38 protein-coding genes and 1 pseudogene are annotated in these 45,660 nt (G+C 39.5%); 30 read left to right on the top strand and 9 right to left on the bottom strand.

The genetic code is table 11. From position 1 onward, the window contains the following. Positions 1 to 1,164 precede the first annotated feature (1,164 nt). Positions 1,165 to 2,175, bottom strand: coding sequence for a nucleoid-associated protein YejK (gene yejK, locus PSH48_RS19060; RefSeq protein ID WP_273612125.1), 1,011 nt, complete (start codon positions 2,173 to 2,175; stop codon positions 1,165 to 1,167). Positions 2,176 to 2,237: 62 nt separating this feature from the next. Between yejK and PSH48_RS19055 the strand changes: the two genes are divergently transcribed. The 6 genes from PSH48_RS19055 (at position 2,238) to PSH48_RS19030 (ending at position 8,006) form a co-directional block, all read left to right on the top strand. Further along, positions 2,238 to 2,450, top strand: a complete 213-nt coding sequence (locus PSH48_RS19055; RefSeq protein WP_004588923.1) for a DUF1414 domain-containing protein — start codon at positions 2,238 to 2,240, stop codon at positions 2,448 to 2,450. A gap of 5 nt (positions 2,451 to 2,455) precedes the next feature. Next, a complete protein-coding gene (locus tag PSH48_RS19050; RefSeq protein ID WP_273612124.1) occupies positions 2,456 to 3,952 on the top strand; it encodes a DUF3413 domain-containing protein in 1,497 nt (498 codons plus the stop codon). An 82-nt stretch (positions 3,953 to 4,034) separates the two neighbouring features. Beyond that, on the top strand, positions 4,035 to 4,514 hold the full coding sequence (locus tag PSH48_RS19045; RefSeq protein ID WP_029772054.1) for a hypothetical protein: 480 nt from the start codon (positions 4,035 to 4,037) through the stop codon (positions 4,512 to 4,514). A 200-nt stretch (positions 4,515 to 4,714) separates the two neighbouring features. Further along, entirely contained in the window at positions 4,715 to 6,433 is a 1,719-nt protein-coding gene (aceK, locus tag PSH48_RS19040; protein ID WP_273612123.1) for a bifunctional isocitrate dehydrogenase kinase/phosphatase, read from the top strand. 17 nt (positions 6,434 to 6,450) lie between these two features. After that, positions 6,451 to 7,389, top strand: a complete 939-nt coding sequence (locus tag PSH48_RS19035; RefSeq protein ID WP_024032602.1) for a LysR family transcriptional regulator — start codon at positions 6,451 to 6,453, stop codon at positions 7,387 to 7,389. A 173-nt stretch (positions 7,390 to 7,562) separates the two neighbouring features. Continuing rightward, complete coding sequence (locus tag PSH48_RS19030) at positions 7,563 to 8,006, top strand: ferritin-like domain-containing protein (RefSeq protein ID WP_004588918.1); 444 nt, start codon at positions 7,563 to 7,565, stop codon at positions 8,004 to 8,006. A gap of 304 nt (positions 8,007 to 8,310) precedes the next feature. Here the strand turns inward: PSH48_RS19030 and PSH48_RS19025 are convergent, their stop codons facing one another. From PSH48_RS19025 to PSH48_RS19015, 3 genes are read right to left on the bottom strand one after another with little or no spacing between them, the layout of a single operon-like run. After that, positions 8,311 to 11,346 carry a TonB-dependent receptor plug domain-containing protein gene (locus tag PSH48_RS19025; RefSeq protein WP_273612122.1) on the bottom strand — a complete coding sequence of 1,012 codons (3,036 nt, stop codon included), beginning with the start codon at positions 11,344 to 11,346 and terminating at the stop codon, positions 8,311 to 8,313. Positions 11,347 to 11,354: 8 nt separating this feature from the next. Then, positions 11,355 to 12,434 (bottom strand): FecR family protein, encoded by a 1,080-nt coding sequence (locus PSH48_RS19020; RefSeq protein ID WP_004588916.1) that lies wholly within the window; start codon positions 12,432 to 12,434, stop codon positions 11,355 to 11,357. Then, positions 12,431 to 13,006, bottom strand: a complete 576-nt coding sequence (locus PSH48_RS19015; RefSeq protein ID WP_004588915.1) for an RNA polymerase sigma factor — start codon at positions 13,004 to 13,006, stop codon at positions 12,431 to 12,433. Before PSH48_RS19015 ends, PSH48_RS19020 begins: the two co-directional genes overlap by 4 nt. A gap of 119 nt (positions 13,007 to 13,125) precedes the next feature. On the opposite strand from PSH48_RS19015, the gene PSH48_RS19010 reads away from it, so the two are divergent. Beyond that, the gene (locus tag PSH48_RS19010; protein WP_062373676.1) at positions 13,126 to 13,641 is read left to right on the top strand and encodes a DUF2937 family protein; all 516 of its coding nucleotides are present in this window, start codon (positions 13,126 to 13,128) and stop codon (positions 13,639 to 13,641) included. On the opposite strand, the gene PSH48_RS19005 is transcribed toward PSH48_RS19010, so the two are convergent. Continuing rightward, positions 13,621 to 14,508, bottom strand: a complete 888-nt coding sequence (locus tag PSH48_RS19005) for a LysR family transcriptional regulator (protein WP_024032599.1) — start codon at positions 14,506 to 14,508, stop codon at positions 13,621 to 13,623. The two genes, PSH48_RS19010 and PSH48_RS19005, sit on opposite strands and share 21 nt — an antisense overlap. A gap of 120 nt (positions 14,509 to 14,628) precedes the next feature. On the opposite strand from PSH48_RS19005, the gene PSH48_RS19000 reads away from it, so the two are divergent. The 8 genes from PSH48_RS19000 (at position 14,629) to PSH48_RS18965 (ending at position 23,669) form a co-directional block, all read left to right on the top strand. Beyond that, on the top strand, positions 14,629 to 15,279 hold the full coding sequence (locus PSH48_RS19000) for a peroxiredoxin-like family protein (protein ID WP_273612121.1): 651 nt from the start codon (positions 14,629 to 14,631) through the stop codon (positions 15,277 to 15,279). Beyond that, a complete protein-coding gene (locus PSH48_RS18995; protein ID WP_062373678.1) occupies positions 15,279 to 16,046 on the top strand; it encodes a haloacid dehalogenase type II in 768 nt (255 codons plus the stop codon). Before PSH48_RS19000 ends, PSH48_RS18995 begins: the two co-directional genes overlap by 1 nt. Positions 16,047 to 16,427: 381 nt before the next feature. Further along, positions 16,428 to 17,036: a PilZ domain-containing protein gene (locus PSH48_RS18990; RefSeq protein WP_273612120.1), complete on the top strand. Its 609-nt coding sequence runs from the start codon at positions 16,428 to 16,430 to the stop codon at positions 17,034 to 17,036. A 57-nt stretch (positions 17,037 to 17,093) separates the two neighbouring features. Next, on the top strand, positions 17,094 to 18,149 hold the full coding sequence (locus PSH48_RS18985) for an agmatine deiminase family protein (RefSeq protein ID WP_062373681.1): 1,056 nt from the start codon (positions 17,094 to 17,096) through the stop codon (positions 18,147 to 18,149). Further along, the gene (locus PSH48_RS18980) at positions 18,146 to 19,039 is read left to right on the top strand and encodes a carbon-nitrogen hydrolase (protein ID WP_273612119.1); all 894 of its coding nucleotides are present in this window, start codon (positions 18,146 to 18,148) and stop codon (positions 19,037 to 19,039) included. The genes PSH48_RS18985 and PSH48_RS18980 overlap by 4 nt, the downstream gene beginning before the upstream one ends. Positions 19,040 to 19,090: 51 nt before the next feature. Then, the gene (mfd, locus tag PSH48_RS18975; RefSeq protein WP_138686074.1) at positions 19,091 to 22,564 is read left to right on the top strand and encodes a transcription-repair coupling factor; all 3,474 of its coding nucleotides are present in this window, start codon (positions 19,091 to 19,093) and stop codon (positions 22,562 to 22,564) included. Then, positions 22,564 to 23,400, top strand: a complete 837-nt coding sequence (locus PSH48_RS18970) for a peptidoglycan binding protein CsiV (RefSeq protein WP_064386480.1) — start codon at positions 22,564 to 22,566, stop codon at positions 23,398 to 23,400. Before mfd ends, PSH48_RS18970 begins: the two co-directional genes overlap by 1 nt. 17 nt (positions 23,401 to 23,417) lie before the next feature. After that, the gene (locus PSH48_RS18965; protein WP_004588905.1) at positions 23,418 to 23,669 is read left to right on the top strand and encodes a hypothetical protein; all 252 of its coding nucleotides are present in this window, start codon (positions 23,418 to 23,420) and stop codon (positions 23,667 to 23,669) included. A 66-nt stretch (positions 23,670 to 23,735) separates the two neighbouring features. On the opposite strand, the gene PSH48_RS18960 is transcribed toward PSH48_RS18965, so the two are convergent. From PSH48_RS18960 to PSH48_RS18950, 3 genes are all read right to left on the bottom strand, one after another. Continuing rightward, the gene (locus tag PSH48_RS18960; protein WP_024032591.1) at positions 23,736 to 25,088 is read right to left on the bottom strand and encodes a hypothetical protein; all 1,353 of its coding nucleotides are present in this window, start codon (positions 25,086 to 25,088) and stop codon (positions 23,736 to 23,738) included. A gap of 103 nt (positions 25,089 to 25,191) precedes the next feature. Next, entirely contained in the window at positions 25,192 to 27,774 is a 2,583-nt protein-coding gene (locus PSH48_RS18955) for a TonB-dependent receptor (RefSeq protein WP_029774528.1), read from the bottom strand. Positions 27,775 to 28,667: 893 nt separating this feature from the next. Next, positions 28,668 to 29,093, bottom strand: a complete 426-nt coding sequence (locus tag PSH48_RS18950) for a hypothetical protein (RefSeq protein WP_273612118.1) — start codon at positions 29,091 to 29,093, stop codon at positions 28,668 to 28,670. 339 nt (positions 29,094 to 29,432) lie between these two features. On the opposite strand from PSH48_RS18950, the gene ccoN reads away from it, so the two are divergent. From ccoN to PSH48_RS18875, 15 genes and pseudogenes are all read left to right on the top strand, one after another. Then, positions 29,433 to 30,866, top strand: a complete 1,434-nt coding sequence (gene ccoN, locus PSH48_RS18945; RefSeq protein WP_004588826.1) for a cytochrome-c oxidase, cbb3-type subunit I — start codon at positions 29,433 to 29,435, stop codon at positions 30,864 to 30,866. Between the two features lie 12 nt (positions 30,867 to 30,878). Continuing rightward, positions 30,879 to 31,553, top strand: a complete 675-nt coding sequence (ccoO, locus tag PSH48_RS18940) for a cytochrome-c oxidase, cbb3-type subunit II (protein WP_256850593.1) — start codon at positions 30,879 to 30,881, stop codon at positions 31,551 to 31,553. A 5-nt stretch (positions 31,554 to 31,558) separates the two neighbouring features. Next, a complete protein-coding gene (locus tag PSH48_RS18935; RefSeq protein WP_004588824.1) occupies positions 31,559 to 31,744 on the top strand; it encodes a CcoQ/FixQ family Cbb3-type cytochrome c oxidase assembly chaperone in 186 nt (61 codons plus the stop codon). Continuing rightward, positions 31,741 to 32,775 (top strand): cytochrome-c oxidase, cbb3-type subunit III, encoded by a 1,035-nt coding sequence (gene ccoP / locus PSH48_RS18930; RefSeq protein WP_054982343.1) that lies wholly within the window; start codon positions 31,741 to 31,743, stop codon positions 32,773 to 32,775. The genes PSH48_RS18935 and ccoP overlap by 4 nt, the downstream gene beginning before the upstream one ends. A gap of 141 nt (positions 32,776 to 32,916) precedes the next feature. Continuing rightward, positions 32,917 to 33,408 carry a FixH family protein gene (locus PSH48_RS18925; RefSeq protein WP_004588822.1) on the top strand — a complete coding sequence of 164 codons (492 nt, stop codon included), beginning with the start codon at positions 32,917 to 32,919 and terminating at the stop codon, positions 33,406 to 33,408. An 8-nt stretch (positions 33,409 to 33,416) separates the two neighbouring features. Next, positions 33,417 to 35,792 (top strand): heavy metal translocating P-type ATPase, encoded by a 2,376-nt coding sequence (locus tag PSH48_RS18920; protein ID WP_273612117.1) that lies wholly within the window; start codon positions 33,417 to 33,419, stop codon positions 35,790 to 35,792. Next, positions 35,789 to 35,956: a cbb3-type cytochrome oxidase assembly protein CcoS gene (ccoS, locus tag PSH48_RS18915; RefSeq protein WP_002963071.1), complete on the top strand. Its 168-nt coding sequence runs from the start codon at positions 35,789 to 35,791 to the stop codon at positions 35,954 to 35,956. Before PSH48_RS18920 ends, ccoS begins: the two co-directional genes overlap by 4 nt. After that, a complete protein-coding gene (locus tag PSH48_RS18910; RefSeq protein ID WP_273612116.1) occupies positions 35,949 to 36,620 on the top strand; it encodes a sulfite exporter TauE/SafE family protein in 672 nt (223 codons plus the stop codon). Before ccoS ends, PSH48_RS18910 begins: the two co-directional genes overlap by 8 nt. Positions 36,621 to 36,688: 68 nt before the next feature. Further along, on the top strand, positions 36,689 to 37,426 hold the full coding sequence (locus PSH48_RS18905) for an FNR family transcription factor (protein WP_024032585.1): 738 nt from the start codon (positions 36,689 to 36,691) through the stop codon (positions 37,424 to 37,426). Positions 37,427 to 37,532: 106 nt separating this feature from the next. Then, positions 37,533 to 38,459 carry a universal stress protein UspE gene (gene uspE, locus PSH48_RS18900; RefSeq protein WP_024032584.1) on the top strand — a complete coding sequence of 309 codons (927 nt, stop codon included), beginning with the start codon at positions 37,533 to 37,535 and terminating at the stop codon, positions 38,457 to 38,459. A 103-nt stretch (positions 38,460 to 38,562) separates the two neighbouring features. Further along, positions 38,563 to 38,706: pseudogene (locus PSH48_RS18895) on the top strand (tRNA 2-thiocytidine(32) synthetase TtcA); the annotation flags it as partial. Positions 38,707 to 38,882: 176 nt separating this feature from the next. Next, entirely contained in the window at positions 38,883 to 40,139 is a 1,257-nt protein-coding gene (locus tag PSH48_RS18890; RefSeq protein ID WP_273612115.1) for a site-specific integrase, read from the top strand. Then, positions 40,123 to 41,784, top strand: a complete 1,662-nt coding sequence (locus tag PSH48_RS18885) for a hypothetical protein (RefSeq protein ID WP_273612114.1) — start codon at positions 40,123 to 40,125, stop codon at positions 41,782 to 41,784. Before PSH48_RS18890 ends, PSH48_RS18885 begins: the two co-directional genes overlap by 17 nt. After that, positions 41,781 to 44,129 (top strand): hypothetical protein, encoded by a 2,349-nt coding sequence (locus tag PSH48_RS18880; RefSeq protein WP_273612113.1) that lies wholly within the window; start codon positions 41,781 to 41,783, stop codon positions 44,127 to 44,129. Before PSH48_RS18885 ends, PSH48_RS18880 begins: the two co-directional genes overlap by 4 nt. 8 nt (positions 44,130 to 44,137) lie before the next feature. After that, entirely contained in the window at positions 44,138 to 44,548 is a 411-nt protein-coding gene (locus PSH48_RS18875; RefSeq protein WP_273612112.1) for a hypothetical protein, read from the top strand. A 249-nt stretch (positions 44,549 to 44,797) separates the two neighbouring features. On the opposite strand, the gene PSH48_RS18870 is transcribed toward PSH48_RS18875, so the two are convergent. Continuing rightward, positions 44,798 to 45,660 (bottom strand): SH3 domain-containing protein (locus PSH48_RS18870; protein ID WP_273612111.1); only part of this gene is annotated, 863 nt, incomplete at its 5' end.

The raw sequence follows: 45,660 nt of genomic DNA, 5'->3' as shown, positions 1-45,660 counted from the left end.
CTAATTTGAAAGAGCTAATAAACAATAGCTTGTATTTTCTCATTTACTCCTCTTTCACTTCTCTTTGTGCAATAGATCTTTAAGTGGTTTTAATAGCCAGCAGAACTTTAACACCGTGAATAATATTAAATTGTAGACGCACAACTTGTTGGCGTGACGGGCAAAGCCCTTAATAAACGCATATTCACAAAGAGGATAAGAGACGCTGCGCTTTTAGAGTGAGTAATAAAGCTAAACAAGCTAATTTGAAAGAGCTAATAAACAATAGCTTGTATTTTCTCATTTACTCCTCTTTCACTTCTCTTTGTGCAATAGATCTTTAAGTGGTTTTAATAGCCAGCAGAACTTTAACACCGTGAATAATATTTACTTGTAGACGCACAACTTGTTGGCGTGACGGGCAAAGCCTGTAATAAACGCATATTCACAAAGAGGATAAGAGACGCTGCGCTTTTAAAAAAATGAAAAAATAATTGTTTGAATTGGTGTTGTGTTCTCATTTTCTTCTCATTCACTTCTCTTTGTGCAATAGATTTTTATTTGCAAAAATAAATAGCAGCGTTGCTTTTCGCCTAAGGAAGCTTTATAGCTCCAGCCGAAATTTAACACCGTGAATAATATTAACTTGTAGACGCACAACTTGTTGGCGTGACGGGCAAAGCCCGTAATAAACGCATATTCACAAAGAGGATATGAGACGCTGCGCTTTTAGAGAAGGAATGAAAAAATAATTGTTTAAATTGGTGTTGTTTTCTCATTTTATTCTCATTCACTTCTCTTTGTGCAATAGATTTTTATTAGCAAATAATAAACAGCTGCGTTGCTTCTCGCGCAAGCAAGCTTTGCGCCTACAGCCTAAATTTAGCATCGTGGCTATTTTTACTTGTAAACGCAAAACTTGTTGGCGTGCCGGGCAAAGCCCGTAATAAACGCATATTCACAAAGAGGATAAGAGACGCTGCGCTTTTAGAGTGAGTAATAAAGCTAAACAAGCTAATTTGAAAGAGCTCAGCTATTAAACAATAGCTTGTATTTTCTCACTTACTCCTCTTTCACTTCTCTTTGTGCAATAGACTTTTAAGTGGCTTTATTACCTGGCAAAAATAAAAAAGCGCGATATAAATATCACGCTCTTAAATCAGCTTTTATCTAGATCAAATGAGTTTACTCACTTTCCATAAAGCGCTGTAACTGATCTTTTAAGTTTGGTGGAATGCCTTTAATGACCAGTGTATCGGTCGCTTCATTGTAAGTTACGCGCTCACCTAAATGTTTACGCTCAAAACTAACACTAACACCGCCCCCTAAACCCGAAAACTTAACCATACTGGTCACTGTTTTTTTATCGACCGGGAAAGAGTCTTCTAAATCGTAACTTTGTTCTTTGCAAAAGTTATCAAACGGACTATCGTCACCTTTCGTTAGCGTAGCCGAGAGCTCAGTAACGCTTGCATCTTCACCCGTGGTCACACAATCGTTACAGTAATCAAATACTTGCTTACGTAACTCGTCTTTTTCTGATTTATCGAATGATTGCTCCGATAAATAGTCTTCAACGGCATTAAGCATCACTTGGCTTTGTTGTTTAGGGTCTATGCCCTCTTCACAACCTAAAAAGTCTAAGAAAAAGTCTGCTACTTTTCGCCCTGCTCGCCCTTTAATAAAAGAGATATAGCGATTGTCCTCAGCTTGAGTATCCCACGCGGTTAAATCGATACGTGCAGCTAGTTGCATGCGCGATATATCTAAGTGGCGCGACGCTGCTAAATCAAGCTCAGAGGTCATGCTGTAGTGCTCTTTAATATTGATCATAGCTATTAGCATGTAATCAGTAGCCACATACTGATAATGACAAAATACTAAGTAGCCTGTTTCGCTAAAGGCATATTTATCTAACTCTTCTTTTAAAACAGTGGATGCCTGTTCGGTCATGTGCCAAAAGCCTAACTCGTCATTACGATAGCTTTGCATTGCCGAGGCTACAACACTGTTTTTATCGCCACTAAATGCACAGTAACCTTTACCTGGCTTTGAGTTGTATGCATGATGAAGTTGTTCGATAAAAACAGCGACTTTATCGTTTATCACCATTTCATCGTTTCGTAGGTGAATTTGCGTATCGTCGTCTTTTTTGTCTACATAATGAACGACTAATTTTTTAACGTCTGTTGTCATCTTTGTTTTTCACGCCTCTGGTGTTAAAATACGAGAATATAACTCTTTTATTGAACCAACTGATGCCAATCTTATCAAAATACTCTAATGAAGAAGTAGAACAAATCGTCGATCAGCTCATTGATGTGCTAACGCAACACAATGCGCCGGTTGATTTAAGCCTTATGTGTTTAGGAAATTCTATCACGCATATCCTAAAAGAGCATGTACCTGCAGGGAAAAGACAAGCCGTAACTGAGAACTTTGCAAAAGCACTTGCTCAGTCGGTTAAATAAATTATATGAATTTATCGCAGCACAATCAGTTTTCGTCAAAAGCGAGTCAGTTATTAAGTTGGGGCCACTGGTTCACTTTTGCAAATATTGGTTTAGCGCTTTTTATTAGCCTAAGCTTTTTATTTGCAGATTCACCGCCAACTAGCTTTATGGGTATTACCTATATGTTAGTGACGTGGTTAAGCCATACGAGCTTTATCGCTTTTTTAGCATTTGTGCTGACGGTATTTCCTTTAAGTTTAGTGTTTCCCTACCCTCGACATATTCGAGGTATGGCTGCCGTTATTGCTACGCTTGGGGCGTCTATTTTAACGCTTGATGCGTATGTATACGTTAATTTGGGCTACCATTTAAGCTCTTCTGCGCTACCGGAAATCATTTCCTTACTGTGGCATCGTCTAACTAGCTCGCCTGCCCTTACTACGTTGTTAGCCGGGGGCATTGTTTTACTCATTTTAGGCTTCCAGTTAGTTGTAAGTAACTATACATGGCAGCACTTAGCGCGTTTAAAACAACTTAAGTTTGCCCGTTTTGCCAGCTCGTTTTTAGTGTTGTGCTTTGCACTTAGCCACAGTATTCACATTTGGGCAGATGCAAATTTAAAGTTTGATATAACGAAGCAAGATAACGTTTTACCGCTGTCGTACCCTACGACCGCTAAAAGCTTATTAGCAAAAAATGATTTGCTCGACATTGAAAGCTATAAACAAGCTCACAATGTAAGAATTAATAACCAAAATATTAATTACCAAATACCTGCGCCAATGCAAAAATGTGAAGATTACACTGCGCAGCAAGTCGATATTTTTGTATTTGATAGCAACGAGCAGTTAAAACGCTTTGTTGCTAAGCATAAAAACCTATATAAAACTGATCAGTTTTTACAGCCAACACACCATGGCGATAGCTTGTTTAGTTTAGTGTATGGCTTACCTTCTTTTTATAAGATGGCTATTTTATCAGAGCAAACCTTACCTGCGTGGCAAAGTCAGCGCAGAAGCATAGAGCTTGCTGGAATTGAAAAGCTAAGCTTTATAAACGATCAAGCGCATTCAAACAGCGCAATTAAAATCATTAAAGGTGAAGATAATCCGTCTCCTCGCAGTGACGACACCCATATTTTTGCGTTTAGCTTAGCTAATAATAGCTCGGAAGTAGTTACATCATCGGTGTTATACAGTTCAGATAAGCGAATAGCCAAGGTAGATGGACTTATTCAACCCAGTGATATTATTGCAACCAGTGTAGGCCAGTACTTAAACTGTAAGTCTGTGGTTAAACAAACCATGCTAGGTGAAAACCTGTATAAGAAAAAAACGGACACTGGCGTTAATTACTCGCAAGGCGTAGTTATTGCTTACAAAAAAGATAGAATTACGCTAATAGATTCAGACGGTAACTATAAAAATATATCTGCCGCTGAAGGTTTTTCTATTGAGCAAAGCCTCGATATCCCGTTTTTAGTACAAAGTATTAAAAAGCTAAAAACCTACACACAATAGCCCTATCCCTTAACCTAGCTTGCTATAACACCAAGCTAGGTTATATTTACTAAATCATAGTAAATGCTCAGGGATGAAATTAATGCAAAAACACACACTTTTTTTATGCGCAGTAATGGTATGCCCACTTTCTCTGCATGCGCAAAATGCTACAACTTACTATAAATGCGTGACAAAAAACGGCACTATCTTTTCGCAATTCCCTTGTAACGATAACGCTACCGCCTACACAATTAATACTGTATCGGGAATTAATACTGCTCCGGCGCAAGATTACACAAAAGAGCTAAACGCATTAGAGCGCGAACGGATTGTGCTTGACCTGCAAGCTGAGCTGAGAAGTAATACTAATAAATTAGCGATTATAAAACGTAAAAAAGACCGCGCAGAATACAACCAACAACAGCGCCTCAACCGTATTTTAGATGACGAGGACAAAAAGTTAATTAGCAAAGATATTACCAAGCAATTAAAAATAATAAATAAAGATCATAAAAAGCAAACCACCGAAATTGAGAAGCGCATTAAAAAGTTAGAGAAAAAAATAGCTTCCTACCAATAACTTAGCTTTTGCCATCACACTCAATTATGCTTTAAGCTAAAAGTATAAAAACTGAGAATATTTATCTTGGTTTTAAACTTAAAATAACATAACCTTAACAACTATAGAGTTAAAGCTCTAACGTGTATAACACTACAGCAGCACTAACATTTATAAATGCTGTACTAAAATCGTTATATACACTTTTTTAAGGAGTGTTTATGCAGCCACGCCACATAGCTGAATTAATTTTAACGGGTTTTAAAAAGCATTATCAGCTGTTTCAAAAAACCACCGCCCAAGCCCCGCTTGCCTTTGCAAAGCGCGATTGGCAGCAAATTAATGAAATTAGTAAACTGCGTATTAGTTACTACGATGACAGAGTAAACGAAACCACTAAAGCATTAAAACAAGCACAGTTAACTGAGCAATTAAATGAGCAACTTTGGCTTGAAGTAAAAATACTGTACCAACGCTTTTTATGCTTTCATCCTCAAGCTGAACTTGCCGAAACATTTTATAACTCAGTATTTTGCCGTTTGTACCACAGACGCTATTTTCATAACGACTTTATATTTGTACAAGCCACATTAAAAGATGCCCCAGCCATTCCTGTTGAGGCAGAGTACCGCAGCTACTTTCCAGTGGTGGATGGTTTAAAGCCCACAATAAAGCGTATTATTGAGCATTTTGATTTTAAAGCCCCGTTTGTAAATTTAGAGCGGGATATACGTTTGCTCGTAAAGGCATTTTACAAACAAGCGCCCGACACTCACCACCAGCCTTGGCAAATGCGCTTTGATATTTTGCACGCGCCTTTTTATCGTAACAAAGCAGCTTACATAGTCGGCCGTGTGGTCTCTCAAAGCGGTGTGCAGCCTTTTATTATTGCGGTACTACACCATGAAGATAAAGGCTTATACCTCGATGCGCTATTAACTAAATCATCGCAAATGCGGGTTATTTTTGGCTTTGCACGGGCTTATTTTATGGTTGAAACCCATGCGCCCTCAGCCATGGTGCGATTTTTAAATCAACTTATGCCTAATAAAACACTCGCTGAGCTTTATAATGCCATTGGGTTTCATAAACAAGGTAAGACAGAGTTTTACCGTGAATTTTTACATCACTTGTCTCACTCAGACGATAACTTTATTATAGCGCCAGGCACCCCAGGCATGGTGATGATGGTATTTACGCTGCCCTCTTTTGGCTATGTATTTAAAGTAATTAAAGATAAGTTTGGCGAAAGCAAACCGTTTGGCCGCGATACCGTGCTTAAACGCTATCAGCTGGTAAAAAGCCATGATCGGGTTGGTCGCATGGCCGACACCATAGAATACTCTAACGTCGTATTTCCTTTGGCACGCTTTGATAGTAATTTACTGGCACAGCTACATAAAACCATTGGCTCATCTATGGTAATTGAAGGCCCGTGGCTTATTATCAAGCATTTATATATTGAAAGGCGCATGACACCGCTTAATTTATTTTTAGAAAACGCCAGCGAAGAAAGTGCTGCCGATGCAATAGAAGAGTACGGCCAAGCACTTAAAGAAATGATTGCGGTAAATATATTCCCAGGCGATATGCTGCTTAAAAACTTTGGGGTAAGCAAACACAAGCGCATTATTTTTTACGACTACGATGAGGTTCAATACCTAACAGATATGAACTTTAGGGCCTTACCTAAGGCCAAAAGCTATGATGATTACTTAACTGATGAACAAAGTTACTCAGTTGCGCCACAAGATGTTTTTCCTGAGCAACTTTGTACCTTTGTTATGCCAAACCCAAAGTACAAACAGTTTTTACTCAGTACACACCCCGAGCTTGTTGATGTTAGTTTTTGGAAGCAAGCTCAGCAAAATATAAAAAAGGGTCATGTTAGTCACATATACCCATACCCGACAGCACAACGCTTTATTCATCACTGGTAAGCGTTAAAGGACACACAATGAACATAAGTAAAATAGATTTAAATTTGCTGGTTTACCTCGACACCCTATTACGTGAGTGTAACGTAACCCGCGCCGCTAACCAGTTAAGTATTACTCAACCCGCTATGAGTAACGGCCTTAAGCGTTTAAGAAACTTGTTTAACGATCCAATTTTGGTACGTACCAGTGAAGGTATGGTCCCTACAGAGCGTGCTATAGAGCTGCAACCGGTTATTCGCGGTATATTAATGACCCTAGAAGAAACCCTCGCACCTAATCGCGAATTTGAAGCCAGCCAAAGTAAACGTGTATTTAGAATAATGGCCAGTGACTATGCAGCCAGTACATTAGCGCCAAAGCTTTTAAGTAAACTTCATGAAGAAGCGCCCGATACAACCCTAGATATACTGACGCCTAGTGATGTAACGTTTCATGATGTTGAAAATGGTAAAGTGGATATGGCAATTAACCGCTTTGAAAACCTTCCGCAATCTTTTCATCATAAACGCATATGGAAAGACAGCTTTTGCTGCTTAGTAAAAGCCGACAACCCAATTATCGAAAACTTTAGCCTAGACAGCTATTTAAAAGCCCGCCACATATGGGTAAGTAAAACCGGCTTTGGGGTTGGCGTAGGAATGGACCCTAAAGATGTACAAAAGCTAGGTTGGGTAGATGAAGCACTTGCCCATTTTGGTAAACACCGAAATATTGCCACGTTTACCCGTAATTACCATGTAGCCATTCATTTGGCAAAAGAGCAAAATTTAGTGGCGACCTTACCTTCAAAGGCTGCCAATATTTACTTAGATGATGCAGGCCTTAAAATTTTAGAACCTCCATTTCCTATACCGCCTTTTGAGCTAGATATGATTTGGAGCCCTTTACTGCATCGCGATGCAAGCCATATTTGGTTACGCCAAAAAGTAGCCGAAGTGGCGGATGAGCTTAAATAACCTTATTACAAAAGCTATGTAAAATTTGCGAGGTTGTTTTATTTTAAATAGCCTTACTGCTTGCTAAATAAAAAAATGACTAATAATTACAATAACTTAAAAATTAAAATTAAATTGGAATGGCCTTTGCTTTAGTTACTATGAAACTTAAATTCATGTAAAGAGAGGTCATTATGAATACCCATCAAGGAACAGAAGCAACTCATATTACTGACATCATCCAAGTAATGAACAGTGGCATTGATTTTTATCAAAAAGCGCAAGAGAAAGTTGAAGACCCAGCCATTGGCGCATTATTTCAACGCATGATTGACGCACGAAAAGTAAGTGTTGAGCGCTTACAACCTTATGCTGTTAACGAAAAAGGTGAGCGTGAAGACGGCTCTTCTTTTGCTGTAGAAGCACGCAGAGCTTACACAGCCCTACTCACTTCGTTTAGTTCTCATAACGATAAAACATACGTTAAAGAGCTTGAAGAGGTAGAAGATAAAACCCTTGAAGAAATTAAAGCAGCGATGGATAAACCACAGCCAGCCGACTGTGAAGCAGCCTTAGCGAAAACCTTGCTAACGATGCAAAGCTGCCACACCGAAATGAGCCGTATGCAAAAGCATTAATTTTCAATTGCATATATTTGAAACCCAGCCTAGCCGCTGGGTTTTTTATTATTACAACGTCCAGTTTAAACCCTGCTATGTATAACCAAGTCCAAAATGCCTCATTTAGTATTATCAAAGCCATACAGGGGGTATACCAATCCGAAATAATGTTTAATTAAGCGAATTGGTATACTTTAACGCTGAGGTAAGGCGTTGCACAATAAAATAAATCGCGGTTTACAGATAAATACGGAAAAGGCTAAATACAAAAAAAGGGCCTTACGGCCCTTTGAACTTAAATAACATAAGGGAGTGTTATTTATTAAAAACGGTATTCTGCGCCTACATAGTAATAAGCACCATTAAAGCCAAATGGCGCTGAACGGCGAGAGTATTCAAATACCCCATCGCTGCTTACAATCGTATTGCCATTTGAATCTACAATTGTGCCCGAGCGTGAGTTACCAATGGTGTTTTTATCTGGGTACACGTCAAATAAGTTATTTGCACCAATATTTACAGATAAATCTTCAGTCACGAAGTAGTTAACTTTAACGTCAGTTAAAATTTCTGCACCGTAGGTTTGGCGCCCGCCATCTTCTACTGTGTATTCACCAAAGCGGTTAAGTGAAAGGTTTACAGTCCAATCACCACGCTGGTAAAGCGCACTTAAGTTGATGCGATCTTCTGGTTGCCACTCTTCAATAATTGAAATTTCTTGATCAGAGAAAACATCTTCAACCGGTACGGTTTCAAGCCCTGAGCCCGATGGCGTAAATAACGATACCACCTCAGTTTCAGTAAAGTTAGCTGCTAAAGTAAAATCAAGCGTGCCACCTAATCCCTCGGTATTCCAAGTAGCTACAAAATCAATACCCGAAGTTTCGGTATCTGCACCATTTAAGAAAAACTGTCCTGCACCTGCGCCTGAGCTGATTAATGCAGCATCTAGGCTTGAAGAAAGCCCTTTGCCTAAACGATTACTAATTACTATGCGGTCGTCAATATCAATTGAGTAGTAATCCACAGTAACATTAATGTTATCCGTTACGTTGTAGACAATACCTAAGCTGCGGTTTTGCGATTTTTCTTCTTTAAGCTTTGGAATACCTAAACTTTGTGCAAGGGTTGAATCGTTTCTGAATGTACCTACTTCTTCAGCAACTAATGAGCCGTCTTCAGCCACAACAAATTGTGTGCTGATATTGTTAAAATACAATTGCTGCATTGATGGCGCTCTAAAGCCTGAGCTTAATGCACCACGCAGTGACACATCATCAGTAATTGCCCAGTTACCCGCAAGCTTAAAGTTTACCGTGTCGCCAAAGCCTTTGTAATTATCGTAACGCAGTGCGCCTGATAAAATGACATCTTCAATTAGGTAGGTTTCTGCATCAAGGTAAAACGAAATTACATCGCGTGACTCATCAACCGATGATGCCGGCGAAGAACCACCAAAACCTTGCGTACCGCCAGAGGCATCTTCAGAGCCTACACCGCCACTTAAACCACTATAAATACTTACCCCATCAAGGGTGTCGTAATCACGATAAGCATATTCGCTACCCTCTAAAATACGGTATTCATCGGTACGAATTTCTGCACCCATAGCCAATGAGTAGTCATCAAAGTTTTGTGTAAAATCTATATTAATGGTTTGCAGTGATAACTCCATGCCATAGGCATAGGCTTCACGCGGAATAGTACTACGAATATCAGCGGCACTTAAACCTTGCTCGTAACGTAAAAAGTTAGCGTACGAGGCATTGATTGTGTCACTTGTTGTGTAATCAATGCTGTTTTCACCGTAGGTGTACGATACATCTAAACTTGCATCGTTATCAAAGTCGGTTTTGTAACCAAAGTTGTAAGAAATATCATCAATTGTGGTATTAATTTTAGGTAAAAAGCCTAACGGGATAGTTGCGTCGTTATCTTGCAAAACAGGGTTACCGCCCGCATTTGCATTATGGCGGAAAAACGCTGCTGATTCGTTATCGCGCGTTGAATAAGTAATAAAGCCATACAGCTCGCCATCACCTAACTCATACCCTGTATTGACGGTTAAGCCAAATTGTTGTGAGTCGGCATCACCAATACGAAAAGTGTCTCTGTCGGCGATCAGTTCACGCGGATCGCCTGCCAGTAAAGTACCGTCGCTAAGCTCTGTACATCCATAAAACTGACACGAGCCGTGCAAACCTGCGCGGTTAGTAGGCGAGCGGTCGCGGTAATTAAGTGTTGCATTTAAGTAGCCGCTATCACCTAGGGCAAATCCTTTATTAAAATCAACGTTTACTGTTTCGCCATCACCCTCTGAGTATTGGCCGTAATTAATCGCTGCTTTGCCGCCTTCGCTGCCATCTTTTAGTACAATATTAATTACACCGGCAATTGCATCTGAGCCGTATTGCGCTGCTGCACCGTCTCGTAAAACTTCTATACGTTTAATAGCTGAGGCTGGAATAGCATTCATATCGGTACCTGCGGTACCACGCCCTACTGAGGTATTGATATGAATAATACTTGCCTGATGGCGGCGCTTACCATTAATAAGCACAAGTGTTTGGTCAGGCCCTAAACCACGCAGTGTTGCAGGTCGTAAGGCATCAGTGCCGTCACTGATTGACGAGCTTGAAAAGTTAAATGAAGGTGCAATAGATTGCAACATACGGCCAACTTCGGTTTGGCCTGTGTTTTCAAGTGCTTCAGCACTTAAAATATCAACGGGTACGGGTAAATCTTCTACTGAGCGCCCTGCTACGCGGCTACCTACAATAGCTATTTTTTCTATTTTCTCTTGTGCAACATCCTCTGCTGCATTCACACCGTGTGAATTTGCTGCAAGCAATGCTGGTAATACAGCTGCACTAACCCCTGAAAGCTTCATCATGTTGTTATCTTTCCTATTGATTTGTTTGAGTTTTATACTCAGTAAACCATTTTGATCAACAACCGCATCGAGCTCAGTCCCACTTAATAATGCTTGCAGTGCATCTAATTGGGTATAAAAACCATAAACCGAATTTGCTTGGTAATTTTTTGCCAACTCATAAGAAAACACCACGGTTTGCTCTGTTTGTTTAGCAAATTCTATTAAGGCTTTGTCTGCTCGCTGCGCTTGTATATCAAATTGCACCATTTGCCCAGTGGTCTGTGTTGCCCCTTGCACACTCAAGCTAAAAATAGCCGGAGCAAGTACACTTAAACCACTAAATAAATGCGTTTGGTTACTGCGCAATTTATATAAACAGCTGACAAACAAAATTCCTCTATAGTTTTTTTTCTTTTTTTTAAACTTTTTTTTACTAATAACATTTAAAGATGCAACTTCACCTAACATTTGTTTGATATGCATAACATTTCTTATGATTTAGTTTGCTGTGTTAGGCTCACCATATGTTCACCTAAACGCTCATGCTCAATTGCAAAGTTAGTCTGTAAACTCTCAAGTAGCCCCTCAACATCGCCAGCTTTAAATACACCCGCTACTTTTATATTGGCAAGCTCATCGCTTGAAAGCTCAAAACGCGTAGAGGTGTAACGGCTCACTTCATTTAATGCATCACTTAAATGCTCGCCATTAAAAATTAACATGCCATTTTGCCACGCTAAATCACGCTGTACGTCATCCACAGAAAGCTGCGTGATAGGTTTAGTAATGCTTTGCTCTATAATTGCTTTTTCGCCAGAGATAACAATATTGGCATTGATTTTACGTACTTTTTTAGCGTTATTATCAGCCAGTTGGTAGTCTTTAAAATCGTTGGCACTTACCGCAACACTTGGGTCGGTGATCATCACTTTACCTTCGGTTACAACCAGCTCTAAATCAGAAGAGGTATTGCGTTGTACATTAAATACAGTACCAAGTGCCGTAAAGCTCTTATCGCCAGCCATCACACTAAATGGGCGCGATGCATCTTTTGCTACATTAAAACGCCCTTCCCCCTTACTCAGTAATAACTGACGACGCCCTTTGCTATAAGCTACCTCTAATAGGCTATTCGTGTTTAATTGCACTATGGTGCCGTCGGGTAAAACATACGTGGCTTGTTCGCCCACCTTCGTTGTATAAATTTTGGTGTAATTTATTTTAGCCAGCTCTTCGTTGTAGCCGTTTTCAAGGTTAATTAATAAGTAACTACACACCATTAATGCTGCAAATAAGCTCGCGGCAATGGCACTAGAAAACGCCCATCTTTTTTTCTGGGGTTGTTTTACACTTCGATGCGGAAATAAACTGCTTAACTCGTTTAATACGGCCAATTCATCCCATAGCTGCGCAAGTTCGTAGACGGCATCTTGATGGGCGGTACTTTGCATCATCCAAAGCTTAAATTGCTCTTTTTCAATTTCGCTTAAGCCCCTATCAATTGCGCTGATCCATTGGCAGGCTTTTTCTAAAATTAAATCTTTTGATGTAAATTGATGAACATTACTCATTTCGCTGCCCTCTCAATTGATAGAGCCGAATTGCAAGCAGAATTATGTGCCGCAGATTGGTTATGATTTTGTTCATGTTCTTTCATGTATAACATGGTTTGTAATAAACCTTTGGCAATGTGTTTTTCTACTGTGCTTTCACTTAATTGCATGTGCTGGGCGATTTCTTTTTGGCTCATACCGTACACTTTTTTAAATATAAAACATTTACGGATAGAAGAATTTAGTTGATCCGTTGCTCTGCAAAAAAGTAAAAAACGCTCTTTTGAGGTGTATTCATCCTCAAGTTGTGAGGATTTAAGCAGCGGGGGTAATTCTGCGTCGTGCTCTAACGAGTCATTAAACTTGTTATCCCACTTGGCTATATGATTAAGCGCTAAGTGCTTTGCAGTTTTAAGCATGTAACTGCGTCTAAACTGAATATCTTGTTTTAAATCAGCTTCGTAGCTTTTAATAAAGGTTTCTTGCACAATGTCTTCTACGTCATCGGGCTGTACAATACGCGACACAAAGCGTTTTAACTGCTTAGTGATATCAACAAACGTTGATGTCATATTTACTTTGGTAGTCATCCTTAACATAGGCCTATTGTTATTTTTATTACCGATAGATTACGAGTTTTTGGCATAAAAACAAGCGCAAATGTTAATTTAGCGTTGTTTAGGTGGGTTTTGAGTAAACAGGAGATCAAATGAGTAAATTATTAGATTACATAAGGCTCAGTTTTTTTGCAGCAGGTTTACTATTAGGGGTACAAATACCAGCCTTTGTAAGCGACTTTGGGCACGCTTTAGATGCACATTTAATTGAAGCGAATAACGCATTAGCCCCGTTTAAAAAAGATGCTCAAAACTACTTTAACAACGATTTAAACAAGTTAATTGCCCACTATGAAAATATTGGGGATGATATTGTGGGTAAGGGGGCTACCCATATTAAAAACCTCAATAATCGCCAGCACTCTTTACAAGCGGCAGTTAATAACTTTAACCAATCGCCCTATTTATTTACTTTAACCAGCGACTTTCTCACTATTAAAAAGCAAGTATGGCAACGCTTTGAAGGGCAAATAGTGTTAAAAAAAGACTCCATAATAGCAGCGCTTGTTAGCGCCATTATTATTGCTATTTTTGCTGAGTTTATTGGCTTTGTAACCTTATTCATTATTAAGCGCGGGTATTACCGCTTATTCATAGCTGGCAAATAAAGACTTCATAAACTCATAAAACACCTCGGTTTTACGGGTTGTTAAGCTATTTTGAGGCCGTAAAAACCACACCGGCGCGTCGCTTTGGGCCATTACATTGGGCATCACCTCTACTAAGTTTCCGGCACTTAGCTCATCGTTAATCGCAATTTTAGATTTAATGGCTATGCCATGTCCGGCAAGGGCTGCTTGCGTCATGTTATCGGAATTAGAAATCGTAAAGCGCGTTTTGGCATTAAAGGTGTGTATTTTATTATTTTCATCATACAGTTTTAACTGCCTTTGCCAGGGTAAACACACCCAATAGTGCGTGCTCAGTTCGCTTAGTGTACAAGGCATACCATGCTTTTTTATATAACTTGGCGCTGCACATAAAATACGGGAGTTGTTGACAATTTTACGAGAGAGCAGGCCAGAATCGGTTAATTGCCCTACTCTAATTGCCACATCTTGTGCATCATCGACCACATTGACAAAATGATCAGTAATTAAAAAGTCGAGCTTTAGTTGCGGGTATTGGGTTTCAAACTCGGTCAACTTAGGCATAACATACTTTGAAAACACCCACGGTGGCATAGTCACACGTAATAACCCGCTCACCGAAGAGCTTCGTGCGCCAATGCTGTGCTCTGCATCGTGCAAGGCTTCTATAATAGCCCCTACGCGATGATAAAATAGCTCACCGGCGGGCGATAACCTTACTCGTCTACTGTCTCTAAACACTAACACGGTTGAAAGCTCGCGCTCGAGCTTGCTTAGCCTGTGGCTTACTGTTGCCGGCGACAAACGTTGCTCACGCGCAGCTGCAAGCACCCCTTTATTTTCTACTACGGCAATAAATGTTTCTAGGTCACTTAAATTATACATACATTTGGCTAGGCAGTTTTTAGTATTTAATATTTTCGAATGAAGCTTTCAGTTTTGCAATATATATTTAAATAACTAAAACACCCATAATCGCCATACAGTTATATTCGAGATTTAATAATGAGTTTAAAAGCACAGATTGATGCCTATAACGTGCAAAAAGAAGCGAAGCTACCTGGCGATGTATTAGCCCTTATAGCGCAGACAAATGAAGAGCTCATTGCTCAGCATATAAAAGATAATGCGCTACAGGTAGGCGCTAAAGTAAGCAATTTCAGCTTAAACAATCATAGCGCTGAGCAAGTTGAGCTCGCTGATTTATTAAATAATGGCCCGGTAATAATTAGCTTTTATCGTGGTAACTGGTGTCCATATTGTAATTTAGAGCTAAAAGCACTTAATAATCACTTACCCGAATTTAAAACCCACAATGCGCAGTTAGTTGCGATATCACCACAATTACCCGACGAGACGTTGTCTAGCGCACAAAAAAATGCCCTTGAATTCGATGTGCTTTCAGATATTAATAACAAGGTAGCAGAGCAATTTGGTTTACTGTTTACTTTAGACGAGCGTATTGTGGCGCTTTATAGCCAGTTTGGTATTGATTTTGAAAAGTACTACGGCAATAAAAGTTTTAAATTACCTTTACCAGCAACCTATATAATTAACCAAAAAGGCATAATTACGTATGCCTTTTTAAACGAAGACTATACCCTACGCGCAGAGCCTACTGATGTATTGGCCGCCCTTGAATCGGAGCAACACTAATGTCTATTTTAAAATCGTTAAAAACCATTACCCTATCACTACTTGTTGGTACTAGCCTTGCCTCTGGCTACGCTATGGCTGAGGAGCCACAGGCACAAGTGAAACCTAAAGTACTTATTTTTGATGTAAACGAAACCTTGTTAGATTTAACCTCCATGCGCACCTCTATTGGTAAAGCGCTTGGCGGGCGTGAGGATTTATTACCACTTTGGTTTTCGACCATGTTGCATCATTCACTCGTTGATACTGTAAGTGGCAATTACCACGATTTTGGTCAAATTGGCGTTGCGTCGCTGCGCATGGTTGCCAAAAATAACAACATAGCCATTACGAATGAACAAGCAAAAACAGCCATTGTCACCCCGCTTTTAACCCTACCTCCTCACAAAGATGTGAAAGAAGGACTGGCAAAACTCAAAGCACAGGGCTATAAGTTAGTAAGTCTGACAAATTCTTCAAACAAAGGTGTTAAAGCCCAGTTTGAGAGCGCTGGATTAATGTCGTTCTTTGATGCGCGTTACAGCATTGAAGATATTAAAATTTATAAACCAGACTTACGTGCCTATGAGTGGGTGTTAACAAAATTAAATGTAAAAGCAAATGAAGCAATGATGGTAGCGGCGCACGGTTGGGATGTAGCAGGTGCTAAAGAAGCCGGGTTACAAACAACCTTTATCGCCCGCCCAGGTAAAACACTTTACCCACTGGCAAAAAAACCAGACCACGTTGTGAAAGATTTACATGAATTAGCCGCTCTACTTAAATAAGCACTCCCAGCGCTAATTAATCAATACCCAAGCGGCCGATGTTAGGATGACATTGGCCGCTTTTTTATTAGGGCGTGTTGATTTTTGATAGTTAAATTTGCAGCAGTGTGGTTGGTTTTTAGGCAAGGCAGAGCCTATCAAGTGTGGTTATTCCACATAAATAGGCGAAACGCAGGAGCAGTTATCGAGCCCACTAGTTTACAAACCTCACGCCGCGATTTAAACGCCCTTAGATTGAACAAATTTCAATCCGCAAAGTTCAACACGCCCTAATCAACATTCTTAAAAACTGGCTTATAAACAAACCATTTAGCATTTTTATCTGCTAGCAATTTACTCCCCACAACGCTACTATTTAATGAATACGCAGTGGAGATAATTATGAACAGTCAAAGATTAAGCGAATTTGAAGAATACTTTCAAATAAGTGAAAGCATTCGAGTAAACTTATTTGCTGTAGAAAATCAGTTAGTGCCGCAATCTCAACTCGCGCTTGAAGACGACATACCTCCGCTATTTAAGCTAGCTAACGAAGTCAGTGAGCTTGAACAGGCCTCTTTAAGACCCCTTAGAAACCTAGGCGATTTAGCACAAGAGCTGGCGGCTTTTTTACAAGCACAGTCGCGTAAAATCGATTTAATAATGAGCCACATTTTAGCCTCAGAGCAAGCTCAAGATAACGCCATACAGTGCGATAGCTACGGCGGAGGCGGTATTCGCTTTACTTCGCCTGATGTATACGCAATAGGCCAAGCATTTAGAACAAAGCTATTTTTGCACCACGAAGCCTCAGCCGTTTACTGTTATACAGAAGTTGTGGCCGTTGAAAAACAAGACAGCGAACATTACCAATACACATTACTGTTTACTGCAATAAGAACCACAGACCAAGAATTAGTTGTCAGAGCCAGCTTACATGCACAAACACGCCAGCTAAAAAAACGCCAAGAACTCGAGCAAATTGACGATGATTCTAGCAGCGATAAATAGCTGACATATGCATGTAAAATGCTAAACTAGCGCCACCGTAATTTGTATCAAAACTTCATGAACTTTAGACTTTTACCTGAATGGGCTGAGCAAGACGCCGTTATGCTTACCTGGCCCCATGCACAGACCGACTGGGCTGATACGCTTGAACGCGTAGAGCCTGTTTATGTTGAACTTGCAACGCATATCACAGCCGTGCAGCAGCTTGTTATTGTTGCCCATAACACGGCGCTTAAAAGCCACATTACTGCCTTGCTAACAAAAGCGAATATAAACTTAAGCCACGTGCACTTTGTTGTTACACCAACAAACGATACCTGGGCACGGGATCACGGCCCTATTACCTGCGCAAATATTAACGACGCTCGCCAACTTAAAATTTACGACTTTATCTTTAATGGCTGGGGTAATAAGTTCGAAAGTGCCCTCGATAATAAAATTAACGCAGTACTGGTAAACCAGCTAAGTAATCCAAACACTGATTACCAAGCCCTGAATGTGGTACTTGAAGGTGGCGGCATTGAAATTAACGAACACGGTGTGTTGCTTACAACCAGCGAATGTTTACTGAATAAAAATCGCAACCCCGATTTATCATCAGGCGATATTGAGTCAATTTTAACAACACATTTAGGCGCAACTGACTTTTTATGGGTAGATCATGGCTACTTAGCCGGTGACGATACCGACAGCCATATCGACACACTGGTACGTTTTGCCCCCAATAATACACTTGTGTATGTTAAGTGCGATGCTAAAGAAGATGAGCACTTTAACGAATTAGATGCGATGGAAAAGCAACTGCAAAGCTTTAAAACGCAAAATAATACCCCATATACGTTAATTGATTTGCCGTGGCCAAAACCAGTGTTTGATGATGACAACACCCGTTTACCGGCAACGTACGCAAACTACTTGATTATCAATAATACGGTTTTAGTCCCGACGTATAACGATGACAACGACGCACTGGCGCTAGCGCAAGTTCAAAAAGCATACCCAGCGCACACTATTATTGGCGTTAATTGCCTACCTATTATTGAACAATTTGGTAGTTTACATTGCATTACCATGCAATTACCTCGTGGATTTTTAGCTGGAGCAGCACAATGACAAGCCCTGCAAAATTAACCGTTGCCTTAGTGCAACAAACTAACAGTGATAACGCCTGCCAAAATATGGCAAAGTCGATTGCTGGCATTCGTGATGCTGCTAAAAAAGGCGCACAGCTTGTGGTTTTGCAAGAGCTGCATCGTAGTCTGTATTTTTGCCAAACAGAAGATGTTGATGTATTTGACCTAGCCGAAACAATTCCGGGTCCAAGCACAAATACACTGGGCGAGCTTGCTAAAGAGCTCGGCATCGTTATTGTGGCTTCACTGTTTGAAAAACGTGCCACTGGGCTTTATCACAATACCGCGGTGGTACTTGAAAAAGACGGCACCATTGCGGGTAAATACCGTAAAATGCACATTCCTGATGACCCGGGCTTTTACGAAAAATTTTACTTTACCCCAGGCGATTTAGGCTTTGAGCCAATTCAAACCTCAGTAGGTAAATTAGGTGTATTAGTATGCTGGGATCAATGGTTCCCTGAAGCGGCCCGTTTAATGGCGATGGCTGGCGCAGAGGTATTAATTTACCCAACTGCAATTGGCTGGGACCCACGTGATGATAACGCAGAGCAAACACGCCAAAAAGACGCATGGGTAATAAGCCAGCGTGCGCATGCGGTTGCGAACGGCGTACCCGTTATTAGCTGTAACCGTGTAGGGTACGAAAACGACCCTAGCGGACAAAGCGAAGGTATACAATTTTGGGGTAACTCGTTTATTGCAGGCCCACAGGGCGAAATGCTCTCAGAGGCGAACAATACCGATGAGCAAATTTTAGTAGTAGAACTTGATCAAAAAGCCTCTGAAAACGTAAGACGTATATGGCCGTACTTACGCGACCGCAGAATTGATCACTATCAAGACTTAACAAAAATTTACCGAGACTAAATAACTGCATGGCGTTTGTGAGCAAACGCCAACTAAAAAATGGAGCACTAAATGGCGTTTGAGCAATGGGCAGCCTTGCCGTGGGTAAAATCTCAAAAAGATAAAATTCAATGGGGGCAGCTAACTGGCAGTGCACTAAGTATAGCCATTGCAGAAGGTGTAAAACAGCAAAACGATTTAGTGCTTATTGTTACGCCAGATACGCCAAGCGCATTGCGACTTGAAACCGAGCTCGAATACTTATTGCCAGATAACCCGGTAATGGTATTTCCTGATTGGGAAACCTTGCCGTATGACCATTTTTCTCCGCACCAAGATATTATTTCAGCGCGCTTAGCCACTTTAAACACTTTAAAAAACGAGCAGCAAAGCGTACTTATAGTGCCTGTATCTACGTTAATGCTACGTACTGCGCCCGCTTCGTTTATTTATGGCTCTACCCTTAATTTTAAAGTAGGCGATAAACTCGACACCCATAACCTGCGCAGTAATTTAGAACAAGCAGGATATTTAAACGTACAACAAGTAATGGAGCACGGTGAATACGCAATACGTGGCTCTATTGTTGATTTGTACCCAATGGGCAGTGTGCACCCATTTAGGCTCGACTTTTTTGACGATGAACTCGACTCTATTCGTTTATTTGACGTAGAAACCCAGCGCTCAGATGAAAAAGTAGATAAAATTGAGTTACTTCCCGCGCATGAATTTCCAACCAACGAAGCAGACGTTGAGCGTTTTAGAATAAATTATCGCGACAAATTTGGGGCCAGCTCAGAGCAAGACTCTGTTTACATGCAAGTAAGCAAAGGTACTTGGCCTGCCGGTATTGAATACTACATGCCGCTGTTTTTTGAAAAGCTTGCCACCATTTTTGATTACTTGCCAAACACCACTACGGTTATGCAACTAGGTGATTTAGAACACGCCGCAGATACCTTTTGGCACGATGTAAACGTACGCTACGAAAACCGTAAAGTAGATCCCCTGCGTCCACTACTGGCGCCCAGCGAGTTGTATCAACCTATTAATGAGTTGTTTTCTAATTTAGGTGAATTTGCACGAATACGTTTATCGCAAGCTAAATTACCCACTAAAGCAGGCAATAAAAACTTAAATGTGAGCGAGCTGCCCGCAGTACGAATCGATCATAAACAACACGAACCCTACGGCGCATTTATTAACTATGTGGCAGAGCAAAAAAAGAAAAAAAGCCGTATTTTATTAAGTGTTGAGTCTGATGGTCGCCGCGAGTCTCTTTTAAGCGTGCTTAAGCCAAGCGGCTTAAAGTTTAAAGAATTTGAAAGCTTACAGCAATTTACACAAAGCCAAAGCGATGTAGGCTTAATTGTAAGCCCTCTTGAGCAAAGTGTTGTACTGGGCACAAAACCTAGCCTTTCTATTATTACCGAGCAAGAGCTGTTAGGTATTAAAGTGTCGCAACGCAGGCGCCGTAAACATAAATACGAAGCAAGCCAAGATGCGTTAATTCGTAACTTAGCTGAGCTTAAAGAGGGCCAGCCAATTGTGCACCTTGATCACGGTGTTGGTCGCTATCAAGGCCTGCAAACAATTGACGCGGCAGGTGTAATCACTGAGTTTGTTACCATAACCTATGCCGGTGAAGCAAAATTGTATGTGCCGGTATCGGCACTGCATATGCTAAGCCGTTATTCGGGCGGTGAAGAAGCAAGCGCCCCGCTTCACAAACTTGGCTCAGATGCCTGGGAGAAAGCCAAAAAGCGTGCCGCCGAAAAAGTACGCGACGTAGCCGCCGAACTATTAGATATTTACGCACAGCGCCAAGCAAAACCAGGTAATAAATTTGCACTCGATGGGCAAAGCTATCGCCAATTTAGCGACAGCTTTCCATTTGAAGAAACTGACGATCAGCGTAATGCTATTGAAGCCGTACTTGGTGATATGCAATCAAAACTTGCTATGGACCGTTTAGTGTGTGGTGATGTAGGCTTTGGTAAAACAGAAGTGGCTATGCGCGCCGCGTTTGTAGCGGTTAACGATAACAAACAAGTAGCCGTATTAGTACCAACCACCCTGCTGGCTCAGCAACATTACGAAAACTTTAAAGACCGCTTTGCCGATTTCCCTATCGAAGTGGGAGTGTTGTCGCGCTTTAATTCAACTAAAGAGCAAAAAGACACGCTTGAAAAAATGGCAGACGGTAAACTTGATATCGTTATTGGAACACATAAGTTAATTCAGCAAGATATTAAATTTAACGACTTAGGTTTACTAATTGTTGATGAAGAGCACCGCTTTGGTGTGCGCCAAAAAGAAAAAATAAAGTCATTACGTGCTGATGTAGATATATTAACGCTTACTGCAACGCCTATTCCGCGTACTTTAAATATGGCGATGAGCGGCATGCGTGATTTATCTATTATTGCCACCCCACCTGCTAAGCGTTTAGCGGTTAAAACCTTTGTACGCCAACGCGACAGCGACTTAATACGCGAAGCCATACTGCGTGAAATTAAACGCGGCGGCCAAGTGTATTTTTTGCATAACAATGTTGAGACTATTGAGCGGGTCTCGCAAGAGATCAGCGAATGGGTGCCAGAGGCTAGTGTCACCTCTGCTCATGGGCAAATGCGCGAGCAAGAGCTTGAGCAAATAATGACAGACTTTTATCATCAAAAATACAATGTACTGGTATGTACCACCATTATCGAAACCGGTATTGATGTGCCTACTGCTAATACTATTATAATGGACAGAGCCGATAAACTTGGCCTTGCGCAATTACACCAATTACGCGGTCGTGTTGGGCGAAGCCACCACCAAGCGTATGCTTATTTATTAACCGGCGATGCTAAAGCACTTTCTAAAGATGCCACCAAACGCTTACAAGCAATTGAGTCGTTGGAAGATTTAGGCGCAGGTTTTGCCCTTGCTACACATGATTTAGAAATACGTGGTGCGGGTGAGCTATTAGGCGACGATCAATCAGGGCAAATGCAAACTATTGGCTTTAGCTTGTATATGGAAATGCTAGAGCAAGCGGTTAATGCCCTTAAAAATGGTAAAGAGCCAACGCTTGAAAACCTGCTTCAGCAGCAAACTGAAGTTGATTTAAAACTCCCTGCCTTACTACCTGATGATTACATACACGATGTTAATGCGCGTTTAGGTATGTACAAGCGCATTGCAAGTTGTGCTAACCTTGCCGATATGGACGAATTACAAGTAGAGCTAATAGACCGCTTTGGTTTATTACCTGATGCCACTAAAAACCTATTTAGTATGCAGCAACTAAAAATGCGTGCTAGCGATTTAGGAATTACAAAAATAGAGGCAAACCCTAAAGGGGGCTACTTTGAATTTAGCCAAAATACGAAGGTTAATCCTAGCTTCATCATAGGCTTGATACAAAGTGCACCCCATGTGTACAAAATGGATGGCGCAAATAAATTGCGCTTTGCAATTAATGAGGTAAACCCTCGTGAACGCTTAAAAATGGTCACTGCAATGATTGCAGATTTCGAAAAAAAGGTTAGCCATTAATGTTGCTAAAAAAATCGCTTATCGTGTTATGTTGCTTATTTAGCAGCACCGCATTTGCAGAACGTTGGTTTGAAGTAGAAGTGCTGGTATTTAAACAGCGCCCTGCCCCCTATTTACAAGAAGACTTTAGCTTAAAGCACGAGCCCATTAAGGCGAAAAATACGTTAGAGCTACTCACCCCTTTATACACAGAGCAAGCTATGCAGGCATGTATAGATGGCGATAGTCGCTTTCAAAAACGCTCGTTTACCGATTCTTTAGTTAATGCCAACCCACAATCGGGTGTGTGTGATAACAGTATCGACTTTATGAAAAGTTACGACGAGTTGCCCGTTACGCCATTAGCACCGGCACAAGATACGATGGATGAGCCCTATTTACTCGCACCTGAGCAATTACAATTTACTGCCCAGCGCCGCGCTTTAGACAGAAAAGGTTTAGCCCCGCTACTGCATACTGGCTGGCGCTTTGAAGGGGCAAGTAAATCGCGTGCGCCAAGCGTACATTTAATTTCTGGGGATCATATAAAACGCGACGTTAACACTACGCCTAATTATTCAAATCCCGACTTTATTAGCTTAGTACAAAGTAAGCCACAGCTATTTGATACCTCAGAGCAGCCCCTAAGCTATTGGGAGCTAGATGGTTTATTTAAAATACATTTACGCCACTACCTTTACATAACCGCTGATTTTGACGTAAACGAAAAACTACCTAATGGGGATATAGAATCGGCCCGCTTTTCACAATTTAAACGTGTAATTAGTGGTGAAATCCATTACTTTGATCATCCTCGTATGGGCATGATTGTACAAATACGAAAGTATAAACACTAAATCAATAGGACATAACAATGAAAAAACTCCTGATCATCGCAGCAACGCTAAGCCTGGCAGCTTGTTCAAAAGTAAGCCTAGAAAACTACGAAAAAATTGAAGTTGGCATGGATAAAGCCGAAGTAGAAGCTATTTTAGGCTCTGCTGATAACTGCGTAGAAAAAACCCTACATACTAATTGTGTATGGGGTGATGAGTCTAAAAACATTGAAATAACACTCGTTTCAGACAAGGTAACTATTTATTCTAAGCACGGTATTACACAGTAATACTGCGCTAAATTGGGTAAATTTACATGACACTAAGGGATAGCCGTTGCTATCCCTTTTTATTTTCTATTTTTTAGAGTAAATAAGTTCAATATTAACTATTTTACTGCGATTGAGGGTTATTTTGTAACGCTGGTACAAAGTTCTTTCCTCGTCTTTTAATACCATCACCAAATTTAACTGGTAGCGCCTTTCAACCGCTTGCTTTGATATTTTATTACCATCTAGATGATACAGCTTGCCCTCGCCGCGTTTTAAATACCGTGCAAAAGGCGCCAAATTAAAACGCATACTTTGCTGTAGAGTATCGTAGCCTGGTAAAAACTCTTTGGCAGAAACACGTGTTTCACTGGCAAAATGCAGCCACTGCGCGGCTAGCTTATTTTGCTGACGCCTTTTTGAAAATATTGTTTTTACTTCACTAGGGATTTTTTTAAAACGCATGTACTCAAGCCACACAAACTGACTTGCAACGCGGTCTTTAGTGATGCTGTTTTTAAATACAAACCGCCATTTAGGACGCCCGCGCACAATAGCGCGCCAAATTACCCGTGTAATGTCTTCTTTAAATATTTCACGCAAGCCGTAAATAACCCCTAATATTAAAATAAGGGTAGCGGTAACTTCGGTAAAGGTTGAGCGCGCGTTAAGTATAACCACCATTACAAATGCCATAATGACAGCTGTAACCGTGCCTTTTACTAAACGCTTTAAGTAACTATTTAAATAACGCGTATTGCGATGCAAAATAACGCCGTGCTCTATAAGGCGCTGCAGTAAACGCATTTTATTTGTAATGCGGTTACCATCTTGCAACGTGGTTTCTGAGTTGTAATTTTGCTCAAACCGGTATGTATTTTCGTTTTTACAAAATTGCAGTAAGTCGTTGCGCTCTTTCGCAAAGTCACTGCTGCGCGGGCCTTCATCTAATAGCTTTAAAAACGACTGCTCAACATGCCAACTTAAATAGTTATCGGCATTGGTGTAAAACGGCACCAGCTTTTCATCATCGGGGGTATATCTGCGCAGCTTTTTTAGCAGCCCTTCACTTTGCTCAAACAGCTCTTGTGCACGGGCATAAAAAGCATCCACTTCTTGAATTTTTAATGCATCTTTAATATCAGCATCGAGCGCTAAACGCACCTGATAACAGTACAAATTAAGGTTTTGGCGGTAATCTTGTTGCTCACCTTTATTTTTACTAACAAAGCGGCTACGCACTAAGGGTAAGTGTATGTTTTTAGCGTTATAAGCTAAGTGCGATTTAAAGTGGTTATTAAAATAAGATTCTTCACTGAGGGTTTGCACGTTTATACCCATTTCATTGGGGATAGAAAAATACAGGTCGATACGCTGCTCAGAGCGAGGGGATAACTCTGGTTCTATGACAAAAGATAAATTTTCGTCTTGTTTTATCAAACAACTCTCCTTTTATTGAGTGTATAAGTGTACTGGTCTCCTTAATTTTGTTCAATAAAAAAGGCCCAGTAAACACTGAGCCTTAATACGATTAATGTGCTAATTAAAACTTAACGTTTACACCAGCAAATACACGGCGACCTAGTACATCGTATGTGTACGGGTCAGTGTTAGAATCGTTGTTACCTGTGTAGTAAGGTGGTTGCTTATCAAATAAGTTGTTAACACCTGCTGTTACTGACACAGTCTCGTTAAAGATGTAAGCACCGCTTATATCATGGTATACAACTGAAGGCGTTGTAGGCGCATAACATGATGACTCATCACCTTGACAGCTGTAGCTATCCATTCCTGCAATGTAGCGTGCTTTGTAGTTTGCGTTCCAAGCGTCGCCTTTCACAGTTAGTTCAAAGTTAGCTTTAACATCTGCATAACCACCGATACCAGAAGTAATTAAACCAGCGTAATCAATGCTTGATTCAACAACATCTACTAGGTACTCGTCTAGGTAAGTAACATCTAGTGATGTATTCCACGCAAGACCAGCTGCATCAAATGTGTAGTTTAAGTTTAAGTCGTAGCCTTTAGTTTGCTCGTAACCTACGTTTTGTAGTTGGTTATTAAAAGCAATACGGCCAGTGCTTTGGTTAAACGATACCGCAGCAGAGCTACATAACGCAGTACTTTGGTTAGCTAATGAACCATCTGTTGCTAAACAAGAGTCAACAATGTATTGGTTGTTAACTGTCGCAATTGCGTTTTCAATTTCAATGTCGTAGTAATCTAACGTCATTGAGAAACCTTCAAACCACTCTGGCTCGTAGACAATACCCGCTGTTAGCGTATCAGCTTCTTCAGGCGTTAATTGGTCATTACCACCAACAGTTACTTCAGCTTGGTCTTGTGCACCAGGGAAGCTAACTTGTTCAAACGAAGGTGAATTACCTGAGTATAGCTCAGCTACTGTAGGCGCACGGAATGCTGTAGAGCGAACACCACGTAGCATTACTTCGTCGTTTACACGCCAAGTTAAACCAAGTTTCCATGTTTCGTCAGAACCAAAAGTGCTGTAATCGAAAGCACGGATTGCAGTGCTTAGTTCAACGTTTTGCGCTAAGAACGCATCGCTAACTAAAGGAATTGCAAGCTCTAAGTACGCTTCGTTTACGTCAAAACGACCGCTTGTAGGCTCAACACGTGGGTCGTTTGCAAGACCTTGTGATGTGATTGAATCTGGGATGTACCATGCTTTTTCTTCACGGCGCTCAACACCAGCAGCAAACCCTACGTAACCTGCAGGAAGTTCCATTACTTCACCAGCTAATGATGCAGTGAACATTAGTAATTGGCTACCACCTGAGTTTTGCTCAGTGTAAACGTAATCGCTTAAGTTCTCAGCAGACCAAGAAGATTGCATAAGTGGGTTAAAGTCACCCGCTTCGATTGCATCTTGGATAGAGCCCATGTTGTGAAGGTTGCTTAAACGGTCAACTGAATCGTTACGACCAAAAATTACTGACACATCCCAATCGTAACCACTGTCAAGGTAACCTGCAGCACCTACTACAGTACGCACAGTGTCAACAACTTGTGAGAAATCACGAGTACCTGTGTCTGTCATACGACGACCGTAAGAAACTTCATCACCGTAGTTAATATTGTGGCTTGTTAGTGAATCGCCCATTTCTTCAGTGTAATCAAAGTCAAACCATACTGGCTGTGGTGCCATTTGTTGCTCTGACCAACGCTTAGAGTATGTAAATTCTGAGTATAAACGCGTGTCATCTGTTAAATCGAAGCTACCGATACCTGTAAGGTTTAAACGACGCATAGGCGTGTATAGGTAGCTGTCTGATGAGTAGTTGTACGCATCATCAGAACCAAAGTCATGCCAACCGTTGTCTGCTTGACCTTGTAGTGATTCATCACCTGACCATACGTGGCCATTTGGCGTGTATGAAGAACCAGAACAGTAAGGTGCACTGCCGTCGCCATCTTCAGTTAATGGACAATCAGAGAAGCTACGATCTGCTTGAGATGCGTCACCACGGTCAGTGTACTGAAGACCAATTACAACGTTACCACGACCAAAGCTACCACCCATAGTGATATCGAAAGACGTTTCATCAGCATCACCTTCTGTAGTGATTGCAGATTTAACATTTAAGTCTAAACCTTCAAAGTCATCTTTTAAGATGATGTTTACAACACCTGCTACCGCATCAGTACCGTATACTGCAGATGCACCATCTTTAAGTACTTCAATGTGCTTGATCATTGAAACAGGAATAGTGTTTAAATCAACAGTAGAGGCAGCACCTGTGCCTGAGTTGATCATACGACGGCCATTTACAAGTACTAATGTACGTTGTGAACCTAAACCACGTAAATCGATAGAAGCATTACCACCAGAACCATTATTGATACCTGGGTTGGTCATTGCACCACCAGTAGCAGTCATTTTTTGTAATACGGCATCAACCGAAACTGCGCCGGTTGCAGCAATGTCATCTGCACCGATTAAAGTAACTGGGCTAGCGGTTTCCATATCTGCGCGCTTAATGCGAGAACCCGTTACTTGAATTTTTTCAATAGCGTTTGCGCCGTCTTCGGCCGCTACTACTTGCATACTTGAGAACATTGGGATTGCTGCGATTACAGCTAAACCAAGAGTTGATTTTTTCATGAATAAACCCTACTTGTTGGAAATTTACCTTGATTGGTAATGCTCACTTTTTATAAGAATTGTGAGTCAGGGGGGCAACTTAGGCTGAGTTAACTGAACAAAAACTTAACGAAAGGTCGTTATATGTACAACACCAAAAAAGAATAACCAAAAAAGGTACAAAGGTTATAACTTGTTGCAGTGTTAACTAAAAAAAACAATTAAAAATCATTGAGATAACACAAAAGCAAAGCAATTAAAACACACCTGAAATCAAAGTTATGCAGATTGTAATCAAATGTAATTAGCGTATAAATATACCCTTTTTAGAAAAATTAACATATTAATCACAGCGCATTAGTAAAACCGTAAAGCTGTAATAAAATTAATAACCATAAATATGCAGATTTACCGCTTAAATAGTCTTATTAAGCTATTTATTTAGTTTTTTTGGTAATATTTTTTGTTCAGCGAGACTTCAACGTTTGCTCGGATCGGGAGGAGTTATTTGATTTAGCAAATCATTTGAGGGTCTTAATTTGAGGGCGTTTAACTTTATTAAAATAGTTATCATGAAACTAAGCAGGATCTACTTTTACATGCTAGTTAATGCAAGCAATACGCTTTTACTATAAACAAGTAAAATACACCCTATTGGCGTAAGGCAATTCACTCCATAACAAGAACGAGTAAGCACACCAACATAAAACAAATGAGAATGAAGAAATAGATTAATAAACAAGGCAGCAAAGAGGTTTAAATGTGTTAGTGCTTTAAATACAATTTTATACACCTGCTATTGCCATATATAAGACGTACCGCTAAATAGTAATGCCTAATTATAGTAATACCTTATTAATAGCTGACTTTTGTTATGCGCCAGCTAAAAAAATGATTAGCAGGAAAAAGGTACCTTAATACGTTACATAAAAATTATAAAAGTGAGTGATTTGCTCACCAGTTTGAACATTGCTTAAATTAAGCACCAGTTGCCACAGCATATTTTTCTCAGAGCATATGCCCACCATAGTGTCACTTTTATAAATAGTTGCTTCTTTAGTGAACTTTTGCGGAATAAAACCCATATACATGGTTATACTTTCAAGCTTAGCGTTATCTATTTTTAGGTGGTCGGGTAAATCAAGGTAAATACTAAAGGGGGTTTCGGGGGTAATATTTTTATCACTTAACCATACTTTAACACCGGTATTATAAATACAGCGCTGATTCGTGTTGCAATTTGTTTTTAACAGTGCTTTTTGATCTTTTTGGTTGGCATTGTCGCAGCCTGTTAATACAAAAAACAGCATTAAAAACAAAGATAATCTATATATATGCATAACAAATCCGCGCTAAATAAAAACAAATCTTAATTAGCATGCTTTGAAATAACAATAGCCAGTGTAATGTTTGGTTAATATAGGTACAATCTGTATCAAAAAATAAACAACAAACTCACAAACTTTGATTGATGTCATAATTTTATGTAATTGACCTATCTTTTTTAGGTCAAAAAATTTATCATTTCACCCGCAAAAAATAAGGGTTTCTCGAGTTTGTTTTCTGAAGCATTCAGGCTTTGAACGTTTTAGGTAATACGCTTGGGGAAAATAGTAGGCCCCACTTTAAACGGTGGGTAATTCATTTCTAAACGCATTTATTGCAGCGGAAGCCAGAAAATGAGCCAAACAGTAGCATCACAAACTGAGTATAACTATAAAGTTGTACGCCAATTCGCTATTATGACAGTGATTTGGGGCATCGTTGGCATGAGTATTGGGGTTCTGATTGCTGCCCAATTAGCTTGGCCAGCACTTAACTTTGATACACCATGGTTAACATACTCTCGACTACGTCCGTTACACACGAACGCAGTAATTTTCGCATTTGGTACCAGTGCACTTTTTGCGACGTCTTATTACGTCGTTCAACGTACTTGTCAAACGCGCCTTTTCTCAGACAAACTCGCCGCTTTTTCTTTTTGGGGTTGGCAGCTTGTTATTGTATTAGCCGTAATTACATTACCACTGGGTATTACTAGCTCTAAAGAATATGCAGAGCTTGAGTGGCCAATCGATATTTTAATCGCGGTAGTATGGATAGTTTACGCAGTCGTATTTTTTGGTACGCTGATCAAACGTAAAGTATCGCACATCTACGTTGCTAACTGGTTCTACGCTGGCTTTATTATTACTGTTGCAGTGCTACACATTGTAAACAGCATGGCAGTGCCTGTGTCGTTAACTAAATCATACTCAATCTACGCAGGTGCGGTAGATGCAATGGTTCAGTGGTGGTACGGTCACAACGCTGTAGGTTTCCTACTAACGGCTGGTTTCTTAGGTATGATGTACTACTTTGTACCAAAGCAAGCAGGTCGCCCAGTTTACTCTTACCGTTTATCGGTAGTTCACTTTTGGGCACTTATTTCACTTTACATTTGGGCAGGTCCTCACCACCTTCACTACACTGCGCTTCCTGATTGGACGCAAAGTTTAGGTATGGTTATGTCTATTATCCTGTTTGTACCGTCTTGGGGTGGTATGATTAACGGTATAATGACGCTTTCTGGCGCTTGGCATAAGCTACGTACCGACCCAGTACTGCGTTTCTTAGTTGTTTCATTGTCTTTCTACGGTATGTCTACGTTTGAAGGCCCAATGATGGCAATTAAATCTGTAAATGCATTATCTCACTACACAGATTGGACTATTGGCCACGTACACTCAGGTGCACTAGGTTGGGTTGCGATGATTTCAATTGGTGCTATTTACCACCTTATCCCTGCGTTATTCGCACAAGGTCGTATGTACAGCGTTAAATTGGTTAACACGCACTTTTGGTTACACACAGTAGGTGTTGTACTTTACATTGTTGCAATGTGGATCTCAGGTGTTATGCAAGGTCTAATGTGGCGCGCAGTTAACTCTGACGGTACATTAATGTACAGCTTTGTTCAGTCTTTAGAAGCATCACATCCTTTCTATATTATGCGCTTTGTAGGCGGTGTATTCATCGTTACAGGTATGTTAGTTATGGCTTACAACGTTCTGCGTACAATTTCAGCTGAGAAAGAATCACTGAAGTTAGACGCGCAAGCACAATTAGCATAACGGAGTGAGATGATGAGCAATAAAAATTCACAAAACAAACATGAAATAGTAGAAAAGAACGTTGGCCTAATGGCTATTCTGACTGTTTTTGCTATTAGTTTTGGTGCATTAGTTGAAATTACTCCGCTAATGTTCCAAGACGATACAACAAAGCCTGTAGAAGGTTTGCGCCCACTTAACGCGCTTGAAATGGAAGGCCGTGACATTTATGTACGTGAAGGTTGTTATAACTGTCACTCACAAATGATTCGTCCTTTTCGTGATGAAGTTGAGCGTTACGGTCACTACTCTGTAGCGGGCGAATCAGTATGGGATCACCCTTTCCAATGGGGTTCTAAACGTACTGGCCCTGACCTTGCACGTGTAGGTAACCGTTACTCGGACGATTGGCATTATGCACACTTAGTTGACCCACGCGCCGTGGTTCCTGAGTCGAACATGCCAGGTTTTCCTTGGTTAGCAGAGACAAAGGTTGATACCAGCCTGACTCTGAAAAAACTACAAATTTTCCGTGATACTTTTGCTATCAACCCAAAAAACCCTAAACACTTGGGTTTAGGTTATGGCAGCGACGAAGAGCTACAAGCAGATGTTGATAAAGTTAACGCTATGAATAACGGCGAAGGCGCAACAGAAATGCAAGCCCTAATCGCGTATTTACAGCAACTTGGCACCCACTTGAAGTAATTATTATGGATTACGGAACATACAGAGGCATTTTGACTCTGGTAATTTTAGTATTGTTTATTGTGATTGTTGTATGGGCATACAGCAAGCGTAGCAAAAATCGTTTTGATGACGCTGCTAATGCCATTTTCGAAGATGAAAAAAAACATAACAACACACTCTCTAACGAGGAAAAGGAGTCTGAAAAATGACTAGCTTTTGGAGTATTTGGGTTATTGTATTAACCCTAGCCTGCTTAATCATCATTTTTAGCTTATTAGTTTGGAACCTTAAAAACTATGCTGGCGTAAAAGAAGGTGAAGACTGCGGACATGAATATGACGGCATTACCGAACTAAATAATCCACTCCCAAAATGGTGGACGTACATGTTCTTCGCAACATTTATTTGGTCGGTATATTACTTAGCAGCTTATCCAGGTTTAGGTAACTGGGAAGGCTTAGGTAAATGGACAAGCTCTAACCAAGGTATTACCTCTTTAGCGGAATCTAAAGAAGCCACGGCTAAAGCAAAAGAAGAAGGCCGCTATGTAAAGCTTGATAAAGAATACGAAGCAGCACAAGAGCGCTTTGGTCCTATTTTTAACAAGCTTGCACAAGTACCAGTATTAGATTTAGTTAACTCTAAATTTGAAGGTGATGCAGCGCAGCAAGTAGCCCTTGAAAATGGCGAAAAGCATGAACAAACAGACGGCCAGTTAGCACTTGAAATTGGTCAGCGTTTATTCTCGCAAAACTGTGCGCAATGTCATGGTTCAGATGCACGTGGTGCAACTGGCTTCCCTAACCTAACTGATAAAGATTGGTTATACGGTGGTTCACCAGACAAAATTAAAGAAACGCTTCTTTATGGTCGTGTAGCAGCAATGCCTTCTTGGAGTGCAGCACTTGGTGAGCAAGGCGTTAAAGAAATGACAGCCCACGTACTTAGCTTGTCTGGTCGTACTGTTAACCAAAAAGATGCCGCTGCAGGTGCCGCTAAGTTTGCGATGTGTGCCGCGTGTCACGGTGCAGATGGTAAAGGCTCTGTTGCACATAACTTACCGTTTGGTGCACCAAATCTTACAGATAACATTTGGTTATACGGTGGCTCTCAACGCGCTGTTGAAGAAACCCTTAACCATGGCCGCGCCGGTGTAATGCCAGCATGGAAAGACATTTTAGGTGAAGATAAAATTCACCTGTTAACTGCCTATGTTTACAGTTTATCGCAAGATAAATAAACACCGAGTTAACTATTAATTAATCTTTTTATTTCAACAGATTAATCCAGATCAAAAAAGCCTCCAGTCGGAGGCTTTTTTTTAGTCTTTTACAAATATTTGCTATAAAATAGCCCTACCTAAACTAATTTTAGAGCAACTATGCAACCTACTCCGTGGTATAAAAATTTTTGGCCTTGGTTTTTAATCTTTTTTCCGCTAGCGGCCATTATCGGGTGCATAACCTTAATTATTACTGCTGTAGGCAACGGCCCAGATATGGTGGTTGATGATTACTATAAAAAAGGCAAAGCAATAAACTTAGAACTTACTAAGTTTGAAAAAGCCAAAGCCCTGTTTTTACATGGCAAGCTTAATGTTACAAACGAGCGTGCCAGTTTTGCCTTTACCAAAGGCGATTATAGTAACGTGCACGCTTTAAAGCTGTCTTTTTATCATCGCACCATCAAAGCGCATGACTTTGAAGCAACGCTTACCCCTAATGCAAATAAAGAATTTACTGCCCTTTTAGATAACTACACACCAGGTGCTTACTCTGTATTTATAGAGCCGGTGGATGGTAGTTGGAAGTTAAAAGAAAACATTACTCTTCCTACAGAGCAGCCATTGTTAGTTACCCCAAATTATAAGTAGCCACCACTATGAGCGTTTCTTGCTTTCATTGCCTTGAAAGTGTGCCAAATGGATTTCGCGCAACCGTAACAATAGATAACACGCCACAGCCTATGTGCTGTATTGGCTGCCAAGCGGTTGCGCAAAACATTGTTGACCAAGGCATGACCGACTATTACAAATACCGCACCGTACGCGCTGGTAAAGTAGAGCAGTTAGTCCCTGAGCAACTCGCGTTTATTAAAAGCTACGACAACGAAGACATACAAGATGAGTTTATAGCCACAACCGATAACTTATCCCAAGTACTTTTAAGTGTTGAAGGCATTACCTGCGCCGCGTGTGCATGGCTTATCGAAAAGCAATTACTTAGCTTAAAAACGGTAAAGCGCGTTGATGTAAATACCTCAACTAACCGTGCCATGATCCAATGGGATAAAACCCAAACCCCGCTGAGCGAAATTATTACTTCCTTAGCCAAAATTGGCTATAAAGCTTACCCGTTTCAAGCCGATGACGAAGCCCAACAAAAGCAACAAACAGCAAAAGCCTATATACGCCGCTTAGGTGTTGCAGGGCTTATGACCATGCAAGTGATGATGTTTGCCTTTGCCATGTACTTTGGCATGTTCTCGGGTATGGATAATAACTTTGAGCAATACTTTAGGTGGATAAGCCTAGTGCTTGCCTCCCCCGTTATTTTATACAGCGCATTACCCTTTTTAACTAACGCTATTAATGGCTTAAAAGCAAAACAGTTAAATATGGACTTACCCGTTTCGCTGGCTATTTTTGGTGCGTATAGCGCCAGCTGTTATGCCACATTTATGCAAGTAGGCGAAGTGTATTTTGAATCGGTATGTATGTTTACCTTTTTATTATTATTAGGTAAATACCTTGAGTTTAGAGCCCGATTAAAAGCCAGCGAGTTTACCGCCAACTTACAAAAGCTGCTACCTTTAACCGCCCGCACCCTTGATGATAGCGGCCAAGAGCATATTATTGCTGCAAAAAAACTTAAGCTTAATGATGTTGTACTCATCAAAGCTGGCGAAACTATCCCCGCTGACGGAGAGCTTATCAAGGGACAAACAAGCGTTGATGAATCGATGATGACCGGTGAGCATCAGCCCGTTAATAAGTTTATTGGCCATAATGTGTATGCCGGGTGTGTTAATCACGATGGCGTAATAGAAATAAAAATAAATAAAATTGGCCAAAACACCCTACTAAACCAAATTATACACTTACAACACACAGCGCTTACCAAGCGCCCTAAACTGGTAGAAATTACCGATAAAGTTGCCCAGTGGTTTATTGCCTGCTTGCTAGTTTTTGCCTCTATAACGGCCATTGGCTGGTACCAAATTGACCCAGAGCACGCTTTTTGGATCACTATTTCTGTATTGGTTGCTACTTGCCCTTGCGCACTTAGCCTTGCTATACCTACCGCATTAACGTGCGCTGTAGCCACGCTCACCCGCAAAGGGGTGCTAATTAAACAAGCGCATGTGCTCGAAACCCTCTCGCAATTAACGCTGTTTGCCTTTGATAAAACAGGCACCCTCACACAAGGTAAATTTAGCTTAGATGCCATTGATATACTCGATGATACAATCTCTAAAGAGCAAGCGCTAAATATTGCAGCCCAGTTAGAGCGTTATTCTGAGCACCCCATAGCCAGCGCATTTAATAAATACGCCACCACCGAGCTTGCCCTTACAAACATTACTGTACACCCAGGTATGGGCATTAGTGCACAAAGCGCGGATGAACATTACGCTATTGGTAAAAGCGGCTGGTTTGACAGTAAAAAAACAAATGCCCAAGCAAGCCTATTTATAAATAAACGCGTAGTTGCTCGTTTTTACTTTATAGATAAAGTAAAACCCGGTGCCAATGAGCTTATAAGTACCTTACAAGCACAAAACTTGAGCTGTCATATGCTCACAGGCGATGCATCAGATGCTGGGCAAAAAATAGCAAAACAATTAAAGCTCAACAGCAGCCAAAGCGCCCTGTCGCCTAAAGATAAACAAACCGCCGTGGAGCTATGGTCATCACAAAACGAAGTAGTTGCCATGGTAGGCGATGGCATTAACGACAGCCCAGTATTTGCCAGTGCCCATTTATCCATTGCAATGGAAACCGGAGCCGACATTTCTAAAAACAGTGCCGATGTAGTGCTGTTAAACAGTGATTTAGCCTCAATTGCGCACCTACTCAATGTTGCTAAGCAAACCAGGCGAATCATTAAGCAAAACCTGGCGCTGTCTTTGTTGTATAATGCCTCTATTTTACCGCTTGCAGCGCTTGGGCTTGTTGCACCGTGGATGGCCGTTATTGGTATGTCTGCCAGCTCAATTATTGTGATTAGTAATTCACTAAGGCTTTTAAAGTTATGAGCATAATTTATATTTTAATCCCGATTGCCATATTATTTGTGATTATTGCCATTGGCGTGTTTTTTTGGGCCGTTAAAAGCGAGCAATTCTCTGATTTAAACAAACAAGGTCATAGCATTTTGTTTGAAGATGATAAAGAACAGCACAACAAAAGTAATGATTGACCCACTTTACACCAGCGCCTTTTTAATGGGTTTAATTGGTAGCGGGCATTGCCTTGCCATGTGCGGTGGTATTGCCAGCTCATTGCAATTGGCCAGTAACAAGCGCCAATCTGTTATTTATTCATTTGCTTATAACATTGGCCGAGCATTTAGCTACATGCTAGCTGGCGCACTCGTTGCGGGTATAAGTAGCCAATTTGCAAAGCAAAATACGTTTTTTTCTGTAACCCTTTCATTCATTGCGGCTATTTTTATGCTGCTGGTAGGCGTGTATATAATGCGCTTAGGCCCCACTCTGCAATGGCTTGAAAAAATAGGCAAAACACTTATTTGGCAGCATATTGTTAAGCTTAATAAATATTTAATGCCAGTAGATTCAACAGCTAAAGCATTGGGTTACGGCGCGTTGTGGGGGTGGCTACCCTGTGGTTTGGTTTATTCAGCGCTCACATGGGCAATGACCAGCCCTAGCGCATTTGATGGTGCCCTAGTGATGCTTTGCTTTGCGCTTGGCACCTTTCCGGCCATGATCACCTTAGGCCTGGCCGCCCAAAAACTTAATAGTGTTATTAACCACCCATGGACGCGAATTGTGTTAGGCAGTATTATAATTTGGTATGGTATGTACCTGTTGATCATTGCCACCGACAAACTAGTACATTAATCGTCAGCGGCATTAAGCCACTCGGTTTATTTTCACTGCTGTGTATAAAAATTAAAACGGATTAAATTATGGATTTCTCTCAAAGTCGCGCTAAAAGTAATTGTGCAATTAGCTGTAACAACTGCAGCATCAGCCAATTGTGTTTGCCGTTTTCGTTAAATGGCCAAGAAATGGATAAACTTGACGAAATCATTGAACGCAAAAAGCCTCTGCACAAAGGCGACTACTTGTTTGAATCCGGTGCTGCGCTTAATGCAATTTATGCAGTACGCTCAGGCTCATTTAAATCGTACACATTGTCTGAACAAGGTGATGAGCAAATTACCGGTTTTCACTTAGCCGGCGATTTAGTCGGCTTTGATGCTATTAGTAAAATGGCTCATCAGAGCTTTTCGCAAGCACTTGAAACATCAATGGTATGCGAAATTCCGTTTGATACACTCGATGAGTTAGCAGGTAAATTACCCAAACTTCGCCAACAAATTATGCGTTTAATGAGTAGCGAAATTACCTACGATCAAGAAATGCTGCTACTTCTTAATAAAAAATCGGCAGAAGAGCGCCTAGCGAGCTTTATTTATAACCTTTCGGAGCGCTTTGGCGAGCGCGGATTTTCGCGTAAAGAGTTTAGATTTACCATGACTCGTGGTGAAATAGGTAACTACTTAGGCCTAACCGTTGAGACCATCAGCCGCTTATTAAGCCGTTTTCAAAAAGCCGATTTAATAAAGGTAGAAGGTAAATTTATTACTATTTTAGACAGTGACGCACTTGCCAAAACGGCAGCAATAATTAAGCCTTGCTAAGCAAATAGGTGTTGTAACTTTGATTTAGAACAACAATTTGTGTGCTACCCCTTTAACTGCTGTGTATTTACGTTACACTGAAAGTAAGTTAAAAAGGGAGTAGCATATGAACACTATTAAACGTATTTTAGCCGTTATTGATCCCACTAAGGATGACCATCACGGTTTAGCTCGCTCGATTGATTTAGCCAAAAAGTCAGGCGCCAGTATTACCGCCTTTATGACTGTTTACGACTTTTCTTACGAAATGACCACCATGTTGTCGTTTGAAGAGCGCGAAGCAATGCGAAAAGCCGTTATAAACGATAGAGAATTATGGCTTAAGGATATAATTTCTACCTACCCAGATGTAAATATCACCACCCAGGTGGTCTGGCATAACCGCCCTTTTGAAGCCATTATTAATACCGTTATTGAACAAGAATACGATTTAGTTGTTAAAAGTACCCATCAGCATGGTGCGCTAAAATCGGTTATTTTTACCCCTACCGACTGGCACTTAGTACGTAAATGCCCCACACCTGTGTTATTTGTAAAAGAAATGGCTTGGCCTGAGCAAGGTAATATTTTAGCCGCGGTCAATGCGGTTAGTGAAAACGATGAGCATGTAGCCCTTAATAAACGCATTATTAAAGATGCACAATTTTTATGTGAACTTGCCAACGCTAAACTTAACTTAGTTAATGCCTACCCTGCTACACCCATTAATATTGCCATAGAGATACCAGAATTTAACCCAGGCCTTTATAACGAATCTGTAAAAAAACATCATATAGAATCTACCAACGAGCTTGCTAAAACCTTTAGTTTAACTAATGAGCAATGCTTTATAGAAGAAGGCCTACCGGAGGATGTGATCCCCGATGTAGCAAATCGCTTAAATAGCGAACTGGTGGTGATTGGCACCGTAGGGCGTACGGGGCTAAGTGCCGCATTGGTTGGCAACACTGCCGAGCACGTAATTGATAGCCTAGATTGCGATGTCTTGGCATTAAAACCTGATGGCTACGTAAGCCCGCTTGCCAAAAGTTAAACAAAGCCTTAACTAGCGCTTTAATACCCATAGTACTTGGGTATATAATACGCCCCTTTATTTTCAGCAAATAATTTGCCGCATTGTTTTATAAGGGGGCGTAGTGTCTCACTCAGCTCAAGCCAAAGCTCAATACAACTTAAATAAGCTACAAAAGCGTTTACGCCGTCTTACTGGCCAAGCCGTCATGGACTTTAACATGATAGAAGAAGGCGACCGTATAATGGTATGCCTATCGGGTGGTAAATTATATTAAATATCTTTTTTGTAATTATTAATATTTCTTTTTTGTTTCCTCCAACCTATTATTCTTTCAGAAAAAATTAAAAGTCACTCATTAATATTTAGATTGTTTTTTGCTCTTTTTGTAAAGTACGCTATATTTTACTAATCCACTTATAGTAATGATTGGTTTTGTAAAGTATGAATGTTAGTCAATATAAAGTTGGATCTAAGCGCTTTATTGCCTTTATTGGCTTAAATGATATTCCTATTTTACCTCTAGCAAATGCGTTTCTATATGATGTATTTTTAAACACATCATATTCAACCAAACTCCGTGTAGCGTATGAACTCAAAACCGTACTTAATTATTTTGACGCAGAAGAAATTGATCTAGAGCTTAGAGTTAGTTCTGGTTTGTATATAAGTCCGAATGAATTAAGTCAGTTCTATGGGCACATGCGCCTAAAAAAAGATTCTTTTTCACAAAAAAATCTATTTTCAGTACCTGATAATAGTGAAAGTAAATATATCAGGAATGCAATTTCAGCATCATCATTTAATAAAAACAAAGTATCAACAGAAACAACAACAGGCAGAATAAGAACTCTTAGGAAGTATTTAGTCTATATCCATGAACACTACCATGGTGATCGACAAGCACCGTCTAATTTAAAGGATTCATATAATAAGGTTATTTCAAAGTTAAAATTACGAGAAAGCTATACTCAAGGAACTAATAACGTTTCAAGTGTAGAGTTAGTTGAAACTGTAATACCTGATGAAATTTATGATTCATTTAAAAAAATAGTTTTACCTAGTTCAAAAGATAATCCTTTTAAAAAATGTAAGTTACGCAATTATTTAATTCTATCAATATTGAGACAAACTGGTATCAGAAGAAGTGAAGTCTGTAAGTTAAAAATTTCTGATTGCCAATTCTATGGTGATTATAACAAGATCAAGATTTATTCAAGCCCAGATGATCCTACTGATACTAGATTAAATAAACCTGATAAAAAGTGTGGGAGAGCACATTTCGCAGGGATTAATGTAACGTTAATGAAAGAAATTCATTTTTATATTCACCATGTAAGAATAAAATTTGAAAAAGCTACTCAACATGATTTTCTATTTGTATCAGAAAAGAATACTCATAAAACGGCTGGGCTTCCGATTACTAGGGAAATGGTTAATTATATTTTGTGCAAAGTTTCTTCTAAACTTGGATATAAAATCCATCCACACACTTTAAGGCATAAGTGGAATGAGAAACTAAGCATAAAAGGAATGAATAAAGGTCTTGATTCAGAATTCATAGAGGATATGCGAAGAAGTGCTATGGGGTGGCAACCTGACTCGAAGATGGGCCGAGTTTATAATGATAAGTATGAGCAATTGTCGGCAATTGAACTAATGAAAGAACACCAGGAAAAAATAGATGGAACCAAAAAGTAAACCCAGGCTACCAGCTCATATTCCTGAATTACCAGAGAAGTTTATTTCGCAAGCAGGTATTAAAGTTGAAACATTTAATAATACTTGGGAGTTAGCACATTTAGGTAAAGGACGTAAAACTAATATTGCATGGCTTCAATCCTTTCCTAGGACTTCAAAGCTAAAATATATATTACTCGATACTCTGATTTACTACGCAGAAACAAAATCTGCTTCAACTGTCACTACAATTACAGCTTCTTTGAAACAGGCTTTTCCAAAAGATTGTACTGACATATCTGAATTTGAGAATTTATGGCATGTACTAAGAGGCTCGACAAAAAAAACTATAAGTGGTTTTTTAAACTCATCATTAAAATTAAATCACACGTTACTTGATAAGCACTATAGGCTAGCTTGTAAATATAGTTATAAGCAAAGCTTTAATGGTTTACATCCGACAAAAGGTAGACTAACAGATTACGAATATGACTCTATACTTGAGAACCTTAGGATAAAGTGCAGAAGTATTCCAAATCAGCCTCCAGAAGACCTTCACTACTACACTAAAGCAAGTGAAAAGAACAATAGTTTTATAAACCTGAAAAGTATGGTTGCTTATCGTTTGCTTATACAGTTAGCAAGACGCCCAAAACAAATAGTTATGCTAAAGTGGTCAGATATTTTACCTGTTGGAATATCATTCAATGATACAAATTTGAATGGTGAGCCAATGAATACGGGAGTTAAAACACTTCATGTTAGATGTTATAAAATCAAACAAAGCAATCAAGATTTTAACTTTCGTCTTTTCCCTGAAAAATGGTCTATACCTCTAACAGAGTCATTCTCGGCGTTCTTATTAAAGTACAGAGAAATTTATTGTAAAGGACTAAGCTTAGCTATTAATGAGTGTGGTGACCAATTAAGTACTGCTCAATATGAAACTTTAATAAATCATTGCCCAATAATTCCAAATATTAAAATTTTTACAGCTGATTTCTCTAATAGAAAACTTATTGATTCAATTTTACACGAAAGATCGCAATTATTTCATGCATCAGAAAATATTTTTAAAAACGCAGAGAAAAGTTATGGCAAAGGTTTATCTGAACGCACAGGTAAAGTCATTGGAACAAATAACAGGCTTAGGCACACTTGGCTTTGTAATGCAGCTCTAAATGGTCATCCTATCTCTGAAATTTGTAAAATAACTAATGTAACTGAACCTGGCGCAAGAGCTTATTTGCAATTAAGTTTAAAAGAGAGGCAGTATATTGATACTAACTACGCCGCTAATCAGTTACTGCGAGATGCTTTTAATCCAAAGGTATCAATAACCGATGAAGATACAACAGTAGAAAATGAAATTGATATATTTGGAGTAGAGAAAGAACCTTCTAACTGCAATGCATGCGAGCATAAGTCTAACTTAACAAGACCATTACCATGTTATGGGTGCCCAAACTTTAGACCTCTATTAGACGCTAATCATAATGCAATTTTAGAACAAGCTATTGCAAAACGTGAATTTATAAAAACATTTAGTAGTAATTACACCCACTCTGGTTCGACAGAGAAGTTAGATAAGATTATAGCCAATATAAAACTAACTATAGCAATTTGTATTGAAATGAAACTTCATAATTCAAAGTTGAACAAATGAATGTACTCAATAAATACCACCTCGCACTTCAAGATTTACTCCAATCATATTCTAATGAAATACCTAAAAATATTTCTTCTATAGATAATTCAAAACCAACATGGGGCGATCCTGTTTGGTATATTCTAGATGTTGATACAGGAGTTCGTCATCGTTACTTATTTACTAAAGCAGTTAAAGGGCAAAGGCGCTCTAAAAATGATTCATACTTCAGAAAATTAAAAAATTACGAGTCAGACTTGCTTACAAAAAATTACGGATTGCTCCTAAAGGTTTATGCGCTGGATGTACAACAGCAAAAGGTCGTTAATAATAGCAAGCAATTAAGAATTACTGTAGCGTCACAGATTTTAACAGAAAGTGAAAAATATCGAAATCTAAATGACTTACCTATTAAGTTTTGGAACGACTGTAAACAATCTAATATTTTTTGGGACTTTTGCAAAAGACACCATTTGATCTCTGGTAATTTAAGGCCGCATCATAGTGATAGACTTAGATCAGCTGACGATATACTCGATAGAGCTAATAAAAATGGTTTCAAAATACCCAACGAATCAATGATTTTTTCTATTGGCTATATTTTCAATGAGGTATTTAAAGATGTAAATGAGAACGGAAAACTCGACGAAGAAGGTATGATTAATATAGTAGATGCAATACCTATAACTGTTGCTTTATTGGGACTTGCTTCACCATGTCGGCTTAATTCAGAAATCCCTCTACTACAAAATCAAAAACTAAAGTCAATTCAACCTAAAAGTGGAGAGCCTATATATTATCTTGACTGGCCAGGCAGTAAAGGGTACCAAGATAATCAAAACCATGTTTTAAAGGCTTTAGCTCCACATGTAAAAAAAGCTATAAATTTTTTTCATGGATACTTTAAACCTGAACGATATTACGTTCGTTTTTTAAAAAATACCAAACAATCATGGAAGCAGCTTTTAAACGGTTTTGTTGTAGATCCGAATAGAATCGAAGAGTTAGACTTCTCTCAACCTCCAAACATTTTTACAGTTGCGTATGCATTAGGCTTTTACCCAATAAAATATAAAGTAGAAGTACTTAAATGTCATAATAGTATTCTATTAGGTGTTTCTGAACGTCAATGGAAGTGGAATTTAAAACGTGGTCAAACTAAGAGTAGCCAACTTGTTGAGAAGAACATTAGTAAACTATTACTTAATGATATAGTTATTAACTTGTCAGCGGTAGATCCAACAACCCCTTCAAAATACTCAATACAGAGACTTCTGCAAATAGAAAATCTTACTAAAAGCTTCAAAAACCGCCTTACTATACAGTTACTTACAGATATAAGCTCTCTCCAAAAAGAAATTATACGTTTACAGAAAGAAAATATTCCAACATTCCCAAAGTGCTATGTTGAGTCTGAAAAATATATTGACCTTGAGCATGCTTTATTTTGTATTGCACCAAACAAACATAATTTTAATTCAGTACAAGGAATGTCAGGTAGCCCTTTGAATATAATTTCATTAAGCAAAGTAAAAACAATTTTCGTAAATGCTTTTTCTGACAATAACCCAGCTACAAATATATTTAATAAGTATGGCTTTAAAACTGAAAAACTTCGCCTTCATTCACTACGTCACTTTGCAAATACGTATGCCGAAAAAGGAGGTATTCCCTTAAGTGTAATAGCCTCTTGGTCAGGCAGAACAAGCATAAAGCAAACACTAGAGTATATTCATAATAATGTAGAGAATAACGTTGATAGGGTTACTTCAACATTAGATCTCGATGCAAGTCATATTGATATCCGAGTTATAACAAACGATGAGTTAAAGACTTATAGTGGACTCCCTGCAAGCATTACTGATACAGGAATATGTGTACAAGAGCTTTCTGTTACACCTTGTAATTATATAAATAATTTTTTAAGTGGCTGCTTTTTATGTGAAAGCTCTTGCTATATATGTGGGGACACTGATGCTATAAAATTACTTGAATATGACCTTAGATTTCAATCAATAAGGCTTGCCAGATTATCAAAACAAGAAAATATATTTAAATCTCTTTGTAAAAAGGATTGGTATTTAAAACACACTAAAGAAGTTGCTTTACTTGAACAGCTCATTCAAATTTTAAAAAATGGACTACATGGAAATATAGCTCGGATATCAACCGAAGAAAAAAAAATATTTATAACAAACCCTAAAACAAATGTTATAGATGAAGTGAAGTTAACAATTTCTTCAGATGAAGATATTTTAAACCAAATAACAGATAAAACTTCTAGTATTAGCTCCATCCCCGAAGGAATGACAGCGTTACTTTCTTCTTTTGGTGTAACTAATTTTAAAAATAAATCAAAGTAGAACTTGCAATGCCAGCTAAAGCTAAAATTACAAATGAAACACAGTTTAACATTGAGAGAATGATCCTTCTTTGGGAAGGAAAGCTTACATGGAAAAATCTAACTCAAAAAATTTCAATTGATCTTGATATTCAAGTATCAAGACAAACATTAGAGAGCTATAACGGGATTTATCAAGCTTACAAACATAAGAAATTTTCAAAAAACACTAAAGATGATCATTTTAAGAAGGGAATCATTAAGGCCGATGTTGATTTACTTAAGCGAATAAAGAAACTTGAAGCAGAGATTGAATTGAAGAATAAAACAATTAATGAACAAAAAAGGTTCCTACAAAGAGTTTTACAAAATGCCACAGAAATTCCTGCTCTGAAAGGTAACCTTGATATATTAATAGCAGAAAGACCTGAAGACAAATAAACTAAATTGAACAACTTTTTCTAAATAAGTGTTAACTTTATCTGTCAGGTTTGATTGTTAGGGCTTAATCAAAACTGACAGCGGCATAAGACAAACTCGACCGTTTAACAGCAACTTAATATCGTAAATCCCGTTATAATAAAGGACGTTCACCCAACTCGTATTTGGACAATAATGAGTTACGGCTTAAGGACAGCTTAGTGTCAGTAGTATGATACAAGTTTGGTATATAAAAGTTCCTTGTTAGTTTCATTTTACGAATTTTGCGGTATGCCTAGTAAATACCCAACCAGACATAGACTCACCGCCTTCATATGCATACATAACTTCTACCCAATTCCTTTTCTTTGCTAAAACCGTTACGATTTGGCCTAGGACTAATTCATCATAAATTTCAGCGTTGGTAGAAGGGCTAGCTCGAAGACGCACGTTATTGCCTGTTATAAAGCGCAAATCTGTTGTATCAATATCATTCAATGTAAGTGAAATTTTTTTGATATCTTTGATTTTTTGCCTATCTGATTTTTTGTTAGATTCTAAATAATTTTCTACTAAAGGAGTCAGCAGATTTGCTGAAATGCTATTTACTTGCGGTAAAATGACATTCATTAAAAAGGCAAAAAGTATAAATTGAATTAAAGGTGGCAAACTTTTGAAAGTGCTGAGAAAGTTTTTACCATTTTCCACCAAGTTAAATTTAGATTCTGTACTCTCTAGCTCCCTGTCTATGCTAGATGCATTTACTGACTCCATATTAACGGCAGATATTACTTGCGCCATTTCAGATAAATAACTTGAATCAGATAGAAAAACTGAACTAGCTGTAGCAAAACTTTTAATAGCATGCGCAAGACTAGAGGAATCTGCTATAGCTGCCATTGCGTTATCAATAACAGCCTGCTGAGAAGAAAAAGCTTGCATTGCACTTTCTAAAGCTATTGGTTTTGCCATAGCTGCCAAAGAATTATCAATAACAGATTGCTTTGCAAAAACCTGTGATGCAATATCTATAAAAGATGGTCTCGCTATAGCTGCCACTGCGTTATCAATAACAGCCTGCTGAGAAGAAAAAGCCTGCATTGCACTTTCTAAAGCTATTGGTTTTGCCATAG

This window comes from Pseudoalteromonas sp. Angola-4 (assembly GCF_028599265.1).
Taxonomy (GTDB): domain Bacteria; phylum Pseudomonadota; class Gammaproteobacteria; order Enterobacterales; family Alteromonadaceae; genus Pseudoalteromonas; species Pseudoalteromonas atlantica.
This window is presented reverse-complemented; position numbering and strand designations above follow the sequence as displayed.

Excerpts from the sequence above, each read along its gene's own strand:
- yejK (WP_273612125.1), bottom strand. The coding sequence starts at position 2,175 with ATGACAACAGACGTTAAAAAATTAGTCGTTCATTATGTAGACAAAAAA.
- PSH48_RS19055 (WP_004588923.1), top strand. The coding sequence starts at position 2,238 with ATGCCAATCTTATCAAAATACTCTAATGAAGAAGTAGAACAAATCGTC.
- PSH48_RS19050 (WP_273612124.1), top strand. The coding sequence starts at position 2,456 with ATGAATTTATCGCAGCACAATCAGTTTTCGTCAAAAGCGAGTCAGTTA.
- PSH48_RS19045 (WP_029772054.1), top strand. The coding sequence starts at position 4,035 with ATGCAAAAACACACACTTTTTTTATGCGCAGTAATGGTATGCCCACTT.
- aceK (WP_273612123.1), top strand. The coding sequence starts at position 4,715 with ATGCAGCCACGCCACATAGCTGAATTAATTTTAACGGGTTTTAAAAAG.
- PSH48_RS19035 (WP_024032602.1), top strand. The coding sequence starts at position 6,451 with ATGAACATAAGTAAAATAGATTTAAATTTGCTGGTTTACCTCGACACC.
- PSH48_RS19030 (WP_004588918.1), top strand. The coding sequence starts at position 7,563 with ATGAATACCCATCAAGGAACAGAAGCAACTCATATTACTGACATCATC.
- PSH48_RS19025 (WP_273612122.1), bottom strand. The coding sequence starts at position 11,346 with ATGCATATCAAACAAATGTTAGGTGAAGTTGCATCTTTAAATGTTATT.
- PSH48_RS19020 (WP_004588916.1), bottom strand. The coding sequence starts at position 12,434 with ATGAGTAATGTTCATCAATTTACATCAAAAGATTTAATTTTAGAAAAA.
- PSH48_RS19015 (WP_004588915.1), bottom strand. The coding sequence starts at position 13,006 with ATGACTACCAAAGTAAATATGACATCAACGTTTGTTGATATCACTAAG.
- PSH48_RS19010 (WP_062373676.1), top strand. The coding sequence starts at position 13,126 with ATGAGTAAATTATTAGATTACATAAGGCTCAGTTTTTTTGCAGCAGGT.
- PSH48_RS19005 (WP_024032599.1), bottom strand. The coding sequence starts at position 14,508 with ATGTATAATTTAAGTGACCTAGAAACATTTATTGCCGTAGTAGAAAAT.
- PSH48_RS19000 (WP_273612121.1), top strand. The coding sequence starts at position 14,629 with ATGAGTTTAAAAGCACAGATTGATGCCTATAACGTGCAAAAAGAAGCG.
- PSH48_RS18995 (WP_062373678.1), top strand. The coding sequence starts at position 15,279 with ATGTCTATTTTAAAATCGTTAAAAACCATTACCCTATCACTACTTGTT.
- PSH48_RS18990 (WP_273612120.1), top strand. The coding sequence starts at position 16,428 with ATGAACAGTCAAAGATTAAGCGAATTTGAAGAATACTTTCAAATAAGT.
- PSH48_RS18985 (WP_062373681.1), top strand. The coding sequence starts at position 17,094 with ATGAACTTTAGACTTTTACCTGAATGGGCTGAGCAAGACGCCGTTATG.
- PSH48_RS18980 (WP_273612119.1), top strand. The coding sequence starts at position 18,146 with ATGACAAGCCCTGCAAAATTAACCGTTGCCTTAGTGCAACAAACTAAC.
- mfd (WP_138686074.1), top strand. The coding sequence starts at position 19,091 with ATGGCGTTTGAGCAATGGGCAGCCTTGCCGTGGGTAAAATCTCAAAAA.
- PSH48_RS18970 (WP_064386480.1), top strand. The coding sequence starts at position 22,564 with ATGTTGCTAAAAAAATCGCTTATCGTGTTATGTTGCTTATTTAGCAGC.
- PSH48_RS18965 (WP_004588905.1), top strand. The coding sequence starts at position 23,418 with ATGAAAAAACTCCTGATCATCGCAGCAACGCTAAGCCTGGCAGCTTGT.
- PSH48_RS18955 (WP_029774528.1), bottom strand. The coding sequence starts at position 27,774 with ATGAAAAAATCAACTCTTGGTTTAGCTGTAATCGCAGCAATCCCAATG.
- PSH48_RS18950 (WP_273612118.1), bottom strand. The coding sequence starts at position 29,093 with ATGCATATATATAGATTATCTTTGTTTTTAATGCTGTTTTTTGTATTA.
- ccoN (WP_004588826.1), top strand. The coding sequence starts at position 29,433 with ATGAGCCAAACAGTAGCATCACAAACTGAGTATAACTATAAAGTTGTA.
- ccoO (WP_256850593.1), top strand. The coding sequence starts at position 30,879 with ATGAGCAATAAAAATTCACAAAACAAACATGAAATAGTAGAAAAGAAC.
- PSH48_RS18935 (WP_004588824.1), top strand. The coding sequence starts at position 31,559 with ATGGATTACGGAACATACAGAGGCATTTTGACTCTGGTAATTTTAGTA.
- ccoP (WP_054982343.1), top strand. The coding sequence starts at position 31,741 with ATGACTAGCTTTTGGAGTATTTGGGTTATTGTATTAACCCTAGCCTGC.
- PSH48_RS18925 (WP_004588822.1), top strand. The coding sequence starts at position 32,917 with ATGCAACCTACTCCGTGGTATAAAAATTTTTGGCCTTGGTTTTTAATC.
- PSH48_RS18920 (WP_273612117.1), top strand. The coding sequence starts at position 33,417 with ATGAGCGTTTCTTGCTTTCATTGCCTTGAAAGTGTGCCAAATGGATTT.
- ccoS (WP_002963071.1), top strand. The coding sequence starts at position 35,789 with ATGAGCATAATTTATATTTTAATCCCGATTGCCATATTATTTGTGATT.
- PSH48_RS18910 (WP_273612116.1), top strand. The coding sequence starts at position 35,949 with ATGATTGACCCACTTTACACCAGCGCCTTTTTAATGGGTTTAATTGGT.
- PSH48_RS18905 (WP_024032585.1), top strand. The coding sequence starts at position 36,689 with ATGGATTTCTCTCAAAGTCGCGCTAAAAGTAATTGTGCAATTAGCTGT.
- uspE (WP_024032584.1), top strand. The coding sequence starts at position 37,533 with ATGAACACTATTAAACGTATTTTAGCCGTTATTGATCCCACTAAGGAT.
- PSH48_RS18890 (WP_273612115.1), top strand. The coding sequence starts at position 38,883 with ATGAATGTTAGTCAATATAAAGTTGGATCTAAGCGCTTTATTGCCTTT.
- PSH48_RS18885 (WP_273612114.1), top strand. The coding sequence starts at position 40,123 with ATGGAACCAAAAAGTAAACCCAGGCTACCAGCTCATATTCCTGAATTA.
- PSH48_RS18880 (WP_273612113.1), top strand. The coding sequence starts at position 41,781 with ATGAATGTACTCAATAAATACCACCTCGCACTTCAAGATTTACTCCAA.
- PSH48_RS18875 (WP_273612112.1), top strand. The coding sequence starts at position 44,138 with ATGCCAGCTAAAGCTAAAATTACAAATGAAACACAGTTTAACATTGAG.